This window comes from Arthrobacter sp. 131MFCol6.1, assembly GCF_000374925.1.
Taxonomy (GTDB): domain Bacteria; phylum Actinomycetota; class Actinomycetes; order Actinomycetales; family Micrococcaceae; genus Arthrobacter.
Window position 1 is genome coordinate 131,014 of the sequence record NZ_KB895547.1, and the last position, 56,010, is coordinate 187,023.

Consider the following 56,010-nt stretch of genomic DNA (forward strand, 5'->3'; position numbering starts at 1 on the left):
TGACGGGCGCCCCGCCGTCGGCATGGCAAGGGTTCCCGAATTGACGAAGATGGCCGCTAAGCCTGGTCCCACAGCGGCCATCCCTGGCAAATGGTCCACCACGTACGGGACATCGGCCCGGGGATGCTGCAGGTGAGTGCCACCGGCGGCGGAGCGGGCGTGTAGCCGGGCGGGCCTTCCCGCCGGGCGCTTGGCCGGACGGGCGCCCCGCCGCCGGCATGGCAATGCCCCCGTCAGATAACGGGGGCATTGGCATTTGACTGAGGCTCGATTACGACGCCATGAAACGTGATTGCGGCTTGATACTGCACCCTCATGCCGGGCACGACAGCGCGCTCCGACGCGGGTCCCTGCTAGGAATTGGCCTTTTGGTAAGCTTCCTGAATTTCAGCCTGGATACGTCCGCGGCTGTTTACCGCATAGCCGTTGTCCCGTGCCCACTGACGGATCTGGGCAGAGTCCTGATTCCGTCCGCTGGAAATTTTCGTTCGCGTGGCGCGTCCGCTTGACGTTTTGCGCGCGTGCGTTACAAATCGTTCCACCGCGGAGCGCAGTTCTGAAGCATTGCTTGACGACAGGTCTATTTCGTAGCTGACGCCGTCAAGGCCAAACCGGACAGTTTCGTCCGCGGATCCCCCATCCAGATCATCAACGAGGATGATTTTTACTTTCTGTGCCATAAAGGACTCTCTTTCCAAAGATCGAGCGTTTAGAAAAGCAGGATGTATCTGGAATAAGTATCCTCCGCGTTACAGCAGGGAGTCAAAGCGCAAAACTCTGTCCAAAGGAAAACTACAGGCGGCAATAGGGAACTATTACTTCTTTCCCGGGCAATTAGCTTCCCGGGGTCCCGGAATCCTGTCCTTTGGCCCTAGTTTCGGCTTCGGCATGGGCGCGGGCTTCTGCCTGCCGCTCTGATTTGTCGGCATTGAATATGGATTTCATGGCAAACCAGAAAAGCAGGCCCACCACGATGGGGGGCAGCAATACGGCGATATAGTCCACGCTCAGTGTCCTTCGGGCTTCAACAGGGGGAAGAGAATCGTTTCGCGGATGCCGGCTCCGGTGAAGAGCATCACGAGCCGGTCGATGCCGAGGCCGATCCCGCCCATGGGCGGTGCGCCGTACTCGAGCGCACGGAGGAAGTCTTCGTCCAGCTGCATTGCCTCCACGTCACCGGCGGCGGAGCGGCGGGACTGTTCGGTGAGGCGTTCGCGCTGGATCACCGGGTCAATCAGTTCGGAGAACGCTGTGCCCCGTTCCATGCCGCCGATGATGAGGTCCCAGGCCTCGATCAGCCGGCCGTCTTCGCGGTGCTGGCGGGCCAGCGGCTGAGCGGACGGCGGATAGTCGTAGACGAAGGTGGGGTTGAGCAAAGTCGGCTCCACCAGTTCGCCGAAGAGTTCGACGACGAGCTTCTCGGCTTCCCAGGCGGCGTCGACCTTGACCTCGTGCTTGGCAGCCAGCTCCAGCAGCTCGGCAACCGGGGTGTCGGGGGTTACTTCCTGGCCCACGAAGTCGGACAGTCCCGGGTAGACAGCCAGCCAGGTCCAGTCGCCGTCGAGGTTGATCTCCCCGGCTTCGGTCTGCAGCACGCGGCCCACACCGGCGGCGTCGGCGGCATCCAGGATGATTTCCTTGATCCGGTCCGCCATGACGAACTGGTCTGCCCACGCCTCGTAGGACTCCAAAGTGGTGAACTCGGGGCTGTGCGTGGAGTCCACGCCTTCGTTGCGGAAGACCCGGCCCATGTCGTAGACCCGGTCGATCCCGCCGACCACCGTGCGCTTGAGGTAGAGCTCGGTGGCGATGCGCAGCGTCATTTTCTGGTCGAAGGCGTTCATGTGCGTCTCGAAGGGACGGGCCGTCGCGCCGCCGTGAACCAGCTGCAGCATGGGGGTTTCCACCTCGACGTAGCCCTGGCGGTGCAGGGTTTCGCGGATGGAGCGGGTGATCGCGGCGCGGGTGTAAACCATCTCGCGGGCTTCGTCGCGGACAATGAGGTCCACGTAGCGCTGGCGGACACGCGTTTCTTCACTCAGCCCGGCGTGCAGCACGGGCAGCGGGCGCAGCGCCTTCGAGGCCATGGTCCAGGAATCCGCCATGACGGAGAGTTCGCCGCGGCGTGAGGAGATGACCTCGCCCTTGATGAAGACGTGGTCGCCGAGGTCCACGAGGGACTTCCACTCCGCGAGCGCCTCCTCACCGATGTTGGCCAGGCTCAGCATGACCTGCAGCCGTACGGCCTTGCCGTCCAGGCCGCCCTCCTGGAGGGTGGCGAAGCAGAGTTTGCCCGTATTGCGGATGAAGACGATCCGGCCGGTCACGCCGACGGCGTCGCCGGTGGTTTCATCGGCCTGCAGGTAGGCGTATTTCTCCCGGATTTCCGTGAGCGAGTGCGTGCGTTCGACACCCACCGGATATGCCTCGACGCCGCGTTCGATCAGCTTGGCGCGCTTCTCCATGCGGATGCGGGTCTGTTCGCTGGCGTCGTGCGGCTCGGCGGCGGTGTTCGGGGCGGGGGTGTTTTGGGAAGTCACAATCCCCAAGTTTACCGTCGATTTGCGTCCGGAAAGGTCCCGGCCCGGTTCTGCCCGGGCGGCAGCCAGACGGACGGGTGGCGGGAATAGACTCGAAGTTGTGGAGACATGGACAGTGAGGACCGACGACGGCAACGGACACCTTGAGCTGCACACCATCCGTCCGGCGGGGCATGCACCGGGCAGAGCAGCAGCGTCAGACGCCGCCGTGGCGGCCCGCGGCAAAGGATCCGGCATCGTCGTCGTGCACGGGACACTTATCACCGATGCGCTCTACCGGTCCTTTGCCCGAAAACTTTGCCGGCTGCTGGAGCAGCCGGTGCACTGCTACAACCGCCGGGGTCGCGCCGGTTCCTCGCACCAGCCGGCCGACTATTCCGCCGCGACCGAGGTGGCCGACCTGGCAACCGTGCTCCGCGAGACCGGCGCCAGCGACGTCGTGGCCCACAGCTATGGCGGGTTCGTGGCCCTCGAGGCCGCCCGGAGCCTGCCGATTCGCAGGATGGTGACTTACGACGCCGCCGTGAGCCTCTCCGGGAACCTCACCCGGCGCTGGCGGCCCGAACTGGAAAAGTCCGTGGCTGCGGGCGAGCTCGACCACGCCTGGGCGCATTTGGTGCAAGGCCTGGAGACGGCCGGTCCGGTATCCATGCTGCCCCTGGGCGCGCTGCGCATGCTCAGCATCCTCTCGGCCCGGACCAGGCTCGGCGCCGAAATGCGGCAGCTGCTGCCCACGGCCGTCGCCGAAATGCGCGCCGTACTGGATGCCGACGCCGAACTTGAGGATTTTGCCGCCATCACCACCCCCACCCTCATGCTCAGCGGCGGCTGGAGCCCCGGCTACTTCGCCGAGACGAGCCACCAGCTTGCCGACGCCGTCCCCGCGGTCAGCTTCGCCGTGGTCCCCGGGCAGCTCCACGAAGGCCCCATCCGGCCGGGAAGCCGGCTGGCCCTGCGCACGGCCCGGTTCCTCCGCGGCGGACCCGGGGCTGCGGCCCCGCCGCCCGTCAGCCTGGCCGGCAGCCTTGCAGCCGCGGGCGTGCCGGCCCGGTGGCGGCGGAGCGGGCCCGGCCGCTGAGGGCGGCAACGCGACCGACCGCTAGAATCGGGGGCGACCCTTTCGAAAGGACCCCCTTGGCCAAGCTCTATTTCCGCTACGGCGCCATGAACTCCGGCAAATCTACGGGGCTGCTGCAGGCGGCGTTCAACTATGAGGAACGCGGCCAGCGGGTCCTGCTGGCCAAGCCGGACGTGGACACCAAGGGCGACTCCGACGTCGTGTCCCGCCTGGGCATGACCCGTTCGGTGGACTTCTTGATCCCCGCCGGCGCGTCGGCCCGCGCGCTTTTCACCGCCCAGGCCCACGGCGACGATCCCGACGCCCTGCTGCAGCACGTGGACACCCCGCCGGTGGCCTGCCTGCTGGTGGACGAGGCCCAGTTCCTGGAACCGGAGCAGGTGGACGACCTCTTCCGCATCGCGGTCCTGGACAACGTCCCCGTCCTCGCCTACGGCATCCGCACCGACTTCCGGACCCGCGCGTTCCCCGGTTCCCTGCGCCTGCTGGAGATCGCGCACACCCTCGAAGAGCTCAAGACCATCTGCCGCTGCGGACGGAAGGCCATCTTCAACACGCGCCGGATCGGGGACCACGTGGTGTTCGACGGGAACCAGGTTGCGATCGACGGCCAGGACGTCTGGTATGAGTCGCTCTGCGGCGCCTGCTACCTCGAGGTCTCCGGCGGCCGGCTGGGCAACTAGCGCAGGCGCAGCGCCGCTGCCGCGTCCTGCCCTGCCCTGCCCTGCACTGCACCGCACCGCACTGCACTGCGGCCATACTGCACTGCGGCGTACTGCACCGCGGCGCGGCCTCGGCTAGGCTCGGAGCATGACCCGCGAGAACATCAGAACCCCCAACGGCGGAACGATCGAGCTTTTGAGCACGGGCGCCGAGCTCGCCTCGGCGGGTTCGGGCATCGTCGTCGTGCCGGCCTCAATGGTGACCGCCGCCGATTACACCCGTTTCGCGCAGAAACTCAGTGCGTCACTGGGCCGACCGGTGCACACCTTCAACCGTCGCGGCCGCGGCTCGTCCTCCCCGCAGCCTGAGGATTACACCCTGGACGTGGACATCCACGACCTCGACGCCGTCATGAAGCACACCGCCAGCACGGACGTCTTCGGCCACAGCTTCGGCGGGGCGGTGGCCCTGCACGCGGCCCGCACCCTGCCGGTGGAACGGCTGGCCGTGTACGACCCCGCCGTGTCCGTCAACCACAGCGTCACGGCGGACTGGACACCCGAATACGAGCGGGCGACCGCAGCCGGCGACGACGACCGCGCCCTCGCCGTCCTGCTCAAGGGCCTGGAGACCGGCAGCGCCCTGTCCCGGATGCCGCTGTCCATGCTGACGCTGGCGAACAAGCTTTCGGCGGGCACTCCGATCGGCAAGCAGCTGCGCGACCTCATGCAGACCGGCGTTCGCGAGATCAAGGCGATCATCGCCGCGGACATGCCGGCCGAACCCTTCCTGGAACTGCCGCTGGAGACGCTGATCATTGTTGGCGAGAAGAGCCCGGCCTACTTCGGCGTGGCCTGCGCCCAGATCCACGATGTCCTCTCCGGCTCCAGCTATACGATCCTGCCGGGCATGGGACACGACGGCGTCAACAAGGCGCCGGACAAGCTGATCGCCGAGCTGAGCGCGTTTTACTCGGGCTGAGCCCGCGTTGGTTGGCTACCCCTAGTGGGCGGCTGGGTGTGCCGCGCCTTCGGTTTTGCGCATCATGGAGGACAGCACGACGGCGGCGACGGCTATGACGGCCGCCGTCAGGAATGCCGCATGCATGCCGGCGACCATGCCCGAGTTAGCGGCCACGAAGGCGTAGATCGAGACCAGGAGCGCCGTGCCGGCGGCGCCGGCCACCTGCTGCAGCGTGCTCATGATGGCCGAGCCGTGGGAGTACAGGTGCGGCGGCAGCGGGTTCAGCCCTGTGGTGAAGGCCGGGGTGAACAACAGCGCCAGGCCCAGGCTCAGTGCCACATGCAGGGCGATGATCCACCCCAGCGGCGACGTGGCGTCCAGCATGGAGAACTGCCAGAGGGACAGCACCATCATGATCGAGCCGGTCACTGTCAGCGGCAGGGGCCCGACCCTGTCGAATACGCGGCCGATGAAGGGCCCCAGCAGGCCCATGGCCAGTCCGCCGGGCAGCAGGACCAGGCCGGTCTCAAGTGAGGTCAGGCCGCGGATCTCCTGCAGGTACAACGGCAGCAGGATCACCGCGCCGAACAGCGCGATCATGGCCACGACCAGCAGCAGCACAGACACGGTGAACATCCGGAAGGTGAAGGCGCGCAGGTCCAGCAGGGGGCCGTCGGTCTTCTGCAGCTTCAGCTGGCGCAGGACGAACGCTGCCAGGGCCAGCACGCCCACCGCCAGGGCCACCACGGCGGGGGTGCGGGATCCGCCCTGGCCGCCGCCGATCTGGCTCAGGCCGTACACCAGGCCGCCGAAAGCGGGGACCGTGAGCACCACGGAAAGGGCATCGAGCCGGGTCTTCTCGGTCTCACCGATGTTGGTCAGGTACCTGGCCCCGATGGCCAGCGCGGCGAGGGCGATCGGCAGCACGAAGACGAACATGAACCGCCAGGAAAAATGCTGGAGGATCAGGCCGGAAACCGTGGGACCCAGTGCCGGCGCCACCGAAATGGCGATGCTGACGTTGCCCATGACGGCGCCGCGGCGTTCCAGCGGCACCAGCGTGAGGATGGTGGTCATCAGGAGCGGCAGCATGATGGCGGTGCCGCCGGCCTGGACAATGCGGGCCAGCAGCAGGACTTCGAAGCCCGGCGCGAGGGCGGCCAGCAGCGTGCCGCCGGAGAACAGTCCCATGGCCAGCATGAACACGGCACGGGTGGTCAGCCGCTGCAGGATGAATCCGGTGGTGGGAATCACGACGGCCATGGTGAGCATGAAACCTGTGGACAGCCACTGCACGGTGGGCGCATCGATGTTCAGGTCCACCATCAGCCGCTGCAGGGCCACGTTCATGATGGTCTCGTTGAGGATCACGACGAAGGTGGCCACCAGCAGCGTGGCGATGATGGCCACGGACTCCCGGGACATCTTTGCCGGCGCGGCGGGCGCGACCGGCGCCGCCGGCAGGTTCTGCGCGGGGACGGCGGGGGCAGCGCCCGGTGCGGGATCGCCAGAGGCGTTGGAAGAGACGTCTGTTGACATGGGAATTCCCTCAGGGAGTTTGGTGTGGGTCCGGCGAGCGTCGGCGCTGCTGCAGGTTGCAACAGTCTAAGGCCCGGGCGCATTCCCGTCACCGGAAAACCAACGCGGGGTCAGTTACCGCCCATCGGAGGCCGCGACATGGGCGGTAAGTGACCCCGCGTTGTTTCTGGGGGTTGGGGGTTAGGAGTTCAGGGGCGCGTTGTCGATGAGGCGGACGGGGCCCACCGTGGCGGCGATGATCGCCAGCCCCTCGCCGCGGAACGGGGTGTCCCGGCAGTTCTCCGCGAGGGGCTCGAGGGTGCGCGGATCCACTACCTCGAAATAGTCCAGCTCCACGAGCGGCTGGGACCGGACGAGGGCCTGCGCGGATTCGACGTCCAGCGGCTCATGGGCGTTGGCGCGCGCCTCGATGAGCCGCAGCGCGCGGGAGAGCACCAGGGCCGCCTCGCGCTGGTCTTCGGAGAGGAAGCGGTTGCGGCTGGAGAGCGCCAGACCGTCGGCCGAGCGCACAATGGGCACCGGCACGATCTCCACGGGGAAATTCAGGTCAGCCACCATGCGCTGGACCAGGGCCAGCTGCTGCGCGTCCTTCTGCCCGAAATAGGCGCGGTACGCGGGCTGGCCGCCACCGGGCAGGCCGGCACCAGGGATGCCGTAGTGGAGCAGTTTCGCGACGACGGTCAGCGCCCCGTCGAAGTGCCCAGGCCGGGACGCGCCTTCCCATTTTTCACCCAGGGGTCCCGCCGTGATCCGCACGAGGGGTGCCCCGCCGGGGTAGACCTCCTCGACACCCGGCGCGAACGCCAGGTCCACCCCTTCGGCGTCGAGCAGCGCGAGGTCGGCATCGAGGGTGCGCGGGTAGCGTTCCAGATCCGCGGCCTCGCCAAACTGCAGCGGGTTGACGAAAATGCTGGCCGCCACGACGTCGTTCTGGGCGACGGCCGTCCGGGCCAGCTGGGCATGTCCCTCGTGCAGGGCGCCCATGGTGGGCACGAGGCCCTGGGACGTGCCGCCTTTCTGCGCCAGCAGCCGGGCGCTTGCGGCGCGGAGCTGGGCCGCCGTGGTGACGAGTTGGATTGCCATGTCAGGGTCCTTCCGGGGCGGGCGTCCCGTTCTGGCCGGGCCCGCCGAGCGCCTGTTCGATGCCGTCGAGTTGTTCCGGCTTCAGGAGCCCGCGGCTTCCTGCCCGGCGGGCTGTCGCCCGGGCCATGGCCAGGTACGCCTCAAGAATATCGCCGGCCGCGCCGCCGTCGTACTCGCGGAGGGCGCCGGCGTGCGCGGCCACCGTGCCGGTGTCGCCGCGGGCCACGGGCCCGGTCAGGGCCGTTTCGCCGGAGGCGAGGGCGTTCTCGAGGGTGGCGCGCAGCAGCGGGCCCAGCATCCGGTCCGGGGCGTCGACGCCGACGTCGCGGAGCAGCTGCGAGGCCTGCGCTACGAGCGTGACCATATGGTTCGAACCGTGCGCGAGGGCAGCGTGGTACAGGACGCGGTCGGCCTCGGCGATCGCGACGGGCTCGGCGCCCATTTCGACGACGAGTGCCTGGGCGATCGGCAGCATCGCGGCGTCGGCCGTGACGCCAAAGGTGCAGTCCAGGAGCCTGGTGAGGTCCAGGCTCATGCCCGTGAACGTCATGGCCGGGTGCAGCGCGAGCGGCACGGCGCCGGCGGCGCGGACCGGGTGTAGGATCCCGACGCCGAAGCGCCCGGAGGTGTGCGCCACGAGCTGGCCGGGCTGCCAGGCGCCGAGCTTGGCCAGTCCGTTCACCAGCGGGCCCAGGGCATCGTCCGGGACGGCAAGCAGGACCAGTTCGGCGCGCTCCACGATGTCCTGCACCTCCAGGATCGGGACGCCGGGCAGGAGCGTTTCGACGCGTTCTTTGCTGGCGTCCGAAACGGCGGACGCCCCGATGACGGCGTGCTCGGCTCCTCGCAGCGCCGCCCCCAGGACGGCACCGACCTTCCCTGCGCCAATGATTCCGACGCCGAGGCGTCCTGGTTTAGCCATGATGCGGGCCTTCCTGGGGGTCTTCTGCGGGTGGTGCGGCCGGCTGGGCCGCCGGCTCCAGCCAGTGTTCGCTCTTCTGGTGCTTGCGCGCGGCGCGGGCACGGGCGGCCTGGGCATCGAACAGGGCCCGGGCTTCGTCCAGGCCGGCCTGGATGAGCCGCGGGGCCACCGGACCCGCCGTGGTGTGCAGGACCAGGTCCGCCACCCGGAACCGCCGGGCGAGCGGACCCTGCTCGAGCGCCATGGACTGGGTGCGCTGGTGCGGCACCACCACGAAGTTCCGCCACCAGCGGCCCGACCTCAGGAGCAGGGCGGTCTCCGTTGCCGTGAAACCGTTGCGCCGCCAGCCCAGCGGCGCCAGGAACCGGGCCCGGCGCGGGCTGGTGACGAAGCCGCCGTCGGCGTCCCGGCCGGCTGCGCTGCCCGGGGCCCCGGCGGGGTCCGCGAGGCCGGTGATCCCGGCGGTGAACAGCCCCACCGGATCCTCGGTTCCGGGATCCGGGAGCACCAGGGCGAGGATTTTCATGACGTCGGCGAGGGATCCCACCGGAAGCAGCGTGGTCCGGGCCGACCCTTCGCCGGCGCTGCTGGCCAGGCCATAGCCGGCCACGTTGACCTGGATCCGGTACCAGCCGAACACCCGCCACAGCGGCGGCTGGCTGACCTTCAGCGCCTGGATCCTGCCCGGCGGCACGGTCTGCGCCTGCGTGTCCAGCAGGCCGTAGCGCAGCCGGATGCCGTCCGGGGAAACGGCGGCCGTGAAGTTGTAGCCCCTGTTGAACGAGGACCAGTAGGAGGCGAGGAGCCCGATCGCGGCAGGGATCAGGAACACCGTGAAGTTCCGGTTTTCCGTGACGGCGGAGAGCATCACCGAGGCAATGCCGCCAGCCAGGATCACAACGCTTTGTTCGCTCAGGAGCAGCGAGCCCAGCAGGCGCGGCGGCGGCACGGTCAGCACGGCCTGTTCGGGGGCCTCCACGGCGGCGGACGCCAGCTCTCCGGACGCTAGCTCTCCGGGCTCCGGGTGTCCCGGCTCAGGCGCCGGCGTCCCGGCCGCGGCACCGGAGGCGCGGGCCAGGATTGTCGCGCGGAGCTGCCGGGCCTCGTCCGCGCGCAGGTACGCCAGGCGCACCGCGGACTGGCCGGCGTCGGCGACTTCGAACCGCAGTTCAGCCAGTCCGAAGATCCGCGCCAGCAGGGGCTGCACGACGTCGATCGCCTGCACCCGGTCCAGCCTGGCCTGCCGCTGCTGCTTGAACAGGAAACCGGTGTTGACGCGCACGTAGCCGCCGGCCACCTGGTAGCGGGTGAAGTACCAGCTCAGGACGTAGCCGAGAACGGTCAGCAGCAGCAGGGTGCCGCCGCCGAGCAGCAGCCACGGCGCCCGTCCGGCCAACCGCTCGTCAAAGACCGGGCCGCCCTGCAGGAACCGTTCGAAACTGTCGCGTCCGAAAAAGAACAGCAGTGCGGCCAGCGCAACCCAGCCGCGGACAAAGGGCGACGCGGGGTGCACGCGCAACCAGCCGGCGTCGGCGTTTGTCCCGATTCCGGATAGGACGGCGGTTCCGTCGGCGGCGCGTCCGGCATCCTGCGGTGTCAGCGCCATCCCGTCACGGCCTTCCCGTCACAGCCCGGCCAGCCGGGCTTCGCCGCGGGCGGACAGTCGTTCGCGGAGCCGGGCGCCTTCGCTCGCGGGCAGGCCGGGAATCTCGGCGCTGGTCGCGGCGGCTGCGGTGTGCAGCTTCAGAGTGCACAGGCCCAGCTGACGTTCGACCGGGCCCACCGCAATATCCACGTACTGCATCCGCCCGTAAGGAACCACGAGCGTGCGCTGAAAGAAGATGCCCCGCCGGATCAGGAGGTCGTCCTCACGCTCGGCGTAGCCGATCGAGCGCACCTGCCGGGGAATCAGCACGAGCCGCCACAGGGCAAGAACCAGCGCGACGGCGGGCAGGGCGACGGCCAGCCAGACCGGCGGCCAGGTCCACGCCCCGGTCAGCACCAGGACCAGGGGAAGCGAGAGCAGGGCCACCGTGATCAGGGTTCCCAGCGCCCATCCCGCGAGGCGCACCGTGACGTACTTCGGTGACACCCTGAGCCAGTCGATGCCTGGAGGATCAATCGCTTCGGTACGCATATTCGCCTTCTGCCGAGGGCTTGCTGCGCTTTCCCTGCACGCCGGGGCGGGAATCGGCGTCGCCGTCCTCGGGCGGAATCCGGCAGAACCGCTCAACGACGAGCCCGACAACCACCATGATCAGCGCGCCGCCGGCCATGGCCAGGGCCTGCCAGGTGATGTCCTGGTTGCTGCGCAGGTTCCACAGCCGCAGTTGCTCCACCACGATTCCCGCGTGCCAGCCCAAAAGTACCGCCCCGGTGTAGGCGCAGGCCTGGGCGAGGACCAGGGTCCAGGCCGCCAGGATGGGGTTGAGGATTTTCTTCTTCTTTTTGCCGTTGCGCCACCGGAGCACGCGGATGCCCAGCACCAGCGTGAGGGCCACGATCACACCCATGGTCACCAGCCCCGTCAGGGGCAGCACCGGGGTGGCCAGTCCGTAGCGGCCGGAGAGCATGGTGGCGAACCAGCCGGCCACGGCCAGGACCACGCAAATGGCCAGCAGGAGCAGGGGGCTGGTCAGCTTCACGGCCGCTCCGCCGCACCGGGCACGCCGGTGGTCTCCGTGGCTGTGACATCCGCCGCGGACTGGTCCTGGAAGCCGTCAAAGGTGGCGAGGTCGGCGAAGTCGGCCGCTTTCGCCGCGAGGTCGCCCACGCGTTCGCCGTTGAGTTCCGCCGCGGGATCGATCAGCGACCACGGATAGAGCACGAACGCCCGTTCCGCGGCCCGGGGGTGCGGCAGGGTGAGCTCGGGGTCGGAGCTTGCCACGTCCCCGTACGTGATGATGTCCACGTCCAGGGTCCGCGGCCCCCACCGGACCTCGCGCACGCGCAAATGCTTCTGCTCCACATCGTGGCAGTGCTGCAGCAGCTCACGCGGCGGCAGCGACGTCTCGACGGCGATCACCATGTTCAGGAAGTCAGGTTGGTCCGGCGGGCCACCGACGGCCTTAGTCTGGACGATCGGCGAGATGGCCAGCAGGCGCACCTCCGGCGGGTCGACGAGGTCTGCGACGGCGGCGGACAGTGTGTCGCTGCGCTCCCCCAGGTTGCTGCCGAGCGCGATCACGGCACGGGTGTAGAGCGGGCTCACGTCCGCCTCCGGTGCACGCTGACGGCGACGTCGCCGAAGTCGACGTCGATCGGGGCCTTGGGCTTGTGCACGGTGACGTCCACGGCGGCGACGGGGAATTTCTGCAGGACGTCCTCGGCGATCCGCACCGCGAGGGCCTCGATCAGGTTCAGCGGCTCACCCGTAATCCAGTCGCGGATGCAGTTGGCCACCTCGCCGTAATGCGCGGTGTCCAGGACGTCGTCGGAAGCTGCCGCCTTGCTGAAGTCCAGGTGCAGCACCGCGTCAACGACGAACGGCTGCCCGTCGCGGCGCTCGAAATCGAACACACCGTGATGGCCGACGGCGGTGACGCCGCTCAGCGTGATCTGATCCATGGTGCCGGCCGGTTCAGTTGGTGCCGGCGGCGGCGGAACCGGCCGCTGCCGGAGGCGTCGGGGGTGCCATGCGGGCGGCGACCTTGACGGCGTCCAGGCTCGCGCCGACGTCGTGCACACGCACAGCCCAGGCACCGCGGAAGGCGCTGATGGCGGTTATGGCGGCGGTGGCGGCGTCGCGTTCAACCGGCTGGGCGGCCTTGCCGGCCACGGTCAGGAGGCTGCCGAGGAAGCGTTTGCGCGAGCCGGCGACGAGGACCTTGTGGCCCATGGCCTGCAGGACATCCAGGTGCTGCAGGAGCTCCCAGTTCTGGCCGTCGTTCTTGGCGAAGCCCAGTCCCGGGTCCACAATGATCTGCTCCGGCGCGACCCCGGCGGCGTACAGCTTGTCGCGGACGCCGGCGAGCTCCGTCACCACTTCCCCTGCAACGTCACGGTAGTCAGTCAGGGAGTTCATGGTGCTGGCGTCGCCGCGGCGGTGCGTCAGGATGTACGGGACCTTGGTGCGGGCGGCCAGTTCGGCCATTTCCGGTTCCATGGTCAGGCCCGAGACGTCGTTGATGATCGCGGCGCCGGCCTTCAGGGCTGCGGCAGCCGTCACGGCGTGGGTGGTGTCGATGCTGACCAGGGCGCCGGCCTTGACCAGGGCCTCGATGACCGGCAGGACCCGGCGCTGTTCCTCGTCAGCGCCGACTGCCGTGGCACCCGGGCGGGTGGATTCGCCGCCGACGTCGATGATGTCCGCCCCGGCGTAGAACATCCGCAGCCCTGCCGCGATCGCCGTGTCTTCCGTCGCGTGCGCTCCGCCGTCGCTGAAGGAATCAGGGGTGACATTGAGGATTCCCATCACCAGTGTCCGGTCCGTGGGCAGGTCCTGGAACTTCGCCGCCGGGCGCGGTTTGCGCAGGATGGGCAGGGGCGAGGTGGCCGGGCCGGTCCCCGGGGCTGCAGCTAGGGAGTCCATAGTCTGTGTTCTTACCTTCCGAGTATGAGGCTCATGGCTTCGGCACGGGTGGCCGGGTCATGGAGTTGCCCGCGCACTGCGCTGGTGACGGTCTTGGCGCCGGGCTTGCGGATTCCCCGCATGGACATGCACAGGTGTTCGCATTCGACGACGACGATCGCGCCGCGCGGATTGAGGTGCGTGACGAGGGCCTCGACGATCTGGGTGGTCAGGCGTTCCTGGACCTGCGGGCGCTTGGCGAACATGTCCACCACGCGCGCCAGCTTGCTCAGGCCTGTGACCTTGCCGTCGTGGGACGGGATGTAGCCCACATGCGCCACCCCGTGGAACGGCACCAGGTGGTGCTCGCAGGTGGAATAGAACGGGATGTCCTTGACCAGCACGAGTTCCTCGTGCTCGAGGTCGAAGGTGGTGGCCAGGATCTCGGCGGGGTCGTGGTGCAGGCCGGCAAACATTTCCACGTACGCCTTGGCCACCCGCTTCGGGGTGTCCACGAGACCGCCGCGGTCCGGGTCCTCACCGATCGCCAGCAGGATTTCCCGCACAGCGGCTTCAATCCTGGGGCGGTCCACTTTGGACTTTGAATGCGGGGCTTCGCCGCCCCCCGCCGAAGCAGCAGCGGGGGCGGGAACGTCGTCGTCGAAGTTAGAAGTCACAGAAGAAGCCTAGCCGGGATGACCATCAGTCCCGATATCCGTTGCACCGCCCTGGAAGGACTCCTGTCCGCCGACGCCCTGGGCATGCGGGGGCTGGGCATCCAGGGGCTCCTCGAGCCGGGCCTGGGTGGCTTCCTCCTGGGCTTCGCGCTCCGCCTTTTCGCGGCGCGACTCCACCGGGCCGGCGTCCTGGACCGGGCGGGTCTCCTTGGAGAGCCAGACGTCGCGGAAGTCGCGCTTGCGGATATTGGTGAAAACCTGAGCGATTTCGGCCTGGTTCAGCGTTTCGCGTTCGAGCAATTCCAGCGCGAGCTCGTCCAGGACGTCCCGGTTCTCGGTCAGGATGGCGTAGGCCTCATCGTGGGCGCCGTCGATCAGGCGGCGCACTTCCTCGTCGACGATGTAGGCGATCTGGTCCGAGTAGTTGCGCTCGTGCCCGGCGTCGCGGCCAAGGAACGGTTCGCCGCCGCCCTGGCCGAGGCGGACGGAGCCGACCCTTTCGCTCATGCCGAACTCGGTGACCATCTTCCGGGCGATCCCGGTCGCCTTCTCGATGTCGTTGGACGCACCCGTGGACGGATCGTGGAAGACGAGTTCCTCGGCGACGCGGCCGCCCATGGCGTAGGCCATCTGATCGAGCAGCTCGTTGCGGGTGATGGAGTATTTGTCGTTCTCCGGGACCACCATGGTGTAGCCCAGGGCACGGCCGCGGGGCAGGATGGTGATCTTGGTGACCGGGGCGGAGTTCCGCAGGGCAGCCGCGACCAGGGCGTGGCCGCCCTCGTGGTACGCGGTGACTTTGCGTTCGTGTTCCTTCATCACCCGGCTGCGCTTCTGCGGGCCGGCCATGACGCGGTCGATTGCCTCGTCGAGGGCGCGGTCATCGATCAGGTTCGCGTTGGAACGGGCCGTCAGCAGGGCGGCCTCGTTCAAAACGTTGGCCAGATCCGCGCCCGTGTAGCCGGGGGTCTTCTTGGCAACAGCCTTGAGGTCGACGCCGGCGGCCATCGGTTTGCCCTTGGCGTGCACCTGCAGGATCTGGTCGCGGCCGATCAGGTCGGGGGCTTCCACCGAGATTTGCCGGTCGAAACGGCCCGGGCGCAGCAGTGCGGGGTCCAGGACGTCGGGGCGGTTGGTGGCGGCAATCAGGATGACGTTGGTCTTGACGTCGAAGCCGTCCATTTCCACCAGCAGCTGGTTCAGGGTCTGCTCGCGCTCGTCGTTGCCGCCGCCGATTCCGGCGCCGCGGTGCCGGCCGACGGCGTCGATCTCATCGACGAAAATGATCGCCGGCGCGTTGGACTTGGCCTGCTCGAAGAGGTCGCGGACACGGGAGGCGCCCACGCCGACGAACATTTCCACGAAGTCGGAGCCTGAGATGGAGAAGAAGGGAACGCCGGCCTCGCCGGCGACCGCGCGGGCCAGGAGGGTTTTACCGGTGCCCGGAGGGCCGTAGAGCAGCACGCCCTTGGGAATCTTGGCGCCGACGGCCTGGAACTTGGCCGGTTCCTGCAGGAATTCCTTGATCTCCTCGAGTTCCTCGACGGCCTCATCGGCGCCGGCGACATCGCTGAAGGTCACCTGGGGCATGTCCTTGTTGACCAGCTTGGCCTTGGATTTGCCGAACTGCATCACCTTGGACCCGCCGCCCTGCATCCGGGAGAGCAGGAACCAGAACAGGACGCCGAGCAGCAGCACGGGCACCAGCAGGGAGAAGAGCCCGGAGAACCAGTTGTTTTCGATCGGCTGGTCGGTGAAGCCGCCGGACGGTTTGGAGTCCGTGACCGCCTTGACGACGTCCTGGGCGCGGGCGTTGACGAAGTAGAACTGGACGTTCTTGCCCTTGTCCTGCCCGTCGACCTGGAGGTTGTCCTTCAGGACCAGGTCCACCCGGTTCTCGGCGTCGAAAATCTTGGCCTGTTCAACCTTGCCGCCGGCTGTCAGCAGCTCAAGGCCCTTGTCGGTGTCGATCCGGCTGGCGCCGCCCGGCGCAAGCGTGGCAAATGCCAGCAGCAGCATGGCCACCACGACGACAATCCAGATGCCGGGGCCCTTGAAGAAACTCTTAGCTTTCATCTGTTCGGGGCTGGCCCCGTCCCTCCTGGTAGTGCTGCACGGCGACCGATCTGCGCGCGTGTGGTGCTGCGTCAGGTTCTAGCTATACACCGTCGCACTATCCCACGCACGGCAAAGGGCAAAAGTTCCCTGTGGGCGTAGCGGGGCCGGGCCTCCGGCCGCCCGGGGCCCGGACGGGGCGCCCCCGCGTGAACGACTTACTCGTAGACGTGCGGGGCCAGGGTGCCGACGAAGTCCAGGTTGCGGTACTTCTCGGCGTAGTCCAGGCCATAGCCCACCACGAACTCGTTGGGGATGTCATAGCCGACGTACTTGACGTCGATCTTGACCTTGGCGGCCGTCGGCTTGCGGAAGGCGGTGCAGATTTCCACCGACGCCGTGCCGCGTGATTCCAGGTTCGTCTTGAGCCAGGACAGCGTGAGGCCGGAATCGATGATGTCCTCGACGATCAGGACGTCTTTGCCCATGAGGTCGGTGTCGAGGTCCTTCAGGATGCGGACCACGCCTGAGGACTGCGTGCCCGAGCCGTACGAGGAGACGGCCATCCAGTCCATGGAGACGTGGGTGTGCAGTGCACGGGCCAGATCTGCCATGACCATGACGGCGCCCTTGAGCACGCCGACGATCAGGAGGTCGCGGCCCTCGTAGTCCTTGTCGATCTGCGCCGCGAGTTCGGTGATCCGTTGCTGGATCTGTTCCTTGGTGTAGAGAACGTGTTTGAGGTCTGCCTGGACGTCGTTTGAATCCACCAATGGCTCCTGTGTAGATGCGGGGTGCGACTAATTTCGGGGCGGCTGTTGAGGCCGGAATACAAGCTTCCCACAGCGGGCGGCTTCGCGGGGAACACCGGCGGCGGACGGCTCCGCCGCAAGGAGCTGCGCGAGCGAGAGCCGGTAGACGCTGACCGCGCCGGGAAGCTCCACCGGACCGGCCGATCCCTGGCGGCGCAGCAGTGCTTCCGCCGCGAGCAGGCGCTGGTAGCTGGGCTGCTGACCGCCCACGGCGGCGGCGGCCTTGGCGATCACCCGGAACCTCACGGCCGGGGCGAGATCCCGCAGTTCGGTCTCCGGAAGGCTGATCTCCTCGCCGGCCTGCTGGCGCAGCCGCTCGAACGTGTCGTTCGCCACGTCCTCCAGGTAATCGGCGTCGAGCTGCAGGATCGCGGCCGTGCGGGCGAGCGATTCGGCAACGCCGGGGCCAAGCTTGTCTTCCAGCAGGGGCAACACCTCAACCCGGGTCCGGGAACGCGCGTACACGGGGTCCGTGTTGGACGGGTCGTGCCAGGGCTCCAGGTCCTCCACCCGGCAGATCTCCAGGGTGTCCGCACGCCGCAGGCCCAGGAACGGGCGCAGCAGCCGGCCACGGGCCGGCCGCATCCCGGCGAGGGAACGGGTACCCGACCCCCGCGCCAGGCCCAGGAGCACCTGTTCGGCCTGGTCATCGAGGGTGTGGCCGAGCAGGATCGCGGCTGCACCTGCCTCGTCCGCGGCGGCCTCGAGGGCCGCATGGCGGGCGTCCCGGGCAGCAGCCTCGGGGCCTGCGCCGCTGGAGGCGACCTCGACAGTCCTGATCGTCACCGGAGAGAGCCCGAGCTCTTCGAGGGTCCGGGCCGTGGTGGCGGCGACCCCGGCCGAGCCCGGCTGAAGCTGGTGGTCCACGACGACGGCGCCAACAGAGACAGGATGGCCGTCCACGTGACCCCGGCGCCCGAAATAGGCGGCGACGGCGGCGAGAGCCAGCGAGTCCGGCCCGCCGCTGCAGGCGACCAGGACGCGGTCCGGGTAGCCGGCCGCGGCAAGGGCGTCCTGCAGCATTTTTCGCGCCGTGCCGACCACCGGCGCGAGGCGGCCGGGCCGGCGTCGTCCGCTGGAAATCGAGGTCGAACCGGCGCCGTCGGGGGCAGTCATGGCGGCTAGAGGCCCATCCGGTCGAGCCAGAGCTTGGAGTCGTGGATCTCGGGTTCGCTGGGGAGACGGTCCGCGGACTCCCAGACCTTGTTGAAGCCTCCCATGCCGGCGGCGGCCACCACTTCCCGGACGAACTTGGCGCCGTCGCTGTACTGGCGCATCTTGGCGTCGAGGCCGAGCAGGTTGCGGATGAATTTCTCGATCATGCCGCGGTCCTGGCCGCGGTCGTTGAAACGCTGCCGGATGGTCTTCACCGAGGGGACGATGCTGGCGTCCACGGCGTCCATGACCACATTGGCGTGGCCCTCGAGCAGGCTCATGAGGGCAGTCAGGCGGGACAGGGCCGCCTTTTCCTCCGGGTTCTGGAGCAGGTCCAGGATGGCGCCGCGTCCGGGTGCGGTGCCGGGAGCCGCGCGGTCCTTCAGCGATTTCGCGGCCGCCGAGGCCCGTTCCATCAGGGAATCGACATTGCCCAGCAACAGTCCGCTGAGGTTTTCGATCTCTTGGAGCATGTGGTGCCGCAGCCACGGTGCGGCGGCAAACTGCACTCGGTGGGTCTGTTCGTGGAGGCAGACCCAGAGCCGGAAGTCCGCGGGTTCCACTTTCAGTTCGCGTTCCACGGAGATGATGTTCGGCGCGACGAGCAGCAGCCGCCCGGAAGCGGGGGCCGTTGAGTTTTCGGCCAGCGCGGAAAAGGGATCGTACTGGCCCAGGACTTTGCTCGAAAGGAAGGCCAGGATGGCGCCGAGCTGGCTGCCGGTGATGGCTGCGCTGACCCCGGCAGCCCCGGGGCTGAGGGATCCGCGGCCCTCCAGCAGCTTTCCCATGGCGGGCTTGAGCATGACGGCGAAGCTCTGCGTGTTGGCCTTGGCCCATGAGGCCCGGTCCACCACGAGGACCTCGGAGTCGCGCAGGTCCCGTGCGGCGTCCAGGCCGGTGATGTGGTGGACGTGCGGCACGGCCATGTCCGCCATGAGCCGCAGATTTTCGACGGCGGCACCGATCTCGGCTGCGCCCAGGACGGGACCTGCCGGCGTCAGCCGGGCTGCCGTGGACGCGGCGAGCTCCCAGTTGATGAGATCTGGGGCCTGGGCCGATGCCCCGCTCGGCGTCTTGGGTGATGTCTCGCTTGATGTCTGGCTTGCAGAGGACTCCATGGGGTCCATCAGATCACAAGGGCCCGACAATCCGCCTTAATTTTCGCTGACCGGCGAACCAGCCGCGGGTTCCCGGCTCCCGGCCGGGGGTTCCCGGCTGCGCGTTCCTGGCCGGCCGCCGACGTCAGCGGCAGCCGCAGCCGGCGAGGACGGCGGCGGAGCGGTCCAGTGCGGCCTTGTTCGCGGCGCCGGGGGTCAGCCCGTTGCCGACGAAGGAAAAGACCAGGAGCCGGCCGTCGGCGTCGACCACGTAACCGCTGAGCGCAATGACCGTGTTCAGCGTGCCCGTTTTGGCGCGGACCAGCCCGGCGCCCGCGGCCGAGGCCGCATCCGTGTAGCGGTCCCCCAGGGTTCCGGTGAGCCCGGCGACCGGGAACCCGGTGAGGGCGGCGCGCAGCCGGGGGTCTGTGCCCGAGGTCATGGCCCGGACCACGTCCGTCAGTTGCCGGGCCGAGACCCGGTTGGCCAGGGCCAGGCCGGAGACGTCCGCGGCCCGGAGGGAGTCAGTGGGAACGCCCATGTCCTGGACCTGCGCCAGCACGGCGGCAATGGCGTCGTCGCTGCTGCCGGGCCGGCCGGCGCCGAGGGCGGTCATCCGACCCATCACCTCGGCGAGGTAGTTGTCCGAGGTCTGCAGCATGAAGTCCACCTGCTGCCCCACTGTGGCGGACTGGACCTCGGCCAGGATTTTGACGTCCCGGCCCTCCGGCGCGCTGCCGGGCTGGACCCGGGCGATGCCGGGGGCCACGGACAGTCCCTCGGCCGCCGCGGCCGCCGTGAGCCGGGCGGCGAACACCTCGGCGGCGGTCATGGCGGCGTCCTGCGGGCGGGGTCCGGTGGTCCTGGCGGGGTCGAACCTGGCGGAGTTCAGCGCCAGCGGGTACAGCGGGGCCATCTCTCCGGCGGCGACGTCCTCTGGGCTCCACGCCTTGCTGAGCGGGGGGCCGCTGAAGAGGGAGTCATCCAGCAGGACGTTCACCGGGCCGGTGACGCCGCCGCCCTTGAGGGCATCGATAGTGGCCTTCGCGAGCGTCGTCAGCCCGGCGCGGCCCAGAACGGCCCCGGGGGCCGATTCCCCGGCGCCCAGGAGGACGTCGCCCCCGCCGCTCAGGATCACCGAGCCGGCCGTGGGCCCCGCCAGCACGCGGGTGCTGAAGCGGCGGTCCGGTCCCAGGACGCGCAGGGCCGCGCCGGCTGTGAGGAGCTTCATGTTCGACGCCGGAACGCGGGCCTCGTCGGCAGCCCGGTCGAAGAGGACCTGCCCCGTGGTGGCGTCCTGGACGATGCCGGTGAAGGTGCCGGCGCCGTCGGGTTTAAGGGTCTTGTTCAGCTGCGCGGCGAGGGCGGCGCCGGCCGGAACCGGCGCGGAAGCGCTGAGGGGCACGACTCCTCCCGAACCGTTGCCGGGAAGGCTCAGCGTGGCGGGGATCTGCTGCCAGGGCGGTGCTGTTTGCGAGGCGCCGGAGCGCTGGTCCGGGCCAAGGAATGCCGGGGCGATGGCGATGCCGGCCGGCAGTGCCACTGCCACCACGAGGAGGGTCTGGAGCAGCAGGGCGGGCATACCGCGAAGCCTGCCGGGCGCCGGCTGGGTGCCCTCGCGGCTGGTTCTCGGTTTCATGCTGCTGCTGGTCCTTAGTCCTGAAATGTCCCCACTAGTTCCTGAAACCAGCGCCTCTCGCTATATCCTCAATAGTAGTCGGCGGCACCGACAGCCCTTTTGCACGTGCCGCGCACCCCCTGAATTCGTCAAGGAGCATTCCATGAAGCATGACGTGACCATCGAGATCCCCAAGGGATCGCGCGTCAAGTACGAAGTCGACCACGAGACCGGCCGCGTCCGCCTGGACCGCGTCCTGTTCACGTCGATGCAGTACCCCACCCACTACGGTTTCTTCGAGAACACCCTGGGTGAGGATGGAGATCCGCTGGACGCGCTGGTGCTCCTGCAGGACTTCGATCTCTACCCGGGCGTGATCGTCGAGTCCCGCCCGATCGGCGTGTTCAACATGACCGACGACGGCGGCGGCGACGCCAAGGTCCTGTGCGTCCCGACCGATGCCCGGTTCGACCACATCAAAGAGATCAGCGATGTCAGCGAGTTCCTGATCAAGGAAATCGAGCACTTCTTCACCCGCTACAAGGACCTGGAGCCGGGCAAGTGGGTCAAGGCCGAGGGCTGGGGCGACCGCGCCGCCGCCGAAGCCGAGCTGGCAGCTTCCATCAAGCGTTACGTTCCGGCAGCCGGCCACTGACCGTTCCTGCACAAGAACGCGGGGTCGTTTACCGCCCATCCGGGGGTCCGGATTGGGCGGTAAACGACCCCGCGTTTTTTCATTTGGCGTTTTTTCGATTGGCGGGAGCCCGGTGATGAGGACTCTCGGCGTCGACCTCGCTGCCGCCGCGAAGAAAACGGCGGTGGCCGTCATTGAATGGGACGACGGCGCGGCTCGCCTGGCTCATCTGTCTTTGGACGTGGGCGACGAGGAGATCCTCCGCCTCTTCGGCACCAGCGAAATGACGGGGATCGACTCCCCCTTGGGCTGGCCGGACGCGTTTCTTCCCTTCATCGCCGGGCACCTGAACTTCGACCCCCACCCGGTACTCGACCATGACGGGATCGCGGGCCGCCGGCTGCTGGCCTACCGGGACACCGACCGTTTCGTCACCGGTCACACCGGCCTGATCCCGCTCAGCGTCTCCGCGGACCGGCTGGCCCACCCGGCGATGCGTTGCGCGGTGATCCAGGCGAAGATCGCCCGGGAGTACGGGCCGCAGGCCAGGGACGGCAGCGGCCGGCTTGCCGAGGTGTACCCGGCGGCGTCGCTGAAGCTCTGGGGGATCCATGCCCGCGGCTACAAGGGACGCGGGGCGCCGGAGGCGGAAAGGCTGTCCTCGGCCGTGGCGGATCTGGCCGTGAAGGCGCCGTGGCTGGACCTGGCCGGGTACCGGGCCGACCTTGCGGCGTCCGATGACATGTTCGATGCCCTCATCGCCTCCCTGTCCGCGCGGGCCGTCGCCCTCGGCCGGACGCTGCACCCCGGGCCCGGGCACGCCGCGGCGGCCCTGACCGAGGGCTGGATCCACCTGCCCTCCGGCCAGCTTTCCGGCCTCGCGTCCTGGTAACCGCCTCTGTTACGGCCCCGGCACCGCACGCCCGCCGGCAACTTGCCCCGCAAATGCCAGCAGGTAGTGTGTCATCCAGAATGTTCACGCTGACCATCAATCAAACCGACAGCCGGCGCGACGGCGACCGCGTGCCGCAGCTCCTCAAGGACCTGCGGCACATTCCGGCGCGCCTTGATTTCGACCGTTCTGTCGAGGACGAGGTCCAAGGGATCCTGGACTGTCCGCATCAGGCGGTGGAAGCGGCCATGATCGCCCTGCGCAGCGGCAGCTGGTACGTGGGCATTGGCGTGGGCCCGGTCAATGAACCCCTGCCGAACCAGATCAAGGACGCCTCCGGCCACGGGCTGATCTATGCCCGGCGCGCAGTGGACCGTCTCCGGAACCACAAGGACCGCGTCCGGGTGGCCGTGGAGGGCCCGCTGGCCGATCTTGCCGCGGAGGCGGAGGCGGTCCTGCGCCTCCTTGGCCACATTGTGCACGACCGCAGCCACGCGGAATGGCGGGTACTGGACCTGCTCACCCCGGGGGTGCGGGGTCAGCAGAAGGCAGTCGCCGAGGAACTCGGGATCACCACCCAGGCCGTGAGCAAAGCCGTGGCCCGGTCCCAGTGGAACGAAGAGCACGCGGCCCGGCCCGCTGCGGCGCGGCTCCTGAGCCTCATCCTCGACGTCCGCTAGCCGTCCCGGCCCCAGATCGGAACCGCCCGTCCCTACTGCGTCTTCGAGGCCTTAGAGGAGGCTGCGAAGCACGTGCGCGGCGCCGTCGTCGTAGACCGATTTCGTCACTTCATCCGCGGCGGCAATCACTTCAACGGGGGCCTGGCCCATGGCCACGCCGCGGCGCGCCCAGGTCAGCATTTCGATGTCGTTGCGGCCGTCGCCGACGGCGACAGTGCGGTGGGTTTCGATGCTGAGCCGGTCGCGAAGCTGTTCCAGCGCGCTGGCCTTCGTGACACCGGCAGCGGCGATGTCCAGCCACGCCGTCCAGCCCACCGAATACGTGACGCCGGCGAGCCCGATGTGGCGGATCGCGGTGTTGAATTCTTCGGGTGTGTTCTCCGAGCTGAAGACCACCACGCGCACGGCGGTTGCCTCCAGCATGGTGTGGAAGTCGACGCCGACCGCTTCGACGCCGAAGCTGGCGTCCTGGAAGCGTTCGGTGGACAGGAAGTTGCCGTCCTCGTCCTCGAGCGCGTACTTGGCCGAGGGCAGCCGCTTGCGCAGGGCGCGAAGGACCGGCCCGGGGTCAAAGGTTGCCTTGTGGAGGATTTCGTAGCCCTCGGGCAGGCCGGAGTCGACGCGCAGGATCACACCGCCGTTGGAGCACACGGCGTAGCCGTTCTCGATCCCGATGTGTTCGATGACGGGCAATGTGGCGTTGAGCGAGCGGCCGGTCGCGATCATCACGTGGTGGCCGGCCGCCACGACGGCCTGGGCGGCCTCGCGGACAGGAACCGACATGTGCCCGTCGTGGTCCACGAGGGTGCCATCGACGTCCAGGGCGATCATCATCTTGTCGCCGGCGCCGTTCCGGGAGTTTCCCACCCGGGCCGCGCTGGCTTGGTCCGCCGTGTTCTGGGCTGCCGTGTTCTGGGCTGCCGTGTTCTGGTTAGTGGTGCGCCGGTCATCGTTGCCGGCGACTGAGGATTCAGTCATTGTTGTCATCTCACAAGTAGAGCAGAGAGCCCCGACTGCCGCTAGGACACACGCCACAGCAAGGCGTGAACTCGCGGTAAACACCCACAGCCTGTCCCCAGTGTGAGTGTTTACCCGGCGGCCGTCGGAGGCCTGCCTGGGGGTTGGGACCTGGGCTAGAGGACGGGGAAGACGGTCATGCCGCCGAGGTACTTCTGCAGGGCGGCCGGGACGTTGACGGAGCCGTCGGGGTTCTGGTGGTGCTCCAGGATGGCCACGATCCAGCGGGTGGTGGCCAGGGTGCCGTTGAGCGTGGCGACTGCCCGCGTGCCCTTGGGCGCACCGTCCTCATTGACAACCCGTTCCCGGATGTTCAGCCGGCGCGCCTGGAACGTCGTGCAGTTCGAGGTCGAGGTCAACTCCCGGTATGCGCCCTGGGTGGGGACCCAGGCCTCACAGTCAAACTTCCGGGCCGCGGAATTGCCCAGATCGCCGGCGGCGGTGTCAATGACGCGGTACGGAAGCTCGCACTTGGCCAGCATCTCCTCTTCCCACGCCAGCAGGCGGGCGTGCTCGGCGGCAGCGTCCTCAACCGTGGTGTAGATGAACATCTCCACCTTGTTGAACTGGTGGACCCGGATGATGCCCCGGGTGTCCTTGCCGTGCGAGCCCGCCTCGCGCCGGTAGCACGAGCTCTGGCCCGCGTAGCGGATGGGGCCGGCCGAAAGGTCCAGGATCTCGTCGGCGTGGTAGCCGGCGAGGGCCACCTCCGAGGTGCCCACGAGGTACAGGTCGTCTTCGGCGAGACGGTAGATCTCGGCGTCGTGCTTTACGTCAAAGCCGGTGCCCTGCATGGTTTCCGGGCGGACCAGCGTGGGCGTGATCATGGGGACGAACCCGGCGTCGATCGCCTGCTCCATGGCCATCTGGAGCAGCGCCATTTCCAGCCGGGCGCCGACGCCGCGCAGGAAGTAGAAGCGTGAACCGGAAACCTTCGCCCCGCGTTCCATGTCGATGGCCCCGATCAGCTCACCGATCTCGAGGTGGTCCTTCGGCTCGAAGTCGGGGAATTCGCGCGGCGTGCCCACCGTCTTGACCACGATGTAGTCGTCCTCGCCGCCTGCCGGGACGCCGTCCTCGATCAGGTTGGGGATGGTTCGGAGGAGTTCGTCCTGGGCGGCCTGGACGAGATCGGCCTCGCCCGATGCCGCTTTGACGGAGGCCGCCAGAGCCTTGACCTCGGCGAGGAGGGCCTGCTTTTCCTCGCCCTTGGCCTGCGCGACCTTCTTGCCGTACGCATTCTGCTCGGCCCGCAGGTTCTCGAACCGGATCAGGGCTGCGCGCCGGGCCGAGTCCCCAGCGATGATCGCGTCCACCGCGGATTCGTCGGCGCCGCGGGCGCGCTGGCTGGCACGGAACTTGTCCGGATTTTCGCTGAGGTCTTTTACGTCGATCACCAGACAAGAGTATCCAATCCGGTCACGGTTGCCCGGCAGGCCTGCCTGCCTGCGCTGGCGGGATACTGTTGGATCACAATGCGCGACTGGCTGCTCTACCTCGTCATCGCTGGGGTCCTGGTCTTTGCCGCCTCCAGCTGGTGGGGGGTGCGCCGGCTGAAGGCCAAGCACACCCGCCGTGCCGTGTGGGAGGAAACCCACAGCCCGGGACCGGGCCTCCAGAAGGTGGCCGTGGTCCTGAACCCCATCAAGGCCAAGTCTGCCGAGGCCCGGGGCCTGATTGAGGCCGAGTGCGCGGCGGCCGGCTGGCCGGCGCCCCGGGTCTTTGAAACCACCGCGGAGGACCCCGGCTTCTCGCAGGCGCGGGCTGCGGTGGCCTACGGGGCCGACGTCGTCCTGGCCGGCGGCGGCGACGGTACCGTGCGCGTTGTGGCGGAGGTCCTCGCCGGGACGGACACGGCCATGGGCGTCATCCCGCTGGGCACCGCGAACCTCCTGGCCCGCAATGTGCATCTGGAGGTCAACGACCTCCCCGGCAACGTGCAGGCCGCCCTGTTCGGGCACCAGCGGTTCATCGATACGGCGCGGCTCACCCTGGAAAATTCACGCACCGGGGAGTCCGCGCAACACACGTTCCTGGTGATTGCGGGCATCGGCATGGACGCCGAGGTGGTCAGCGACACCCTTGACGGCCTAAAGAGGGCGGTGGGCTGGCTGGCCTATACGGAAGCCGGGGCCCGGCACCTCCTGGGGCGCCGCAAGAAGGTCTCCATCGAGCTGGATGGGCAGCCGGAGCAGGCCCGGAAGATCCGCAGCGTCCTGTTCGCGAACTGCGGCCTGATACCGGGGGGAATCGACTTCATCCCGCAGGCCATGATCGATGACGGGATGCTGGACGTGGTGGTGATGAGCCCGCGCAGTGCTATCGGCTGGCTGGCCATGTACACAAAGATCGTCCTGAAGCACAAGAAGGACCTGCCGGTCATGGCGTATTACCGCTGCGGCAAGATCACCATCCGGTGCCCGGAACCTATGCCCACCCAGGTCGACGGCGATCCTTCCGGCGAGGCCACCCGGGTCACCGTAGAGGTGGACCCGGGCTCACTGCTGGTCCGGGTCAAGGACGGCGCCGTCGGCCGCTAGGCCGACGGCGGCCGGAGCGCGGGCGGGCGGAGCACGCCCCTAGGCGCTGGCGGCCTTCTTCGCCTCTGCCGCCTTCTTTGCCTCTGCTGCAGCCTTGGCGGCCCGGGCTTCGGACTGTTCCCGGATCATTGCCTGCTCCTCTTCGAAGCGCAGGCGGTCCGCGCGGTCGGCGTCATCGCCGTCCCAGTCCTGGTTTTCAGCTGTCGGCTTGGGATTGACAATCATTCCCTGGCCGTCATTTTCTGTGCTGGTGCCTGACATGACCCGCTCCTCCCGTAGGGGATTTCCCCAATATGGATCAGGCAAGCATACGCACAGTTGGGAGGGCGTGGAATAGCGCCATATGGCATTTGCCTACGCTGTGGGCGAAGCCTCCGGGGTATATTCCGGCACAGCAGATGCGCCGCCCAGTATGTCTTTCACCCACGCATGCGCCGCGCGGAATGCCTGGTCCGAGGTGTGCGGCGCGACGCTGGTCCGGTGGCCGTCCGCACGCTGGTAGGACCCGAGGAAGCGGGTGGCCGGGCTGATCCGGTGGAGACCCGCGAGCGCGTCGGCCACCCGGGCGTCGGCCACATGGCCGTCGGCGTCAATGCTGAAGAAATAGTGGCCCAGGTACTGCCCGGTGGGCCGGGATTCGATCCGGCTCAGGTTCACGCCGCGGGTGGCGAACTGGTCCAGGATCTCCATCAGCGCACCCGGCCGGTCTTCGGGCAGCGGCACCACGACAGTGGTCTTGTCCGCACCGGTGGGGGCCGGCAGTTCGCCCGGACGGCCCACAAGCACGAACCGGGTGACGGCGCCGGGGTTGTCGCCGATGTTTTCCGCCAGCACCGTCAAACCCGGCTGTTCGGTGGCCACGATCGGGGCGCAGATCGCGGCGTCGTAATGGGCGCCGTCACCGTCCAGCAAGCCCATGGCGGCAGCGGCGGTGGAAGAACCAGGGATGTATTCCGCATTGGGAATATTGGCGTCCACCCAGAGCCTGCACTGGGCCCAGGCATGGCCGTGGGTGGAGACGCGCCGGATGTCCCCGAGCGCCACGCCGGGCCTTGCCACGAGGACGAAGCTGATGGGCACCAGGGCCTCCCGGAGGATCCTGAGTTCCTGGCCGGTGGCGATGGCGTCGAGGGTGGCTGTGACCCCGCCCTCGACCGAGTTTTCGATCGGCACCATGGCCGCGTCGGCGGAGCCGTCCCGCACCCTGTCCAGCGCCGTGTTCACATTCGAGGACGGGATTCGGATGGCCTCCGCCGCGTCCGGGACCTGCATCAGGGCCGCCTCGGTGAAGGTGCCCTCGGGTCCAAGGAATGTGTAGGTGGGCGTTGGTGCGGGCATCAGTTCTTCCTTGTTCAGTTACAGGACTCAGTTACAGGACGACCGGTTTGAGGCCGTTGTCGGATACCAGCGGCAGGCCGGTCTCGACCCACTGGTCCATGCCGCCGGCCACATTCACGGCGGAATACCCCATGCCCACCAGCCACTGGGTGGCCCGGAAGGAGCGGCCGCCCGTACGGCAAATGACGTAGACGTCCTCGTCCGGGTCCAGCTCCTCGAGCCGGGCCGGCAACTGGTCCATGGGAATGTGCAGGGCCCCCTCGGCGTGGCCCGCAACCCATTCGTAGTCCTCGCGGACGTCCACGATCTTGGCACCCTCGGGGATGCCAGACACGCTTACGCTCTGGAAGTCGCTCATGTTCACCCTTTCCGCAGAATTCAAGCTCCGATCCCAGCGTATCCTCCGGCGTTGGCAGCGCACCCTCGCTGGCGGCACGTTACGCTTCTGGAGATCGCAAAGGAGACTCATGGCTGCCGAACACCCCGCGGAGCGGCCGGTCCGCGGCCCCCGCCACGGGACATGCCCTCCCCTGGCCGCGAGCGCTGGGCATGATGCCATTGTGTCGTTCCGCTGTCCCCAGGAATGGGCATGTCCCCCGCGGATCCGGGCCTCCCGGCCCCGGGTATGGCCGGAGTCCCGCCTCCTTGGCTGAGATATACGAACTCTCCGCCGTCGAGCTCCGCGATGCGCTCCGTTCCGGGGAGCTGTCCGCGAGGGCGGCCACCGATCACTTCCTGGACCGCGTTGAAGCCCAGAATCCGCACCTCGGGGCCTTCCTTACAGTCACCGCGGAACAGGCGCGGAAGGACGCCACGGCTGCTGACCGGCGCTACGCCCTCCGGAGCCGAAGCGGCGGCGCTTTGCCCCCACTGCATGGAATGCCGGTCGCCTTCAAGGACCTGACGGATGTGGCAGGGGTCGTCACCACGCATGGCAGCGCGGCCCTGGAACGCAAGCCGGCCCTGGCCGACGGCGCACTGCCCGCCGCGCTCAAGGCCGCCGGGGTGCTCTCGCTGGGCAAGACGCAGGTCCCGGAGTTCGGCCTGACCGCCTACAGCGAGAACCTGATCGCCCCGCCGTCGCGCAATCCGCATGCACTCAGCCGCAGTTCGGGCGGCTCCTCGGGCGGCAGCGCTGCCGCCGTGGCCGCGGGGCTGTTGCCGTTCGCCCCCGGGTCCGACGGCGGGGGCTCCGTGCGGATCCCGGCCGCGGCGTGCGGGCTGGTCGGCCTGAAGCCCGGACGTGGGCTCGTACCGGCCGGGGAAAGCTCGGGCGATCCCGCACAGCTCGTAGTTGCCGGACCGCTCGCCCGCTCCGCCGCCGACGCCGCACTGCTGCTCGATGCCCTGGTGCCCGGCCCGGACCCCCGTGGTGCGGGCCAACACGGGGCGGACGGTCCGGCCGGTGCCGGGCGGGCGGGCGCCAGCTACCTCGAACTGACCTCCAGGGAGCCCGGCCGGCTGCGGATCGGCGTAAGCCTGGACAGCCCGTGGCAAGCGAAGTTTCCCTTCATTCCGGACCGTGAGGCGCTCGACGCGCTGGCGGACGGCGTCTCGCGGCTGGAGGCGGCGGGGCACGGGACCTCGGAAGCCGCAATTCGCTATGACAACCGCTACCCGGAGGCTTTCACCACAGCCTGGACGGCAGGCATTGGCAGCGCGCGCATCTCGCCGCAGCGCGAGGCGCTCCTGACGCCGCTCACGAGGACTTTCCGCCGGCGGGCACAGCAGCGCAGCGCAGCCAAACTCAACGAATCCCTCGGGTTCCTCCGGCAGTTCCAGCAGGACACGATTGCCCAGTACAACCACTGGGACCTCATAGTGACGCCGGCCCTGGCGCAGACACCCCGCCCGGTGGGCTGGTTCACGGGCGCGACCCACGGCGGAGGCTACTGGCCGGCCGCGGAATGGGCGGGCGACGCCGACGGCGACTACCGCAAACAGTGCGAATACGCGCCGTGGTCTTCCATGGTCAACGTCTGCGGGCTGCCGGCCATCAGCATCCCGGTGCACTGGACCGGCGGCGCCCCGGGTTCCGGCTTGCCGATGGGCATCCAGCTGATCGGGCCGATGGGCTCAGAGGGTCTGCTGCTGCAGGTGGCCGCCCAGTTGGGCTTCTAGCCAAGGACCCGGCACTCACCTGGGACATGCCCACTCCTGACGCCTGGCAGTGGACATGTCCGGAACTCACACCGGCCACGGGACATGCCCATCCTCCACGCCTGGGGACGTGCCCATTCCTCACGCCGCGCGATGGACATGTCCAGTGCTCATCACGGTCATGCCCACCCGTGGCGGAGACGAGTGGACATAATGCCATCCTGTCCGCGCGAGGGCACCAAGAATGGGCATGTCCCAACAAAACCCAGCCAACGTCCGCGCGAGGGCACCAAAAATGGGCATGTCCCCAACAAAAACCCAGCCAACGTCCACGCGAGGGCACCAAAAATGGGCATGCCCCCGGTGGGGCACAGAAAACCAGCCACCGGGCCCCGTCCAGGACCGCAGCCCTACCCGCGGAAGTAGCCGGCGACGTCGGCGATGATCTGCACCGAGCCGCTCGAAGTATTCGTGATCTTGACGTTGCCGTCCGGCCCCACCGGGACCACTGCGAGGTTAGCAACCGCCTGACCACGCTGGTAGGAGAGGTTCGAGGCGTTCGGCGTGGACGAGCCCGAGGCGAATGCAGTGAGGTACCCGATGGATTTTGACTCGGTGACGGTCAGGTTGACTACTACGGCGGCCACGGTGGTGGGAATCCCCTTGACGCCGCGCACGTGGATCGTGACTGAGCCGCCCGCCGCGACGGGGCCGGAGGTGACCCGCGTGTCCAGGAACCGCGTGGGGCTCAAGGCTCGCAGGGCGCCAACCTGGGTAGGTATGCCGGGCAGGAAGTACCCGGTGACGTCTGCGATGACCTGCGCCGATCCGGACGAGGTGTTCGCCACCGTCACTTTCCCGTCGGTCCCGACGGGAACCACAACAACGTTGGACACCGTCTGTCCCGCCGAGTAGTTCAAATTGGAGGTGCTCGGCATCGGGGACCCCGTGGCGTAGGCGGTCAGGTAGCCGAGCGACTTTGTCCCGGATGCCGTGATTTTCAGGACCACTGCCGACGCGTTGGCCGGGATACCCGTTGTGCCGCCGGCTGCAAAGGACACCGTCCGTCCGCCGGCAACGGCCCCGGAGGAGGAGCCCGTGTCGAGCAGCCGGGTGGGCCTGACAGCGCTGAAGACCCCCGGGGCACTCGGCGTGCCGGCATGGAAGTACGCGGACACGTCGGCGATCAAATGCACGGACCCGGATGAGGTGTTCGTGAGCGTCAGCCGTCCGTCCGTCCCAAGTGGCACCGTGGCGAGGTGGGAAACGGTCCGCCCGGCAACATAGTTCAGGTTCGAGATGCCCGGTTTGGCCGTTCCGGCGGCATAGGCGGTGATGGCGCCGGACGACGTCGCCGAGGTCACCGTCAGATTCACGACCACCGCGGACACGCTTTTTGGAACGCCCCGCACACCGGCGACGCGGAAAGTCACCGACTTGCCCGCTGCCACCCGGCCCGGCCAAATCCTGGTGTCCAGGAATCGTGTTGGGTCCATGGCGATGGCCCGTCCCGCACAATTGGGCACGCTGAGGGCCGGGGTGGCGACGGGCGACGCCTGGGTGTTCGCGACCGCTTGCCGATATGCGGCAAGAAATGTCCGCCCGAGGTATTCGATCCCCGCCCGCGAGAAGTGGGTGGTGTCCCCCACGTTCAGGGCGCAGGCCATCGAGGGCGCGAAACCTGTATATGCCACGCGGTCCGGGGTTTGGTAATGGCTCTTGTCCACATTGGCCCGGCCCGGTATGCCGGCAATGCTTTCGGGCGTCATGCGCCCGACGACAAAGGGCAGCGTCGGCGCGGACAGCCGGCTGCGGAAGAAGGCAATGAGTTGGTCCAGCTTCGCGCTGTAGGAGGCGGTGCTTGTGGCGGAGTTACTCTCGCCCTGATGCCACAGGATCCCTTTGAGGTCGACCGCGTAGCCCGCCGCCTTCGCTGCCGCGATGCCGCTCATCGTCTGCTTGACCGCCAGCGCCGGCAGGTCGTAGTCCGGGGCGGATGCGGCGCCAACGGACCACGTCAGGGTTCCCGCCGTGCTTGTGAACGAGGTGTCGCCGTGGGCCGCGGGGATGATGAGGACTCCGACGTCGGCGGGCTGGGTTTTCAAATACTCCCGGACCATCGTTGTCGCGGGCGAAATACCGCTGGGGGTGTCGTGCATGTCCAGCGGTACCGTGGCAGGCCGGAACGTGCGGTTGTTCGCTCCGTACTGGAAGATGCGCGGGTCCACGGCGTCTGCCGTGCCGCCGATGGGAAGGCCCCGCCCGGACATGTTGGATTGCCCAACCGCGAGAAATACGTGGAGAGTGGAGATGACCGTTGCGGCCTGCGCAGGCACCATAGCCGCTGCCACCAGCCCGGAAACCACCAAACCGATCAGGAACCGGTGCCACTGGAGAAGCCGCGGGATGGAGGCCGACCTGAGTGAAGGCAATGTCCCCGCGGCCGGCGCTGCCGAATTTGGGGGACGACAAAGCTTGCCCCAGCGAACCATTGTCTTACTCTTGTCGAGCTACCTTGGGTTTTTCTTGCACCGGCATCCGACGCCGGCGGCAGGCGCTGGCGTACGGGCGGCAGCGCCTGGGTCCGGCAGTCTGGCCGTCTGGCAGTCTGGCAGTCTGGCACCGTACTGTCGGCAAACCGCCGTCGGCCGCCAAATGGACGCTGGCAGCGGCAGGCGGCTATCGTTCACTCAAACCCGACCAGGCCGCGAAAGAGGATCGATGAAGATCACCGGTGCAGTACTTGAGGAAATCGGCCGCCCGCGCCCCTTCGCGGAATCAAAGCCGATCAGCATCTCCGAGCTGGAACTGGCGGCTCCCGGGCCCACCGAGATCCTCGTCCGGATGGAGGCCGCCGGGATCTGCCACTCGGACCTGAGCGTTGTCGACGGCAACCGGGTCCGGCCGGTACCCATGCTGCTGGGCCACGAGGCCGCGGGCCGCATCGTGACGGTCGGTTCCGGCGTCACGGACCTGCAGCCCGGCCAGCGCGTGGTCATGTCCTTCCTGCCCCGCTGCGAGAACTGCGCGAACTGCGCCGAGGACGGCCGGCTGCCCTGCACGGCAGGCTCCAAGAGCAACAACGACGGGACCCTGCTGCACGGCTCCAGGCTCCTGAGCCGCGACGGCAAGCCCGTCCACCACCACCTGGGCGTCTCCGGCTTCGCCACCCACGCCGTCGTGGACCGCGCTTCCGCCGTGCCGGTGGACGACGACATCCCCGCGGACATTGCGGCAGTGCTGGGCTGCGCCGTGCTGACCGGCGGCGGCGCGGTGCTCAACGCGGCCCGGCCCCGCCCGCAGGACAGCATCATGATCGTCGGGCTCGGAGGGGTGGGCATGGCGGCGCTCATCACCGCCATCTCGCAAGGAATCTCGAGGATTGTCGCTGTGGACACGCTGGAGCAGAAACTCGATCACGCCCGCCGCCTCGGCGCCCACGAAACGTACACCCCGCAGCAGGTCCTCGACGCCGGGGTCAAAGCCAGGTTCGTGATCGAGTGCGCGGGAAATCCGCGCGCGTTCGAAACCGCGTTCGCCGCCACCTCCCCCGGCGGCACCACCGTCACGGCCGGGCTGCCCTCCCCCGATGCCCGCGCCCAGCTGGCGCCGCTGACCGTCACCGCCGAAGCCCGGACGATCGTGGGCAGCTACCTTGGTTCCGCCGTCCCATCGCGGGACATCCCGAAATACGCCCAGCTGTGGCGGGACGGGAAACTGCCCGTCGAGGAGCTGATCTCGGACCGCATCGCCCTGGCCGACATCAACCAGGCGATGGACCAGCTGGCAGACGGCCACGCCATCCGGCAGGTCATCATGTTCGACGCCGGCGAGGACACCGGGGAGGCGGCCGGCGGGCACACCGGCGAGGCAGCCGCCACGACCTCCTGACAGCCTGTTGACAGGCCCGCCGAACCCCACCCGCCGAACCAGCTGCGCAGCGGCTTTCGGCGGGCCGGGCAGGGCGCCGAAATCCGGGAAAATCGGGCGAAACGCCGTCCGGGATACTTGCCCCGGGCCTGCCGCGAATGTGACAATCGCGCTTCACAATGTCAGCATTAAGTAAATGAGCACAACTCATTTAGACACTCGACCCGCTACAACGCCGGCCGATACCTCGTTTTTTGGCCACCCAAAGATGCTGGCCAGCCTCTTCTCCGTAGAAATGTGGGAGCGCTTCTCCTTCTACGGCATGCAGGGAATCCTGCTCTACTACATGTACTTCTCCGCCGAAAAGGGCGGCCTCGGAATTGACCAGGGCCTGGCGGCCGGTCTCGTCGGGGCCTACGGCGGCGGCGTGTACCTCTCCACCATCCTGGGTGCGTGGCTCGCGGACCGGCTGTTCGGTTCCGAGCGCGTGCTGTTCGGCTCGGCCATCATGATCATGGGTGGCCACATCGCCCTGGCCCTCGTGCCGGGCACGTCCGGGCTCATCGCCGGCCTGGTGCTGGTCGGCGTCGGTTCCGGCGGGCTGAAGGCCAACGCGACCGCACTCGTCGGCACCCTGTACGGGGAGAAGGACGAACGCCGCGACGCCGGGTTCTCCATCTTCTACATGGGCATCAACGCCGGCGCACTGATCGGCCCCCTCGTCACCGGCTGGCTGCAGGAAAGCCAGGGCTTCCACTGGGGCTTCGGCGCCGCCGCCGTAGGCATGGCCGTCGGCCTGGTTGTGTACGCCCGGGGTCGCAGCAAGCTCCCCACCCAGAGCCACCGGGTGGCGCACCCCCTCCCGGATGGGCAGCGTAAGAAGTACGGCCTGATCTTCGCCGGGATCGCCGCGGTCATCGCGGTGCTGCTCCTGACCGGCACCGTCAACGCCGAGAACCTGGCCACCTCCATGGCCTACGCCGCAATCGGCGCTTCCGTTCTCTACTTCACCCTGATCTTCAGCAGCAAGAAGGTCACCGCCACCGAACGCGGACGCGTCGCAGCGTTCATCCCGCTGTACATCGCCTCAGCCGCGTTCTGGGCCCTGTTCCAGCAGCAGTTCACCTTCATCGCCGTGTACTCGGAGGAGAAGCTGGACCGGAACCTGTTCGGTTGGGAAATGCCGGCCGCCTGGGTCCAGTCCATCAACCCGGTGTTCATCATCATCTTCGCCGGCATCATGGCGGCCCTCTGGACCCGGCTCGGCCGCAAGCAGCCGGGTTCGGCGCTGAAATTCTCCATCGGCCTGTTCGTGATGGGCCTGGCCTTCCTGGCGTTCATTCCGCTCTCCGGCGACGGGAAGACCCCCCTGCTGGCACTGGCCGGAATCCTGCTGCTGTTCACTTTGGCGGAACTGTTCCTGTCCCCCATCGGGCTCTCCGTCACCACCAAGCTGGCGCCGAAGGCCTTCCACACCCAGATGGTGGCGCTGTTCTTCCTGTCCGTGTCCCTGGGCACCACACTGGCCGGCATCCTGTCAGGCCTGTACAACCCGGAGGACGAACTGCCGTACTTCATCGGCGTGGGCGGCACCGCCATCCTGCTGGCTGTGGGCCTGGCAGTGGCCTCACCGGCGATCAAGAAGCTCATGGGCGGCGTACGCTGACCCGATGAGCCCCGCACAACGCGTTCCGGTTGCTTCGCGCGTCTACACCCCCGCCCCCGGCGAGGCGTCCGACGTCGAACTCATGCCGGCAGGCGATGTCACCGACGGCGTGGTGCGGGTTGGCGGAACCATCCGCCGCCCGCACCAGCCGCAATCCCTCGCCGTCGCCGAGTACCTCGACTGGCTGGACGACGCCGGTTTTGAGGGATCCCCCCGCTTCCTCGGCCGCGACCCGCAGGGCCGGGATGTCCTGACCTTCGTGCCGGGAAACTGCGCCGGGTCGCCGCCGGAAGCCTGGGTGCAGTCCGAGGACCTGCTGGCCTCCGTGGCCCGCCTGGTCCGGCGCCTGCACACCGCGTCCGCCGGCTTCGTGCCGCAGGGCCACGCGTTCCCGCCCCGGCCGGTCCGGCCGAACCCCACCGATGCCGCCGGACTCATCTGCCATCTGGACGTGACACCCCAGAACGTGGTGGTCCGGGCCGGCATGGCCGCCGGACTGGTGGATTTCGACCTTGCCGGGCCCGCCACGGCGCTGCACGATTCGCTCAACACTGCCATGCACTGGGTGCCGCTCCGCGACCCGTCAGATGCGTGGCCGGGCTGGGAAGACCAGGACCCGTTCCACCGGCTGCGCGTCTTCGCCGACGCCTACGGCTGGAGCGAGGATGAACGACGCCGGCTGCCCGGCGCCGGGATCGACGCCGCGGCCCTCAGCTACGAACGGATGCGGCACAACGCCGCAGCCCTGGGCGGCGGCTGGGCGCGGATGTGGCAGGACGGCGTGGGCGGCCAAATCAACCGCCGGCGCGCCTGGCTTGAGGCCAACGCGAAACCGCTGGTGGCTGCGCTGACGCGCTGAGCCTGCACGGCTCCGGCGCCGCAGGGCAGGACTAGGCGCCGTACCCGCTGTTGCGCGCGGTGCCGATGACCAGTCCGAAAATCACCAGGACCAGGATGGTCACGGCGATGCCCACGTAACCCATCACCAGGCCGGCGATCGCCATGCCCCGGCCGGCCGGTTCGCGCCGCAGGGCCATGTGCCCCAGGATCACGGCGGCCAGCTGCGGGAGCAGGAAGAATCCGAAGCCCACCAGCGCGGCGATGCCGCAGCACATGCTGGCGATGCTCAGACTCTTGGGCGCCGGCGGCGCGCCGTAGTACGCGGGCTGGCCGTAGGCGTTGGGGCTGCCCGGCTGGGCGTACGGCGACGGCTGGCCATATGGCGCGGCCGGCTGGCCGTAAATCGGAGGGTACGGACTTGAGTACTGGCCGCGGTCAGGGCCCGCCTGGCCGGCGTAGGGCTGCTGGCCGACGTGAGGCTGCTGACCCGTGTCCGGCTGCTGGCCGGTGTAGGGCTGCTGGCCGGTGTAGGGCTGCTGGCCGGTGTAGGGCTGCTGGCCGACGTGGGGCTGCTGGCCCGTGTCCGGTTGCTGGCCTGTATAGGGCTGTTGCGGGGATTCGGGTTGCGCGAACTGCTGCGTGGCCGACGGTCCCTGGTCCTGGCCGGCGGGGGGCGCCTGCCCCGGCGGAACGTCGGGTTGGTGGTCCGGGAGGCGCAGGGTCGGCTGGTAGCCCTCCGGGGTCTCGTCTTTGCCTTGTTTTGGCTGTTCAGTCATGGCTTGTCCCCTCAAGAAGTCTGTGGATCCAGCGTACCGCCGCACGGTTGGCTTGGGACCGGGCCTATCGGCGGGTTTTCTTTCGTCACAGGAACGGGTTTGGCGCGAAACCGTGTTGCACCCCGTCCGCGTCTGGCATGCTGGTGCCATGGCTAGCCGCGCGGGCACAGTTGCCCAACCCCAAGACCTTGTTGACCTCACTGCGCTTCTGGATGCGTACTACGACGTTTCGCCGGACCTCTCGGACCCGGGCCAGCGGGTGGCCTTCGGCACCTCCGGGCACCGGGGATCGAGCCTGAAGGCGTCCTTCAACGAACCCCACATCCTCGCCATCACGCAGGCGATCGTGGAATACCGGGCGGGCCAGGGCATCACCGGCCCCCTCTACATGGCCAAGGACACGCATGGCCTGAGCGAGCCCGCACAAAACTCTGCCCTTGAGGTGCTGGCCGCCAACGGCGTGCATGTCCTCATCGACGCCCGCCACGGCTACACACCCACCCCCGCCCTGAGCCACGCCATCCTGACGCACAACCGGAATGCCGCCCCGGGCGCGCCGCAGGCCGACGGCATCGTGGTGACCCCGAGCCACAACCCTCCGGGCGACGGCGGGTTCAAGTACAACCCCCCGCACGGCGGCCCCGCGGACACCGACGCCACCGGGTGGATCGCCAACCGCGCCAACGAACTGCTGGAAAACGGCCTGCGCGGCGTCAAGCGGATCCCGGTGGCCGAGGCCCTCGCCGCCGGGACCACCGGCAAGTTCGACTTCCTAAGCAGCTACGTGGACGACCTCCCCTCGGTGCTGGATCTCAATGCGATCCGTGAGGCGGGCGTCCGGATCGGCGCCGACCCGATGGGCGGAGCGTCGGTGGACTACTGGGGCGAGATCGGTGAGCGCCACCACCTGAACCTCACCGTGGTCAACCCCACCGTCGACCCCCAGTGGGCATTCATGACGCTGGACTGGGACGAGAAGATCCGGATGGACTGCTCCTCGCCGTCGGCGATGGCGTCCCTGATCAACCGCATGTCTGTTGGTGCGGATGGGTCCGCAGCCTTCGACGTCGCCACCGGCAACGACGCCGACGCCGACCGCCACGGGATCGTCACCCCTTTTGTTGATGGACAGGGCGGGCTGATGAACCCGAACCATTACCTCGCGGTCGCCATCGATTACCTGTACCGGCACCGGACCGGCTGGAACCCGCAGTCCGTGATCGGCAAGACCCTGGTTTCCTCCTCTATCATCGACCGCGTGGCCGAGAGCCTCGGCCGCAAACTTGTCGAGGTGCCCGTGGGCTTCAAGTGGTTCGTCCCCGGGCTGCTGTCCGGAGAGGGCGCCTTCGGCGGCGAGGAATCCGCCGGTGCCTCCTTTAACAAGATGGACGGGAGCGTCTGGACCACCGACAAGGACGGCATCCTGCTGGCCCTGCTGGCCTCGGAGATCACGGCGGTAACGGGCAAGTCACCGTCGCAGCTGTACAAGGGTCTCACCGACCAGTTCGGCGACCCCGTCTACGCCCGGATCGACGCGGCCGCCACCCGGGAACAGAAAGCGGCGCTGGGCAAGCTCTCGCCGTCGGACGTCACCGCGACCGAACTGGCAGGCGAAACGATCACGGCCAAACTGACCGAAGCGCCGGGCAACGGCGCCGCGATTGGCGGCCTCAAGGTAGTCACCGAAAACGCCTGGTTCGCGGCCCGGCCCTCCGGCACGGAGGACGTCTACAAGATCTACGCCGAGTCCTTCAAGGGTGCCGAGCACCTCAAGCAGGTCCAGGCCGAGGCGAAGGCGCTGGTGGACGGGGTTATTTCGTAGTTCAGCCGCCGGTGGCCAACTCGGCGCGGTCCCTGCCAAGCGTCTTTGCCTGGTAGAGGGCCGCGTCGGCCGAGATCACTGCGGCGTCGAGGCCGCCAGGTCCGGAGCCGGTGGACGCGATGCCGTAGCTCACGGTGGGCAGCCGGGGAATGACTGCGGACCCGGATTGATGGAGCCGGACGCTGATGTCGGCAGAGATTTCCCGCGCCCGGTCCGGCGTGACGCCAGGGAGCAGGAGGATGAATTCCTCGCCGCCGTAGCGGCCCACGAGGTCGGTGGAGCGGACAGTGCCGGCGCAGGCCCTGGCAAACGCCTGCAGTGCGGAGTCCCCGGCAGAGTGGCCGAACTCGTCGTTGATGGCCTTGAAGTGGTCGAGGTCCGCGAGGATGAGCGATGCCGTTGTTCCGGTCCGGCGCAAACGGCGCAGTTCGTTTTCGGCGAGGTCCAGGAAGGCAGATCGGTTGAGCAGGCCCGTCAGGCCGTCCACGGTGGCCCGTGCCCGGAGATCCTGCGTCTGCTGTTCGTAGCTCAGCTCCGCCATCGTAAAAGACGCAACGACGAGCGTGACCATCGAGAAAACGGTCATGGGCACCGTGCCGAAGACCGACGTAAAGACCTGCCCGTCTGACCCGTCTGTCAGAAAGGCGACGAGGCGGCCCGCGTAGAAGACGGCCAGGATGCCGGCGCCCACGGCGAGGGGACGGTGCACCCGCGAGTAGTCGCGCTCGAGCAGGAACAGCTCCCGGGATCCCATGCCGATCAACACGGCCATGAACCCCAGGTACACCGGGCCTCCCGCCCAGACGTTGGTGGCCGGGTGGTCAAGGATCGAAGCGACGGCGGTGGCACCGGGGGCCGCGGCGAGTTGCCAGGGCCGGAGTGAGGGGGCCCGGAGCGATCGCCCGCCGGCCCAGATGCTGGCGGCGGCGGCGACCAGCAGGACGTTGCCGGTCGGGTTGGCCCAGACCTGGTGCACTGTCCCGCCCAGCAGGTACGCGGCGTTGCCGACCAGGAACAGCAGCAGGGCCATGCACCACCAGCCGCTGTAAGGCGATCGGGTGCGCCGGAACGTAATGAAGTAGAAAAGCATGAGCAGTGTGAGGTCGACAAGCGCCAAGGCAACCCGCAGTGTGGCGGTGTCAAGCATCATTTAGTGGTCCCCCCGGTCCGCCGTGATCTGCCCGCAATACTCACTTCGTCTTCGAACAACCGTCGAATTACCGTCGAGTGACTACCGAAGTTGACCCAAGTATGGCACCGGTCCGCAAGAATTCACCGCGGCGGTCCCGGATATGACGTCCAAGCCCTTCCAGGAGGCCGTACTGGCGCTACGACTGGCTGTCGGTCCACAACTTCAGGATCCGGCGCGTGGCGTGCCCGCCGTCGGGTGCCATGTCCACGAGCGCTATCCGGTCAAGCGTGAAGGTGTCCCCCCGCTGGAGCCGTTTGTCGCCGTGGTGCGAGACGTGCGGGCGGTACCCTTCCAGGGTGTAGGCAGGCGTGGAGATCCTGCCGGGAAGCTCCTCCACGATCCGGACCAGCTCGTTGTGGAGGACCTGCAGCTCTTCGCTGGGTTCAATCAGGTTGACCGGGATTGACCCTGCGCGCCCGAACCCGGCTTCGCCGCCCACGCTGATCCGGCAGCCCAGGGCAGCGGCCACCGGGTCCGCCATGAGGGCGGCGATGTGCTCGGCGAGCGGATCGCCCGCGGCCGGCGGCGTGCCCGGTCCGGGTTCCGCACGGGTTTCCTGGCCGGATTCGACGACGCCGGACTTCACAATGTCGTCGGACTTAACCACATCGAACTTGACCAGGGTGAGGTGCAGCGGCCAGTCATCCCGGGGAAACTCGAGTCCCTCGGCTACCGGTTCCACGAAGGCCACCGCGATCAGGTTCCGCATGGGAAAAGTGTGCCACGCCGCGGCGCCTTCGGGGCCGGGCGGGCGCTGAAAAGGCACAGTGCCGGCGGCGACGGCGCGGACTAAAATGGGAAGTGGCCTTGGATGTGGGCCATGCGCTGAACCGCAGAATCGCATCCCGCGTGCCTCCGGCCTGTCCCCCATGGTGCCGGAGGCACCTCCGCGAGAGCACAGCGCCGGAGGCACCTCCGCGAGAGCACAGCGCCGGAGGCACCTCCGCGAGAGCACAGCGCCGGAGGCACCTCCGCGAGAGCACAGTGCCGGAGGCACCTCCGTGGAAGGACAGTGCCGGTTAGCGGCGCGGGGGTTGTTAGACGGTACGGACGACGTCCTCGTAGGCGAATTTCGGCTTGGCTTCGCCCCATGCGTCGGCTCCGGGCTGGCCGATGTTGACCACCAGGAAGCTCTTCTGGCTCCCGTCGGGGAAGAATGCGGCGTCGATCTTGGCGAAGTCGGCACCCGTCATGGGACCGGCCGCGAGGCCCAGGGTGCGGACCGCGAGGATGAAGTAGCCGGCCTGCAGGTGGGCGTTGTTGTTGCCCGTGGCCGCGGCGAGATCCGGCGCGGCGTCATACATGGCCTTGGGGGCGTTGTAGCCGGGAAGGAACGCATCCCACTGGTCCTGCCAGGCGGTGTCGTAGCTCAGGACCGCGACGAGCGGCGCTGATGCCGTCTTGGCGCGGTTTCCGGCGGCCAGTGCATCCACGAGCGTGGCGCGGGCTTCGTCGGAGCGCACGTACGTAACGCGCAGCGGCTGGGAGTTGAAGGCCGTGGGGCCGAACTTCGTCAGTTCGTAGATCGCGCGGGCCTGCTCGTCGGTGACGTCGCCGGTGAAGGCGTTCGCCGTGCGGGCTTCGGCAAAGATGGCGTCGACGGCGGCTGCCTCGATTACTGCTTCATCGTGGGCGAGTGTCATTGGCGTCCCTTTCGCTGTGCCGGCGCGCTCTTGGGTGGCCGGCGTCTCCTGCTGTCAATAGTTGCAACTTCAACGGACGGCGCCTGCTTCCCGTTGCGCCCTGTGACGTCGGGCACATCCTCCGGCACGCACCGCGCCGGAGGACGGGACGGCTGCTAAATGCCGCGCGGTAAAGTTGCTCGGGAAGATTCCTTCCCCGCCCGCCCCACATTCTCTGAAAGGCTCCCGGCATGAGCATGCTCGGCACCAAATGGAAGCTCCACGGCAACGGCAAGTCCGTCCGTCCCGGTGAGGTCGTCAGACCGGATGAGCGGCTCACCTGGCCCTTGACGGTTGGGATCGGGATGCAGCACGTTGTGGCCATGTTCGGTGCCACCTTCCTGGTCCCGATCATCACGGGCATGCCGCCAGCCACCACCCTGTTCTTTTCCGGCATCGGCACGCTCCTGTTCCTGGTCATCACGCAGGGACGGGTGCCCAGCTACCTCGGTTCCAGCTTCGCGTTCATCGCGCCGATCATGGCTTCCCAACAGCAGTTCGGCGTCCCCGGGGCACTGGGCGGGGTGGTCCTGGCAGGCGCGACCCTCGCCGTCGTCGGCGCCGTGGTGCAGAAGTTCGGCGCCGGCTGGATCAACCGCGTCATGCCGCCGATCGTGACCGGAGCGATCGTGGCGCTGATCGGCCTGAACCTGGCGCCCGCGGCGAAGGCCAACTTCGACCAGGCCCCCGTCACGGCCTTCATCACCCTGGCCGTCATCATCGTGGTCAGCGTGCTGTTCCGCGGCATGCTGGGCCGGCTGAGCATCCTGGTGGGCGTCCTGGTGGGCTATCTCGTTGCGATGATCCGGGGCGAGGTGGACTTCTCCAAGGTGGACAGTGCCGCGTGGGTGGGCCTGCCGCACTTCCAGACGCCCGAATTCCACCTCGGTGTCGTGGGCCTCTTCGTGCCGGTCGTCCTGGTGCTGGTGGCAGAGAACATCGGCCATGTGAAGTCGGTGTCCGCCATGACGGGGCAGAACCTCGACGGCGTCTCCGGCCGCGCGCTGTTGGCCGACGGCGCCGCCACTGTGCTTGCCGGTCTTGGCGGCGGCTCCGGGACCACCACGTATGCCGAGAACATCGGCGTCATGGCTGCCACCAAGGTGTATTCGACGGCGGCCTACTGGGTGGCCGGCGTCTTCGCAGTGATCCTGAGCTTTTCGCCGAAGTTTGGCGAGCTCATCGCCACGGTCCCCGCCGGTGTCCTGGGCGGCGCGGCCACGATGCTGTACGGCATGATCGGCGTGCTGGGCGTGAAAATCTGGGTCCAGAACAGGGTGAACTTCTCCAACTCGATCAACCTGACCACGGCCGCCGTCGCCCTGATCGTCGGGATTGCCGACTACACCTGGACTATCGGCGACCTCAAGTTCACCGGGATCGCGCTGGGCTCGGCCGCGGCCCTGGTGATCTACCACGGCATGAAGGCGATCGCGAAGGTGCGCGGCACGGTGGCCGAGCCGGAAACCGAAGATCCCGGGCCGGCCGCGGCTTCGACGGCCGCGGTCAAGGCAGCCGTCAAGCGCGCCCCCAAGAAGCGCCGCTAAAGAACGCCGCCCGGAAGCGCGCCGCGGGCGGGCCAACCCGCAGACACAAGAGGCCGGACTCCGCCCACAGGCAGGAGTCCGGCCTTTTTGCTGTCACGACCCTCCTAGGACCGGCAGCGCCCGCAACGGCGGGGGCCTTCGGCGCGACGGACTAGCCGGCGTCGAAGGCGTCCTTGTCATCGTCGCGGTCCTTCGGCGACTTGCTCTCCGGCAGGTCCGTCCCGGAGCCGTCCGGCAGCCCCGCCGCGTCCTGTCCGGACTCGGAGGAGAAGGGCCGCCCGGCGTCGGGCTCTTCCGTGTTGGCCTCGTCCATCTCCGCTTCCGAGGACGGCACGGCTGCCTCGGAATTCTCCGCGGCGTCGGGGTCGAAGCCGGGGGTTGCGCTGGCGTTTTCTGCACTCATTTGTTCCTCCACTCCTCCGAAGCGTCCTGCCCCGGGTTCTCCTGCACTGTCTTGGTCTTCTGCACCGAACGGGCTCAGGTCCGGCGCGCCGGCCGGATACGTCTCACCGTCGGGGCTGTCCTGGTTCAGGCCGGCGGCGTCGAAGGCCTCCTCCTCGCGGGGCTGGGCAAAGTTCTTCTCATCGCCGCCCATCTCCTGCTCGGCGGTCGGCGTACCGTAGCCACCCGCTTCTTCGGTGACGGTCTTGGGATCCTGCTGGTTTTCAGTCATGTCATTCCTCCTGGTACTGGAAATGGGACTAACTGGCACTGGACGGGTCCGGAGCGGGCTCAGAGGCCCTTGCCTCCGGTCACCGGAAGCACGGCTCCGGAAATATAGGAACCGTGGTCGGAGGCGAGCAGGACATAGGCGGCCGCGAGCTCCGCCGGCTGCCCCGCCCGCTGCAGCGGCGTGTCCTGACCGAATTTCGGGAGCTTGTCAGGCCATTCGGTGGCCGGAATCAGCGGGGTCCAGATGGGACCCGGGGCCACGGCGTTGACCCTGATCCCCTTGGGTCCGAGCTCCTGGGCCAGGGCTTTGGTGAAGGCCACCTGGGCCGCCTTGGTCATGGCGTAGTCAATGAGTCCCGGCGAAGGGTTGAAGGCCTGGATCGACGCAGTGGTGATGATCGACGCACCCGCTTCCAGATGCGGGACCGCGGCACGGGCCGTCCAGAGCAGGGAGTACAGATTGGTTTTGAAAACGCGATCGAACTCTTCGGTGGGCAGTGATTCGAAGCTCTCGCGGTTCTTCTGGTAGGCCGCATTCAGCACCAGGACGTCGAGGCGCCCGAATTCGGCCAGCGTCGCCTTCACGATGTCCGCCGCGAAGTCCTCGCTGCGGCCATCGCCGGGGAGCAGGACGGCCTTGCGGCCGGCCTTTCGGATCCACTCGGCGGTGTCCTGCGCGTCTTCTTCTTCCTCCGGCAGGTAGGAGATGGCGACGTCGGCCCCCTCGCGGGCGAAGGCGATCGCCACCGCCCTGCCGATTCCGGAGTCGCCGCCCGTAATGAGGGCGGCCTTGCCGCCCAGGGCACCGCTGCCGCGGTAGCTTTCCTCACCGTGGTCCGGTTTGGGCTCCATCGGTGAGGTGAGGCCAGGCTGTTTCTGGACCTGCTCCGGGAACGGGCCGGAATGGTAGCCGGCGCGGGGATCGCGCGGCTGGTCGGGCTGCTTGGGCTGGTCCTGCTGTGGGTCGCTCATAGTCCACCTAACAACGTGTCGGTTTCCAGGGATGCTCATCGGTCCCGTGTGGTCCGGGCCGCTGAAACCATCCCAGCGAAGTAGTCAGTTTCTACCCTAACCGCAATATGGTCAGCAAGCTTAGTACCGACTTGTTTTTGGAAACTCTCAAGCCTAGGTTGAGGGTGGGGCCGCATGCTGCTGCGGGTTCCCTTCTTGGTTTCAGGATTTGCGGAGGAGTGTTGATGACCGGCCCGGTAGCGCCGAAGGACGACGGCAGGAACGAATCGCCAGCTGAGCGGATGGACCGCAACTGGGCGGAGCTACTGCAGGAACTGCGGGTACTCCAGACCGGTGTCCAGATCCTCGCCGGCTTCCTCCTGACCTTGCCTTTCCAGTCCCGCTTCGAAACGTTGGATGACTACCAGACCCGGCTGTACCTCGCCAACGTGGTGCTGGCCGCCCTGACCACGGCCACGATCCTGCTGCCCGTGAGCGTGCACCGCCGGCTATTCCAACAGGGGCTGAAGGAAACGCTCGTGAGCAGCGCGGACATCATCGCCAAGTTTTCGTTGGCCGGCGTGGGGCTGCTGAGCGTGGGCACCACGTCCCTCGTCTTCGATGTCACCGTCAGCCGGACGGCGGGCGTGATCGCGGGCGTCGGGCTGCTGGCCGTGCTGGTGCTGCTGCTGGTACTTGTCCCTGCCTGGATCCGTCGACGGGCCCGCAAAGAGGAGCCGCTATGACGAACGTTTCGCATGAGCGCCACACCGCGGGCACGGGAACCATGGGCAAATGGGTCAAGGAGCATGGACTGCTGCTGGCCAACATCGGGCTGTTCGTCGTGTTTTTCGGCGGCATGGTCCTGAGCGGGGCAAGCACGTACAGCGACGAGCAACTGGCCCACGGCGAACCTGCCGTGACCGTCCTGCAGTACCTTGGCACCGGGAACTTCCTGGAGGCGACTTTCGAGAACTGGGAGTCGGAATTCCTGCAGATGGGCATGTACGTCATCCTCACCGTCTTCCTGTTCCAGAAGGGGTCCTCCGAGTCCAAGCCGATGGGCCACAGCGCCCCGCAGGACGAGGACCCCCGGCAGGCAAAGCTCAATGAGTCCACGCCGTGGCCCGTGCGGCGCGGCGGCTGGGTCCTCAAACTCTACGAACACTCGCTCTCGATCATGTTCCTCCTGCTGTTCCTGGCGTCCTTCATCCTGCACGCGGTTGGCGGCGCGGACGACTACAACAGTGGCCAGGAGGCGCACGGACAGCCCACCGTGACGGTGCTGGGCTATCTGGCGACGAGCCGGTTCTGGTTCGAGTCCTTCCAGAACTGGCAAAGCGAGTTCCTCGCCGTGGCGGTTCTGGTGGGCGCCTCGGTCTACCTGCGCGAGAAGGGCTCCCCCGAGTCCAAACCCGTGGCCGAGCCGCACTACGAGACCGGCGCCTAGACGGCAAGCTGGCCGGCAGGGCAGCCGGCCAGCAGGGGCGTCAGGCGCCTTCGAGGACCTGGCTGGTGACCCAGGTAAGGTACTTTGCGGCGTTTGCTACTGCGTCCTGCGGGCTGCCGGCGACGTCCAGCAGCTGCGCCGCCGCCACCACGCCGTGACGGGCAAGGTCCTCCGGGGTGACGAGGATCCGGCCGGCCACCACGATCACCGGAATGCCAAGGGCCTGGGCGGCATCGGCGAGGGCGATCGGCGCCTTGCCTGTCAGCGATTGGCTGTCCATGGAGCCTTCTCCGGTGATGACCAAATCGGCCACCGCGAGTTTCGCGTCCAGCCCGGTGAGGCCGGCCACCAGCTCGAAGCCGCCTTCCAGGGCGGCCGTGCTGAAGGCCAGGAACGACGCCGGGAACCCGCCGGCCGCCCCGGCGCCGGGCACGTTGACATCCCGGCCGGTCGTCTCGCGCAGGACCGAGGCCCAGTTGCGCAGGCCGGCGTCGAGCAGCTCCACCGCATCGGCGTCGGCGCCTTTTTGCGGACCGAACACGTGTGCGGCGCCGTCGCTGCCGAACAGCGGGTTTTGGACGTCGACGGCGATCCTGAACTTCACCCCGGCCAGCCGCGGGTCGAGGCCGCTGATGTCCACGGTCGCGACGTCGGCAAGCGATCCGCCGCCGAGGGGCACCACGTTGCCGGCGGAGTCCAACGGCTTGAGCCCGAGGGCGCGGAGGGCGCCGCTGCCGCCGTCGCTCATGGCCGAGCCGCCCACGCCCAGCACGATTTCCGTGGCACCGGCGTCCAGCGCGGCGGCGATCAGCTGGCCGCAGCCATAGCTGTGGGCGCGCAGCGCGTTGGCCGGTGTGGGCTCCATGTGCGCCAGCCCTGAGGCCTGCGCCGTTTCAATCACCGCGGTGGCCCCGCCGAAGGCGTCCGCCCGGATGGCCCACGCGGCGCCGATCGGGGCCAGGATGGGGCCGACGACCGCGTTGAGCCGTTCCTCGTAGCCGGCTGCGACGGCGGCCTCGAGGGTCCCTTCGCCGCCGTCGGCCACCGGAAACTGGATGGCTTCAGCGTCGGGGTAGACCCGCAGGGCGCCTTCGGCAATGGCGGCGGCGGCTTCGACCGCGGTGAGGGAGCCCTTGAACTTGTCCGGGGCGATGAGGATGCGCATGGTTCTATCCTGCCAGCCCGGCGGCCCGGGCGTGCCAGGACGACACGGTGCCTAGGACCAGGTCCCGCGCTCCTGGAGGACCGCCTTGAGCAGGTCCGCGCGGTCCGTGACAATCCCGTCCACGCCAAGGTCCAGCAGCCGGTGCATTTCCGCGGGCTCGTTGACTGTCCACACGTGGACCTGCAGCCCGTGCCGGTGTGCCCGCCGGATGAAGCCGGGCGTCACCACGGGCACGGCGCCGTAGCGGACGGGGACCTGCAGGGCGTGGACTCCGCGCAGTGCCCGACGCACCACGGCGGACATCAGCGGCGCAGGCAGCACGGGGCCCAGCAGGACGAACACGGCGTTGGACACGATGCCGGCGGAGCTGGCGGCGGGACGGCTCAGCTGCTTCAGCACTGCCCGGCGCCGCCGGTCCGAGAAGCTGGCCACCAGCACGCGGTCGTGCAGTCCGTGGCGTTCGATCGCCGACGCCAGGGTGCCCACGGAGTTCCAGTCCTTGACGTCGATATTGAGCCGGACGTCCGGGAAGGCAGCGATCAGCTCATCGAACCGCGGGATCGGTTCTGTCCCGCCGATCCTGGCCTGGGCAACGGTTGAGGCCGGAAGGTCCGCGATTTGGCCCCGGCCCTCCGTGATCCGGTCCAGGGTCTTGTCGTGGAAGAGCACCAACACGCCGTCGGCCGTGGTGTGCACATCCGTCTCCAGATGCCGGAACCCGAGGTCGACGGCGGCGCGGAACGCGGCCATCGAGTTCTCCAGCCCGTCCAGCGAGAAGCCCCGGTGGGCCAGCGCCAGCGGCGCCCGGGAGCCGCCCGGGGCCCGGGCAGCGGCGCCCTCCGGGGCACCGTCGCCATTGCCGCGAGGGGCGAAGTAGGGGTGCAGGTCAGTCACTCCTGAAGCGTACCCGAGCCTCGATCTGACGGCATGGGGTTGGACCGGGTGGGCCTGCAGGGCTCATCGGGTCCGGGTAGTGGGCCTCAGCGGGACGGGGTGTCAGGAGTCTGCTGGCGGATTTCGACGCCGTCACTGCAGTGCAGCAGCGTGCGGCCGCGGCCGCCGTCGAGGTCGACCCAGACCACGCTGTGGTCCGCCGTCACGGCGTCCACAAGCCCGCCGGTCTCAAAACCCGGGGCGAGCCGGACGCTGACGCGGTCGCCCTGGCGCAACTGCCTCCAGTGCCGGTCCGGTTCCGCCGGGTGCAGGGGTTGTTCGTCTGTGTTGTTGATGCGGTGCCTGGCCATGATGTCCCCACAATCGGTCAAACGTTTCGTCGCGAGCTTCCAGCCTAGGAGGCCAAGGTGAACACCAGTTGACCGTTCGCTGGGAATCCGGTGACCGCGGGGAACTGAGCCGGCGGGTGGGGGGACCTGGCCGGGACCGGGGAACTGAGCCGGGTTTTAGGGCAGCCGGACGCCGAGTTCGGCGAGCTTGGACTCGAGGATCTGGGCGACCCCGTCGTCGTCGAAGTGCGGGGCCTGCCGGCCGGCGGCCCGGATCGCTTCCGGGTGGCCGCTGGCCATCGCGTAGCCGTGCCCGGCCCAGCGAAGCATCTCGATGTCGTTGGGCATGTCCCCGAAGGCCACCACGTCCGCGGCGCCGATGCCGAGGGACGCCGCATATTCAGCCAGGGCGACGGCCTTGTTCACGCCGGGCAGGGAGAGCTCGAGGAGGGCCATGTTCGGCGCCGAGTGCGTCGCGGCGGCCAGATGGGCGACCGCGGGCGTGACCTCGGCCAGGAACTCGTCGGCGGTCCCTTCGCGGACAATGGCCAGGAACTTCGCCACGGCGTCACCCTCGGTGAGGGTGGTGTGAAGCGGGGCCGGGGTGAATTCCGCGAGCAATTCGCTCGAGCCGTTTTCGATGAAGCCCGGTTCCAGATGGAAGCCGGTCAGGGTTTCGGCGGCAAACAGCGCGGACGGACGCAGCCGCTTGATGATGCGGCGGACCTCGAACATGGCGTCGAGCTCCAGTGTCCGCGCCGAGAGCAGGCGGTCCGCCTCGAGGTCCCACACGACGGCGCCGTTGGAGCAGATGACCGTTCCGGTGTGCCCCAGCTGTTCCTGCAGGGGGTGGAGCCAGCGCGGCGGCCGTCCGGTGACGAACACCAGTTCCAGCCCGGCGTCGCGGCAGGCGTGGAACGCGCGGACGGTCCGGCCGCTGATTTTGCCGTCATGGCCGAGGATCGTTCCGTCAATGTCACTTGCTACCAGCCGCATAGTGCCAGTCTACGTGCGCCGGGACGGTGGCCCTCGCGGCCGCATTCGCCGAGGTGCGTGCCGAGATCGCCGGACCGCGTCGGGTTCGCCGGACATTCACGGCGAACTGGGGAGGTTCCGGCGAGCCCGACGACGGCGACGGGCGGCAGGTGGGCGGCAGGTGGGGGCGGGCTCAGTGACGTTCGAAGATGCCGGTCAGCGTTCCCCGGCCCAGGGTGTGCCGCGACAGCTTCGCTTCCAGGCTGCCCGGAGCGGTGTGCTCGTTGAGTCCGGACGGTGCGATGTCGAGCGCGTGGACGGTGATGACGTACCGGTGCGGTCCGTGTCCGGGAGGCGGCGCGGCACCCAGGTAGCCGTGGAACCCGCCGTCGTTCTTCAACTGGATGGCACCCGGGGGAAGGAGCCTGCCGCCCTCGGCGCCCGCTCCTGCCGGCAGCGAGGTGACGTCGGCGGGGATGTCCAGCACGGCCCAGTGCCAGAAGCCGCCGCGGCCCGGGGCGTCGGGGTCGAACATGGTCACTGCGTAGCCCTTGGTGCCGGCCGGGACGCCTCTCCAGCTCAGCTGCGGGGATTCGTCCTGGCCGCCGGCGCGCATTTTGCCGCTGCGCTGGGCAGCCGGGAGCGTCTGGCCGTCCGAGAAGGATTCACTGCGGACGGGGAACACCGGAACATCGTGGCGTGTCATGGTTGCCTTCCACTCACTGCAGGGGCTGGGCCCCCATTTCCATCCGTGCCAGCTCCGCGCGCGTGGGCGGGTTCGCGCCGGCGCGGGACACGGTGACCGCCGCTGCCCGTGAGGCATGGGCGAGGAGATCGCGGAGGCTTTCGGCGGAAAGTTCGCGCAGGCCCTTGCGGTTTTGTGCCCCGTCCAGGCCCAGATCCACCACGCCGGACAGCAGCGCGGCCATGAAGGAATCCCCGGCCCCGACGGTGTCGGCGACGCTGATCTCGGGGGCGGGGAACTGCGCCTCACCTGCGGCGTTGATGCCCCATGGCCCCTTGCTGCCGCGGGTCACCACCACCATTGCCGGCCCTTCGGAGCCGCCCAGCGCCTGCCAGCGGCGGGCCGAGTCCAGTGGGTCAACCCCCGGGTAGAGCCATTCGAGGTCCTCGTCGGAGGCCTTCACAACGTCCGCGAGGCGCACGAACTTTTCGGCCTGTCCGCGGGCGTAGTCCACGTCCGGGATGATGCTGGGACGGCAATTGGGGTCAAAGCTGATGGTGGCGGACGGGTGGGCACGCTCGACGGCGGCAAACACCTCGGCGGCGCCGGGCGCCAGCATGGTGGCGATCGAACCGGTGTGCAGCAGCGTGGTTCCCTGGAGCAGGAACGGCAGGCGCGCCGCGACGCCGGGAAGCTCCCAGGCGAGGTCGAACGTGTACGTGGCGGCGCCGGCGTCGTCGATCAGGGCGGCGGCCACACTGGTGGGCAGCTCGTCGGGTCCCACCGGGAGCAGCACGGAGCTCGACTTCAGGTGCGCGGCCAGGGCCTCACCATAAGCATCGCGGCCGTAACGGCCGATGAACTGGACCGGATGGTCCAGCCGCGCCAGACCCACCGCCACGTTGAGGGGGCTGCCGCCGACATGGGCCTGGACGCCGGAGGACCGCTGGACTACATCAACCAGCCCCTCGCCAATAACTGTGAGCATGACCATACTCTGCCAGAGAATGCGCTCCGGTGCCGTGTGTTGCGCGCACCGCCCGCCTCCGGCGTGCTGGCGTCGCTGCCGGCGATGCCGGGCCGCCGGCGCTCAGGCCGCGGTGGTGTCCAGCGCGATCCCGGCGGACGCGGCGTGGGCAAACCTGGCGTCGATGTGGACCACGTCCCGGCCTGCCCGCTGCAGGAGGCTGGCGGCGATCCCGGCCCGGTACCCGGAACCGCAGTGCACCCAGAGTTTCCCGGCGGGAATGTCCCCCAGGCGCAGCAACAGCTCGTGCAGCGGCACGTTGACCGCCCCCACCACGCGGGCGGCGGCGAATTCGTCGGCCCGGCGCACGTCCAGCACGGTGTCCTCGGGCGCCCGGCCGGCGAGCACGCCGTCCCAGCCCACGCGCGGGTAGGAGGCGAGGCGGGCCTGCGGGGCGAGGGCGTGCGGCTCGGTTCCGACGGCGGCGTCGGGGGATTCGATGCCGATCCGGGAGAGGTCGCGGATGGCGCTCTCAATGTCTTCCCGCGAGCCCACCAGGGTCAGCGGTTCGCCCCACGGCAGCACCCAGCCGAGATAGGTGGTGAAACTGGAGCCGGAGCCATACTCGAAACTGACGCTGCCCTTGAGGTGGCTGTTGGCGAACGCCACGCGCCGGCGCAGGTCCACCACCCACTCGCCGGCGTCCAGGCGCCGGGTGAGTTCGGCGGCATCCAGCGATGCCGGAACGGCCAGCTCCGCAGCGACCGGGCCCCGGACATTGGCCGGACTCATGTGCGCGTAGTAGGAGGGGTGGTCCGTGAGGTTGGCGATGAGCTGGCGGACGAAGTGGTCCTCATCGGGGTCCGTCAGGGCGTGGTTCGCGGCGAGCTGCTCGCCGATGGTGGAGGACCGGGCGCCACTGGCGGGTCCGGAGGAGCAGAACGAGCCGAATCCGTGGGTCGGGAACAGCGCGGCGTCAGGGCCGGCCTCGGCGGCGAGGCGCCGGACCGAGGCGTACTGGTCGTGGGTCAGGCCAACCGTGTCCGCCTCGGCAACAAGGTCCGTGCGGCCCACCGAGCCGTACAGCAGGCTGCCGCCCGAGAAGACGGCCTGCTTCGCGCCGTCGTCCACGATGAACGAGAGGTGGGTATGCGTGTGGCCCGGCGTGGCGACCGCCCTGACCGCAAGCGAGCCCACGCGGACCGTTTGGCCGTCGGTGACGGGAGTTCGCTCGAACCCGACGGCGTCGGCGGCGTTGACGAGATAGCTTGCGCCGCGGGCGCGGGCCAGGATCAGCCCGCCGGTGATGTAGTCATTGTGCATGTGCGTTTCGGCCACGTGCGTGATGGCTACCCCGGCGTCACGGGCGGCCGCTTCGATGCGGTCCGTGTCGCGCTGCGGGTCGATCGCCAGCGCCACCGAGCCGTCGTGGACCAGGTAGCTGCGGTCCCCGAGCTGCGGGGTCTCGATGACGATGACTTCCATGGTCCCTCCGGTGAGGTCAGCCCGGTAAGGTCAGCCCCGGTTGACGGGGTGTCCCTCGTCCTGCCACTTCATGATCCCGCCGGTGACGTTGACGGCGTCGTATCCCTGGTCCTCCAGGTAGGTGGCGGCCTGGGCGCTGCGGCCCCCTGCGGCGCACATGACGTAGACAGTGCCGCTGGCCGGAACCTCGGCGAGGGACTGGACAAACCGTGAGAGCGGGATGCTCCGGGCGCCGGGAACGCGGACGGCGACGTATTCGTCCTCCTCGCGGACATCGATGATTTCGGTGGCGTCGCCCAGGGCGGCCAGGTCCTTGACGGAAATGCTCTTCATGCCTGTTCCTTTCGCGGGCGCCAGACGGCCCGGCGCGCGTATTCCAGCTCAATCATGATACCCCTTGGGGTATCATGACCCTCCGGACGGCCCCTCCCGCCACACCTCCAAATATAGCCCGTCGGCCTGGCCTGCCAATCTAGTCTGGGCGGCCCTGCTGGTAGACGTCCGGGATGCCGTCGTGGTCCGAGTCGACCTGTTCGGCCTCCTCCGCCCGCCGGTACTGCTGGTTGCGTGTCCGGAGCACCGTGGTGGCGAGGAGCGCGGCGAGCAGGGAGGCCGCGAGGATCCCCACCTTCGCGTGGTCTTCATGCGCAGTGCCCTGGCCGAAGCTCAACTCGGCCAGCAGCAGCGAGACCGTGAAACCGATGCCGGCCAGGATCGAGAGGCCGAAGACGTCGATCCACTTGAAGGACCCGTCCAGGCGCGCCCGCGTGACTTTGGTAATGAGCCAGGTGGTGCCGAGGATCCCGGCCGGCTTCCCGGCAACCAAGGCCACGATGATGCCCACGGCCACGGGGTCCGTCAGGGCGGCGCCGAGGCCCTGCAAGCCGCCTATGACCACCCCGGCGGAAAAGAACGCGAACACCGGGACGGCGATCCCGGCCGAGATCGGGCGGAACCGGTGTTCGAAAATCTCCGCCAGGCCCGGGCCGGCTTCCGGCCCGCCGCTGGCCTCCGACCGTTTGACGGGAATGGCAAATCCGAGCAGGACCCCGGCTACGGTGGCGTGGATGCCTGATGCGTGCACGAGTGCCCACGTTGCGAAGCCGAGCGGCAGCAGGATCACCCAGGCTGCCGCTGCGTGCGTGCCGAAGAACCGCCGGTATTTGTGCGCCAGGAACGTGTAGAGGCCCAGCGGGAGCAGGGCCAGCAGGAACGGCTCGGGGTGGAGTTCGCTGGTGTAGAAGATCGCGATGATGGCGATGGCCAGGAGGTCGTCCACGACGGCGAGGGTCAGCAGGAAGATCCGCAGCGCACTGGGAAGGTGGGAACCGATCAGCGCCAGCACCGCGACGGCGAAGGCGATGTCAGTGGCGGTGGGAATGGCCCAGCCGTGCAGTGTCTCGGGACCGGAGAGGTTGACGGCCGCGTAGATGAGTGCCGGAACGGCCACACCGCCCACGGCGGCGGCCACCGGAACCACCGATTTGCTCGGCTGGCGCAGGTCGCCGGCGACAAACTCGCGCTTGAGTTCGAGCCCCACCAGGAAGAAGAAAATGGCCAGCAGGCCGTCGGCGGCCCAGGCGCCCAGGCTCAGGTCCAGATGCCAGGGGGCGTAGCCGACGGTGAAGTCGCGCAGCGCGAAGTAACTTTCCGAGGCCGGGGAGTTGGCCCAGATGAGGGCCACCATCGCCGCGGCGACCAGCAGCGCGCCGCCCACGGTTTCCTTGCGGAGGATCTCGCCGATCCGCAGGGCCTCGGCGTAGCTGCCCCGGCCGAAGATGGTGAGGCGGGGCGGCGAAGGCGGATGCGGTGAAGGGGGTGTGGGCGAAGGGGGCAGGGCGCTCATGGGATCCTCAAAATGGGGTCGACGGAACTATGCCGACCAGACTTCCCGGCGCACCTGCGCTCCAGTCTATTCGCTTTCGAGGGCCAGCGGATGCCGTCAGGGACGCCGGCAGGCGGGCCGGCCTGGCGACACCCGGATTTCAGACCAGCAGCTGCTGCACGAGTTCACGGCATTTCCGGTACGCGGGCGCCTTCGGATCGATGAGCGCAAAGTGGTCGCCCGGGACCTTGAGCAACTGGACGGGCGCGCCGGCAGCCTTGGCTGCGCCGGCGTAGGTCTCGGACTGGCTCACGGGGACGGTATCGTCCTCCGTACCGTGAACGGCATATACGGGCACGCCCAGCGGCACCGCGCTCATGGGGTCCGCAAATTTATGCCGTTTGGGATATTTCTCCGACGAGCCGCCCAGGAAGTTGCTGACGGCGCCGTTGCTGAGGTTGAGCCGCTCGGCGGCCGCGAGGTTGAGCACCCCCGACTGACTGACGACGCCGGTGAGCTGCACCGCGCCGTCGTCGTCGCCGCGCCGCAACAGCTGGCGGTCCGCGTCCGGGGCTCCGAGCCCGGCGAGCCGGCTGCGTCCCGCCGCCCAGACGGCGAGGTGACCGCCGGCCGAGTGGCCCAGGGCCACCACGCGGTCCAGTCCCAGCCCGTGCTCGTCGGCGAGTTCACCGAGCTTGTCGATTCCGGCCAGGACGTCGGCGAACGTGTTGGGCCAGCCTCCGCCGTTGCCGGCCCGCCGGTACTCCAGGTTCCAGGCTGCCATGCCGTGCGCGGCGAGGTCCTTGGCGAGGGGCTCCCCCAGTTCTGCGCCGTACTGCGAACGCCAGTACCCGCCATGGATCACCACCACCACACCCTTGGGGGCGGCAACCTCTGGGAGGAAGAGCTCCCCCCACTGGCTGGGGTCCTCGCCATATTGGTACTTGTGCCTCTTCACAGCGTCCTCCTTGGGGCCCGGTGAACAGGCGGCGGAGACTGCCCCCAGAGTCACCGCCGCTGCGGCCGCGATCATAGTCCGCCGCCGCATTTCAGCCATGTGCTGAGCCTACCTTGGGCACCAAGCGGCCCCGCGCAGGCCCAGCATGTTGCCTGCCGCCTCTGCAGCGCCCTTGCACACCGCCTCATGGCGGCGCCCCGTGCCGGCTGCCTGCGGGCCGGTGCCGCTGGTGCGGAAATGCCGGCGGGCATGCCCGGCGGTGACCGCCTGCGGTCCGGTGTCGGTGGTGCGCCGTAAGCTGGAGCCATGGCGAGCAACTGGGACCGTTTGGACGTGAGCCTGCGCG

At 68.5% G+C, this 56,010-nt stretch carries 56 protein-coding genes (1 of these 56 only partly in view); 16 read left to right on the forward strand and 40 right to left on the reverse strand.

Features of this window, described 5'->3' with window-relative positions; genetic code table 11:
• Positions 1-353: 353 nt before the first annotated feature.
• The 3 genes from C566_RS22420 to lysS form a co-directional block, all read right to left on the reverse strand.
• On the reverse strand, positions 354-680 hold the full coding sequence (locus tag C566_RS22420; protein ID WP_018774922.1) for a histone-like nucleoid-structuring protein Lsr2: 327 nt from the start codon (positions 678-680) through the stop codon (positions 354-356).
• 154 nt (positions 681-834) lie between these two features.
• Positions 835-1,005, reverse strand: a complete 171-nt coding sequence (locus C566_RS22975) for a hypothetical protein (RefSeq protein WP_018774923.1) — start codon at positions 1,003-1,005, stop codon at positions 835-837.
• Between the two features lie 2 nt (positions 1,006-1,007).
• Positions 1,008-2,540 (reverse strand): lysine--tRNA ligase, encoded by a 1,533-nt coding sequence (lysS, locus tag C566_RS0113735; RefSeq protein ID WP_018774924.1) that lies wholly within the window; start codon positions 2,538-2,540, stop codon positions 1,008-1,010.
• Between the two features lie 100 nt (positions 2,541-2,640).
• On the opposite strand from lysS, the gene C566_RS21505 reads away from it, so the two are divergent.
• The 3 genes from C566_RS21505 (at position 2,641) to C566_RS0113750 (ending at position 5,262) form a co-directional block, all read left to right on the forward strand.
• Positions 2,641-3,618: an alpha/beta fold hydrolase gene (locus C566_RS21505; RefSeq protein ID WP_081627339.1), complete on the forward strand. Its 978-nt coding sequence runs from the start codon at positions 2,641-2,643 to the stop codon at positions 3,616-3,618.
• Positions 3,619-3,674: 56 nt separating this feature from the next.
• A complete protein-coding gene (locus C566_RS0113745; protein ID WP_018774926.1) occupies positions 3,675-4,301 on the forward strand; it encodes a thymidine kinase in 627 nt (208 codons plus the stop codon).
• 127 nt (positions 4,302-4,428) lie between these two features.
• A complete protein-coding gene (locus tag C566_RS0113750) occupies positions 4,429-5,262 on the forward strand; it encodes an alpha/beta fold hydrolase (RefSeq protein ID WP_018774927.1) in 834 nt (277 codons plus the stop codon).
• Between the two features lie 21 nt (positions 5,263-5,283).
• Here C566_RS0113750 and C566_RS0113755 read toward each other — a convergent pair whose 3' ends face one another.
• From C566_RS0113755 to dacB, 15 genes are all read right to left on the reverse strand, one after another.
• A complete protein-coding gene (locus tag C566_RS0113755) occupies positions 5,284-6,783 on the reverse strand; it encodes an MDR family MFS transporter (RefSeq protein ID WP_018774928.1) in 1,500 nt (499 codons plus the stop codon).
• Positions 6,784-6,963: 180 nt separating this feature from the next.
• Entirely contained in the window at positions 6,964-7,866 is a 903-nt protein-coding gene (gene panC / locus C566_RS0113760) for a pantoate--beta-alanine ligase (protein ID WP_018774929.1), read from the reverse strand.
• 1 nt (position 7,867) lies between these two features.
• A complete protein-coding gene (locus C566_RS0113765) occupies positions 7,868-8,788 on the reverse strand; it encodes a Rossmann-like and DUF2520 domain-containing protein (protein ID WP_018774930.1) in 921 nt (306 codons plus the stop codon).
• A complete protein-coding gene (locus C566_RS0113770) occupies positions 8,781-10,394 on the reverse strand; it encodes a PH domain-containing protein (RefSeq protein ID WP_018774931.1) in 1,614 nt (537 codons plus the stop codon). The genes C566_RS0113765 and C566_RS0113770 overlap by 8 nt, the downstream gene beginning before the upstream one ends.
• Positions 10,395-10,412: 18 nt before the next feature.
• Positions 10,413-10,925 (reverse strand): PH domain-containing protein, encoded by a 513-nt coding sequence (locus tag C566_RS0113775; protein ID WP_018774932.1) that lies wholly within the window; start codon positions 10,923-10,925, stop codon positions 10,413-10,415.
• Complete coding sequence (locus tag C566_RS0113780) at positions 10,906-11,433, reverse strand: DUF3180 domain-containing protein (protein WP_018774933.1); 528 nt, start codon at positions 11,431-11,433, stop codon at positions 10,906-10,908. The genes C566_RS0113775 and C566_RS0113780 overlap by 20 nt, the downstream gene beginning before the upstream one ends.
• Complete coding sequence (gene folK, locus C566_RS0113785) at positions 11,430-11,999, reverse strand: 2-amino-4-hydroxy-6-hydroxymethyldihydropteridine diphosphokinase (protein WP_018774934.1); 570 nt, start codon at positions 11,997-11,999, stop codon at positions 11,430-11,432. Before folK ends, C566_RS0113780 begins: the two co-directional genes overlap by 4 nt.
• Positions 11,996-12,355: a dihydroneopterin aldolase gene (folB, locus tag C566_RS0113790; protein WP_018774935.1), complete on the reverse strand. Its 360-nt coding sequence runs from the start codon at positions 12,353-12,355 to the stop codon at positions 11,996-11,998. The genes folK and folB overlap by 4 nt, the downstream gene beginning before the upstream one ends.
• Before the next feature lie 13 nt (positions 12,356-12,368).
• Positions 12,369-13,319 (reverse strand): dihydropteroate synthase, encoded by a 951-nt coding sequence (folP, locus tag C566_RS0113795; protein WP_018774936.1) that lies wholly within the window; start codon positions 13,317-13,319, stop codon positions 12,369-12,371.
• Between the two features lie 11 nt (positions 13,320-13,330).
• Complete coding sequence (gene folE / locus C566_RS0113800) at positions 13,331-13,975, reverse strand: GTP cyclohydrolase I FolE (protein ID WP_026266692.1); 645 nt, start codon at positions 13,973-13,975, stop codon at positions 13,331-13,333.
• A gap of 9 nt (positions 13,976-13,984) precedes the next feature.
• On the reverse strand, positions 13,985-16,051 hold the full coding sequence (gene ftsH, locus C566_RS0113805) for an ATP-dependent zinc metalloprotease FtsH (protein WP_018774938.1): 2,067 nt from the start codon (positions 16,049-16,051) through the stop codon (positions 13,985-13,987).
• Between the two features lie 197 nt (positions 16,052-16,248).
• Positions 16,249-16,800: a hypoxanthine phosphoribosyltransferase gene (gene hpt / locus C566_RS0113810; RefSeq protein WP_018774939.1), complete on the reverse strand. Its 552-nt coding sequence runs from the start codon at positions 16,798-16,800 to the stop codon at positions 16,249-16,251.
• 30 nt (positions 16,801-16,830) lie between these two features.
• A complete protein-coding gene (gene tilS, locus C566_RS0113815; protein ID WP_196802380.1) occupies positions 16,831-17,865 on the reverse strand; it encodes a tRNA lysidine(34) synthetase TilS in 1,035 nt (344 codons plus the stop codon).
• Positions 17,866-17,963: 98 nt separating this feature from the next.
• Positions 17,964-19,115, reverse strand: a complete 1,152-nt coding sequence (locus tag C566_RS0113820) for a zinc-dependent metalloprotease (RefSeq protein ID WP_026266694.1) — start codon at positions 19,113-19,115, stop codon at positions 17,964-17,966.
• Positions 19,116-19,239: 124 nt separating this feature from the next.
• The gene (gene dacB, locus C566_RS0113825; protein ID WP_051082323.1) at positions 19,240-20,733 is read right to left on the reverse strand and encodes a D-alanyl-D-alanine carboxypeptidase/D-alanyl-D-alanine endopeptidase; all 1,494 of its coding nucleotides are present in this window, start codon (positions 20,731-20,733) and stop codon (positions 19,240-19,242) included.
• 142 nt (positions 20,734-20,875) lie between these two features.
• Between dacB and C566_RS0113830 the strand changes: the two genes are divergently transcribed.
• From C566_RS0113830 to C566_RS0113840, 3 genes are all read left to right on the forward strand, one after another.
• On the forward strand, positions 20,876-21,367 hold the full coding sequence (locus C566_RS0113830) for an inorganic diphosphatase (protein ID WP_018774943.1): 492 nt from the start codon (positions 20,876-20,878) through the stop codon (positions 21,365-21,367).
• 115 nt (positions 21,368-21,482) lie between these two features.
• Positions 21,483-22,238, forward strand: coding sequence for a DUF429 domain-containing protein (locus tag C566_RS0113835; protein WP_018774944.1), 756 nt, complete (start codon positions 21,483-21,485; stop codon positions 22,236-22,238).
• 80 nt (positions 22,239-22,318) lie between these two features.
• Positions 22,319-22,918: a MarR family transcriptional regulator gene (locus C566_RS0113840; RefSeq protein WP_018774945.1), complete on the forward strand. Its 600-nt coding sequence runs from the start codon at positions 22,319-22,321 to the stop codon at positions 22,916-22,918.
• Positions 22,919-22,969: 51 nt separating this feature from the next.
• Here the strand turns inward: C566_RS0113840 and C566_RS0113845 are convergent, their stop codons facing one another.
• A complete protein-coding gene (locus C566_RS0113845; protein WP_026266696.1) occupies positions 22,970-23,905 on the reverse strand; it encodes an HAD family hydrolase in 936 nt (311 codons plus the stop codon).
• A 146-nt stretch (positions 23,906-24,051) separates the two neighbouring features.
• Positions 24,052-25,332, reverse strand: coding sequence for a serine--tRNA ligase (gene serS, locus C566_RS0113850; protein ID WP_018774947.1), 1,281 nt, complete (start codon positions 25,330-25,332; stop codon positions 24,052-24,054).
• A gap of 78 nt (positions 25,333-25,410) precedes the next feature.
• Here serS and C566_RS0113855 point away from each other — a divergent pair, with 78 nt between their 5' ends.
• The gene (locus C566_RS0113855) at positions 25,411-26,475 is read left to right on the forward strand and encodes a diacylglycerol/lipid kinase family protein (RefSeq protein WP_018774948.1); all 1,065 of its coding nucleotides are present in this window, start codon (positions 25,411-25,413) and stop codon (positions 26,473-26,475) included.
• Positions 26,476-26,514: 39 nt separating this feature from the next.
• Here C566_RS0113855 and C566_RS0113860 read toward each other — a convergent pair whose 3' ends face one another.
• The 3 genes from C566_RS0113860 to C566_RS0113870 form a co-directional block, all read right to left on the reverse strand.
• Positions 26,515-26,736 (reverse strand): hypothetical protein, encoded by a 222-nt coding sequence (locus C566_RS0113860; RefSeq protein ID WP_018774949.1) that lies wholly within the window; start codon positions 26,734-26,736, stop codon positions 26,515-26,517.
• 93 nt (positions 26,737-26,829) lie between these two features.
• Positions 26,830-27,813, reverse strand: coding sequence for a prephenate dehydratase (pheA, locus tag C566_RS0113865; RefSeq protein ID WP_018774950.1), 984 nt, complete (start codon positions 27,811-27,813; stop codon positions 26,830-26,832).
• 31 nt (positions 27,814-27,844) lie between these two features.
• Entirely contained in the window at positions 27,845-28,171 is a 327-nt protein-coding gene (locus C566_RS0113870) for a rhodanese-like domain-containing protein (protein WP_018774951.1), read from the reverse strand.
• Between the two features lie 287 nt (positions 28,172-28,458).
• On the opposite strand from C566_RS0113870, the gene C566_RS0113875 reads away from it, so the two are divergent.
• Complete coding sequence (locus tag C566_RS0113875) at positions 28,459-29,934, forward strand: amidase (RefSeq protein ID WP_018774952.1); 1,476 nt, start codon at positions 28,459-28,461, stop codon at positions 29,932-29,934.
• A gap of 389 nt (positions 29,935-30,323) precedes the next feature.
• On the opposite strand, the gene C566_RS22145 is transcribed toward C566_RS0113875, so the two are convergent.
• On the reverse strand, positions 30,324-32,252 hold the full coding sequence (locus C566_RS22145; protein ID WP_018774953.1) for a sialate O-acetylesterase: 1,929 nt from the start codon (positions 32,250-32,252) through the stop codon (positions 30,324-30,326).
• A gap of 382 nt (positions 32,253-32,634) precedes the next feature.
• Between C566_RS22145 and C566_RS0113885 the strand changes: the two genes are divergently transcribed.
• The 3 genes from C566_RS0113885 (at position 32,635) to C566_RS0113895 (ending at position 36,308) form a co-directional block, all read left to right on the forward strand.
• Entirely contained in the window at positions 32,635-33,804 is a 1,170-nt protein-coding gene (locus tag C566_RS0113885; RefSeq protein ID WP_018774954.1) for an alcohol dehydrogenase catalytic domain-containing protein, read from the forward strand.
• Positions 33,805-33,979: 175 nt separating this feature from the next.
• Positions 33,980-35,449, forward strand: coding sequence for a peptide MFS transporter (locus tag C566_RS0113890; protein ID WP_026266697.1), 1,470 nt, complete (start codon positions 33,980-33,982; stop codon positions 35,447-35,449).
• A gap of 4 nt (positions 35,450-35,453) precedes the next feature.
• Positions 35,454-36,308 (forward strand): phosphotransferase, encoded by an 855-nt coding sequence (locus C566_RS0113895; RefSeq protein WP_018774956.1) that lies wholly within the window; start codon positions 35,454-35,456, stop codon positions 36,306-36,308.
• Between the two features lie 31 nt (positions 36,309-36,339).
• Here C566_RS0113895 and C566_RS0113900 read toward each other — a convergent pair whose 3' ends face one another.
• Entirely contained in the window at positions 36,340-37,065 is a 726-nt protein-coding gene (locus tag C566_RS0113900; protein WP_018774957.1) for a DUF4190 domain-containing protein, read from the reverse strand.
• Positions 37,066-37,213: 148 nt separating this feature from the next.
• Here C566_RS0113900 and pgm point away from each other — a divergent pair, with 148 nt between their 5' ends.
• The gene (gene pgm, locus C566_RS0113905) at positions 37,214-38,887 is read left to right on the forward strand and encodes a phosphoglucomutase (alpha-D-glucose-1,6-bisphosphate-dependent) (protein ID WP_018774958.1); all 1,674 of its coding nucleotides are present in this window, start codon (positions 37,214-37,216) and stop codon (positions 38,885-38,887) included.
• A 1-nt stretch (position 38,888) separates the two neighbouring features.
• On the opposite strand, the gene C566_RS0113910 is transcribed toward pgm, so the two are convergent.
• From C566_RS0113910 to C566_RS0113920, 3 genes are all read right to left on the reverse strand, one after another.
• Positions 38,889-40,037 carry a GGDEF domain-containing protein gene (locus C566_RS0113910; RefSeq protein WP_018774959.1) on the reverse strand — a complete coding sequence of 383 codons (1,149 nt, stop codon included), beginning with the start codon at positions 40,035-40,037 and terminating at the stop codon, positions 38,889-38,891.
• 178 nt (positions 40,038-40,215) lie between these two features.
• On the reverse strand, positions 40,216-40,788 hold the full coding sequence (locus tag C566_RS0113915; protein ID WP_018774960.1) for a 2'-5' RNA ligase family protein: 573 nt from the start codon (positions 40,786-40,788) through the stop codon (positions 40,216-40,218).
• 328 nt (positions 40,789-41,116) lie between these two features.
• Positions 41,117-41,722: a malonic semialdehyde reductase gene (locus C566_RS0113920; protein WP_018774961.1), complete on the reverse strand. Its 606-nt coding sequence runs from the start codon at positions 41,720-41,722 to the stop codon at positions 41,117-41,119.
• 230 nt (positions 41,723-41,952) lie between these two features.
• Between C566_RS0113920 and C566_RS0113925 the strand changes: the two genes are divergently transcribed.
• Positions 41,953-43,308, forward strand: coding sequence for a uracil-xanthine permease family protein (locus C566_RS0113925; protein ID WP_018774962.1), 1,356 nt, complete (start codon positions 41,953-41,955; stop codon positions 43,306-43,308).
• 151 nt (positions 43,309-43,459) lie between these two features.
• Here C566_RS0113925 and C566_RS0113930 read toward each other — a convergent pair whose 3' ends face one another.
• Together C566_RS0113930 and C566_RS0113935 are read right to left on the reverse strand one after the other, a co-directional pair.
• A complete protein-coding gene (locus C566_RS0113930; protein ID WP_018774963.1) occupies positions 43,460-43,981 on the reverse strand; it encodes a hypothetical protein in 522 nt (173 codons plus the stop codon).
• 59 nt (positions 43,982-44,040) lie between these two features.
• Complete coding sequence (locus tag C566_RS0113935) at positions 44,041-44,952, reverse strand: SDR family oxidoreductase (protein ID WP_018774964.1); 912 nt, start codon at positions 44,950-44,952, stop codon at positions 44,041-44,043.
• A gap of 224 nt (positions 44,953-45,176) precedes the next feature.
• Here C566_RS0113935 and C566_RS0113940 point away from each other — a divergent pair, with 224 nt between their 5' ends.
• Positions 45,177-45,677 carry a DUF6328 family protein gene (locus C566_RS0113940; protein WP_018774965.1) on the forward strand — a complete coding sequence of 167 codons (501 nt, stop codon included), beginning with the start codon at positions 45,177-45,179 and terminating at the stop codon, positions 45,675-45,677.
• Positions 45,674-46,381, forward strand: coding sequence for a DUF6766 family protein (locus C566_RS0113945; protein WP_018774966.1), 708 nt, complete (start codon positions 45,674-45,676; stop codon positions 46,379-46,381). Before C566_RS0113940 ends, C566_RS0113945 begins: the two co-directional genes overlap by 4 nt.
• A gap of 40 nt (positions 46,382-46,421) precedes the next feature.
• On the opposite strand, the gene C566_RS0113950 is transcribed toward C566_RS0113945, so the two are convergent.
• The 10 genes from C566_RS0113950 to C566_RS0113995 all read right to left on the reverse strand — a co-directional run bounded on the left by C566_RS0113950 (position 46,422) and on the right by C566_RS0113995 (position 55,664).
• Positions 46,422-47,546, reverse strand: a complete 1,125-nt coding sequence (locus tag C566_RS0113950; protein WP_018774967.1) for a glycerate kinase — start codon at positions 47,544-47,546, stop codon at positions 46,422-46,424.
• 51 nt (positions 47,547-47,597) lie between these two features.
• Positions 47,598-48,440, reverse strand: a complete 843-nt coding sequence (locus C566_RS0113955) for a glycerophosphodiester phosphodiesterase (protein WP_018774968.1) — start codon at positions 48,438-48,440, stop codon at positions 47,598-47,600.
• Between the two features lie 86 nt (positions 48,441-48,526).
• Positions 48,527-48,790, reverse strand: a complete 264-nt coding sequence (locus C566_RS0113960; protein ID WP_018774969.1) for a hypothetical protein — start codon at positions 48,788-48,790, stop codon at positions 48,527-48,529.
• A 156-nt stretch (positions 48,791-48,946) separates the two neighbouring features.
• Positions 48,947-49,765 carry a Cof-type HAD-IIB family hydrolase gene (locus tag C566_RS0113965; protein ID WP_018774970.1) on the reverse strand — a complete coding sequence of 273 codons (819 nt, stop codon included), beginning with the start codon at positions 49,763-49,765 and terminating at the stop codon, positions 48,947-48,949.
• A gap of 172 nt (positions 49,766-49,937) precedes the next feature.
• A complete protein-coding gene (locus C566_RS0113970) occupies positions 49,938-50,450 on the reverse strand; it encodes a YbhB/YbcL family Raf kinase inhibitor-like protein (protein ID WP_018774971.1) in 513 nt (170 codons plus the stop codon).
• A gap of 13 nt (positions 50,451-50,463) precedes the next feature.
• The gene (locus C566_RS0113975; protein ID WP_043466996.1) at positions 50,464-51,417 is read right to left on the reverse strand and encodes a carbohydrate kinase family protein; all 954 of its coding nucleotides are present in this window, start codon (positions 51,415-51,417) and stop codon (positions 50,464-50,466) included.
• 102 nt (positions 51,418-51,519) lie between these two features.
• Positions 51,520-52,881 (reverse strand): MBL fold metallo-hydrolase, encoded by a 1,362-nt coding sequence (locus C566_RS0113980; protein ID WP_018774973.1) that lies wholly within the window; start codon positions 52,879-52,881, stop codon positions 51,520-51,522.
• Between the two features lie 30 nt (positions 52,882-52,911).
• The gene (locus tag C566_RS0113985) at positions 52,912-53,214 is read right to left on the reverse strand and encodes a rhodanese-like domain-containing protein (protein ID WP_018774974.1); all 303 of its coding nucleotides are present in this window, start codon (positions 53,212-53,214) and stop codon (positions 52,912-52,914) included.
• A 139-nt stretch (positions 53,215-53,353) separates the two neighbouring features.
• On the reverse strand, positions 53,354-54,727 hold the full coding sequence (gene nhaA / locus C566_RS0113990; RefSeq protein ID WP_018774975.1) for a Na+/H+ antiporter NhaA: 1,374 nt from the start codon (positions 54,725-54,727) through the stop codon (positions 53,354-53,356).
• 139 nt (positions 54,728-54,866) lie between these two features.
• A complete protein-coding gene (locus C566_RS0113995) occupies positions 54,867-55,664 on the reverse strand; it encodes an alpha/beta hydrolase (protein WP_026266699.1) in 798 nt (265 codons plus the stop codon).
• 306 nt (positions 55,665-55,970) lie between these two features.
• Here C566_RS0113995 and C566_RS0114000 point away from each other — a divergent pair, with 306 nt between their 5' ends.
• A protein-coding gene (locus C566_RS0114000) for a GTP pyrophosphokinase (protein ID WP_018774977.1) crosses the window boundary here: on the forward strand, positions 55,971-56,010 show its start. The gene runs 1,067 nt beyond the window's last position; 40 of the gene's 1,107 nt are visible here — the first part of the coding sequence; it begins with the start codon at positions 55,971-55,973; the stop codon falls past the right edge of the window.

Bases quoted from the DNA above. Each gene is read 5' to 3' on its own strand.
- C566_RS0113900 (WP_018774957.1), bottom strand. From the start codon at position 37,065: ATGACTGAACAGCCAAAACAAGGCAAAGACGAGACCCCGGAGGGCTAC.
- C566_RS0113755 (WP_018774928.1), bottom strand. From the start codon at position 6,783: ATGTCAACAGACGTCTCTTCCAACGCCTCTGGCGATCCCGCACCGGGC.
- folB (WP_018774935.1), bottom strand. From the start codon at position 12,355: ATGGATCAGATCACGCTGAGCGGCGTCACCGCCGTCGGCCATCACGGT.
- folP (WP_018774936.1), bottom strand. From the start codon at position 13,319: ATGGACTCCCTAGCTGCAGCCCCGGGGACCGGCCCGGCCACCTCGCCC.
- C566_RS0113910 (WP_018774959.1), bottom strand. From the start codon at position 40,037: ATGATGCTTGACACCGCCACACTGCGGGTTGCCTTGGCGCTTGTCGAC.
- C566_RS0113890 (WP_026266697.1), top strand. From the start codon at position 33,980: ATGAGCACAACTCATTTAGACACTCGACCCGCTACAACGCCGGCCGAT.
- panC (WP_018774929.1), bottom strand. From the start codon at position 7,866: ATGGCAATCCAACTCGTCACCACGGCGGCCCAGCTCCGCGCCGCAAGC.
- C566_RS0113920 (WP_018774961.1), bottom strand. From the start codon at position 41,722: ATGACACTCGCCCACGATGAAGCAGTAATCGAGGCAGCCGCCGTCGAC.
- C566_RS0113950 (WP_018774967.1), bottom strand. From the start codon at position 47,546: ATGCGCATCCTCATCGCCCCGGACAAGTTCAAGGGCTCCCTCACCGCG.
- C566_RS0113820 (WP_026266694.1), bottom strand. From the start codon at position 19,115: ATGGAGTCCTCTGCAAGCCAGACATCAAGCGAGACATCACCCAAGACG.
- C566_RS0113945 (WP_018774966.1), top strand. From the start codon at position 45,674: ATGACGAACGTTTCGCATGAGCGCCACACCGCGGGCACGGGAACCATG.
- C566_RS0113985 (WP_018774974.1), bottom strand. From the start codon at position 53,214: ATGAAGAGCATTTCCGTCAAGGACCTGGCCGCCCTGGGCGACGCCACC.
- C566_RS0113870 (WP_018774951.1), bottom strand. From the start codon at position 28,171: ATGAGCGACTTCCAGAGCGTAAGCGTGTCTGGCATCCCCGAGGGTGCC.
- C566_RS0113830 (WP_018774943.1), top strand. From the start codon at position 20,876: ATGAAGCATGACGTGACCATCGAGATCCCCAAGGGATCGCGCGTCAAG.
- C566_RS0113775 (WP_018774932.1), bottom strand. From the start codon at position 10,925: ATGCGTACCGAAGCGATTGATCCTCCAGGCATCGACTGGCTCAGGGTG.
- C566_RS0113980 (WP_018774973.1), bottom strand. From the start codon at position 52,881: ATGGAAGTCATCGTCATCGAGACCCCGCAGCTCGGGGACCGCAGCTAC.
- C566_RS22145 (WP_018774953.1), bottom strand. From the start codon at position 32,252: ATGGTGCCTGCGCAGGCCGCAACGGTCATCTCCACTCTCCACGTATTT.
- pgm (WP_018774958.1), top strand. From the start codon at position 37,214: ATGGCTAGCCGCGCGGGCACAGTTGCCCAACCCCAAGACCTTGTTGAC.
- C566_RS0113895 (WP_018774956.1), top strand. From the start codon at position 35,454: ATGAGCCCCGCACAACGCGTTCCGGTTGCTTCGCGCGTCTACACCCCC.
- C566_RS0113960 (WP_018774969.1), bottom strand. From the start codon at position 48,790: ATGGCCAGGCACCGCATCAACAACACAGACGAACAACCCCTGCACCCG.
- C566_RS0113845 (WP_026266696.1), bottom strand. From the start codon at position 23,905: ATGACAACAATGACTGAATCCTCAGTCGCCGGCAACGATGACCGGCGC.
- C566_RS22420 (WP_018774922.1), bottom strand. From the start codon at position 680: ATGGCACAGAAAGTAAAAATCATCCTCGTTGATGATCTGGATGGGGGA.
- C566_RS0113940 (WP_018774965.1), top strand. From the start codon at position 45,177: ATGACCGGCCCGGTAGCGCCGAAGGACGACGGCAGGAACGAATCGCCA.
- C566_RS0113885 (WP_018774954.1), top strand. From the start codon at position 32,635: ATGAAGATCACCGGTGCAGTACTTGAGGAAATCGGCCGCCCGCGCCCC.
- C566_RS0113835 (WP_018774944.1), top strand. From the start codon at position 21,483: ATGAGGACTCTCGGCGTCGACCTCGCTGCCGCCGCGAAGAAAACGGCG.
- C566_RS0113935 (WP_018774964.1), bottom strand. From the start codon at position 44,952: ATGAGCGACCCACAGCAGGACCAGCCCAAGCAGCCCGACCAGCCGCGC.
- C566_RS0113915 (WP_018774960.1), bottom strand. From the start codon at position 40,788: ATGCGGAACCTGATCGCGGTGGCCTTCGTGGAACCGGTAGCCGAGGGA.
- C566_RS0113765 (WP_018774930.1), bottom strand. From the start codon at position 8,788: ATGGCTAAACCAGGACGCCTCGGCGTCGGAATCATTGGCGCAGGGAAG.
- ftsH (WP_018774938.1), bottom strand. From the start codon at position 16,051: ATGAAAGCTAAGAGTTTCTTCAAGGGCCCCGGCATCTGGATTGTCGTC.
- pheA (WP_018774950.1), bottom strand. From the start codon at position 27,813: ATGCCCGCACCAACGCCCACCTACACATTCCTTGGACCCGAGGGCACC.
- C566_RS0113855 (WP_018774948.1), top strand. From the start codon at position 25,411: ATGCGCGACTGGCTGCTCTACCTCGTCATCGCTGGGGTCCTGGTCTTT.
- C566_RS0113970 (WP_018774971.1), bottom strand. From the start codon at position 50,450: ATGACACGCCACGATGTTCCGGTGTTCCCCGTCCGCAGTGAATCCTTC.
- C566_RS0113975 (WP_043466996.1), bottom strand. From the start codon at position 51,417: ATGCTCACAGTTATTGGCGAGGGGCTGGTTGATGTAGTCCAGCGGTCC.
- C566_RS0113860 (WP_018774949.1), bottom strand. From the start codon at position 26,736: ATGTCAGGCACCAGCACAGAAAATGACGGCCAGGGAATGATTGTCAAT.
- C566_RS0113840 (WP_018774945.1), top strand. From the start codon at position 22,319: ATGTTCACGCTGACCATCAATCAAACCGACAGCCGGCGCGACGGCGAC.
- C566_RS0113930 (WP_018774963.1), bottom strand. From the start codon at position 43,981: ATGACTGAAAACCAGCAGGATCCCAAGACCGTCACCGAAGAAGCGGGT.
- nhaA (WP_018774975.1), bottom strand. From the start codon at position 54,727: ATGAGCGCCCTGCCCCCTTCGCCCACACCCCCTTCACCGCATCCGCCT.
- C566_RS0113750 (WP_018774927.1), top strand. From the start codon at position 4,429: ATGACCCGCGAGAACATCAGAACCCCCAACGGCGGAACGATCGAGCTT.
- C566_RS0113965 (WP_018774970.1), bottom strand. From the start codon at position 49,765: ATGCGGCTGGTAGCAAGTGACATTGACGGAACGATCCTCGGCCATGAC.
- C566_RS0113770 (WP_018774931.1), bottom strand. From the start codon at position 10,394: ATGGCGCTGACACCGCAGGATGCCGGACGCGCCGCCGACGGAACCGCC.
- tilS (WP_196802380.1), bottom strand. From the start codon at position 17,865: ATGCTGCAGGACGCCCTTGCCGCGGCCGGCTACCCGGACCGCGTCCTG.
- C566_RS0113925 (WP_018774962.1), top strand. From the start codon at position 41,953: ATGAGCATGCTCGGCACCAAATGGAAGCTCCACGGCAACGGCAAGTCC.
- dacB (WP_051082323.1), bottom strand. From the start codon at position 20,733: ATGAAACCGAGAACCAGCCGCGAGGGCACCCAGCCGGCGCCCGGCAGG.